The organism is Cryobacterium sp. TMT2-17-1 (genome assembly GCF_004402765.1).
In the GTDB taxonomy this organism is placed as follows: Bacteria; Actinomycetota; Actinomycetes; order Actinomycetales; family Microbacteriaceae; genus Cryobacterium; species Cryobacterium sandaracinum.
Genome location: NZ_SOGC01000034.1, coordinates 1 through 57,671 on the forward strand (window position 1 = coordinate 1; position 57,671 = coordinate 57,671).

Annotated in this window: 49 protein-coding genes, 2 tRNA genes and 1 pseudogene (1 of these 52 running past the window's edge); 28 read left to right on the forward strand and 24 right to left on the reverse strand. The window is 69.1% G+C overall.

The features are described from left to right. Positions 1–1,400, forward strand: a 1,400-nt coding sequence (locus tag E3O47_RS08760) for an HNH endonuclease signature motif containing protein (RefSeq protein WP_134420255.1), incomplete at its 5' end; no start/stop codon positions are given. Between the two features lie 138 nt (positions 1,401–1,538). Here the strand turns inward: E3O47_RS08760 and E3O47_RS08765 are convergent. From E3O47_RS08765 to serS, 5 genes are all read right to left on the reverse strand, one after another. Next, positions 1,539–1,629: transfer RNA gene (locus tag E3O47_RS08765), tRNA-Ser, on the reverse strand. A gap of 89 nt (positions 1,630–1,718) precedes the next feature. Then, complete coding sequence (locus E3O47_RS08770; RefSeq protein WP_104099894.1) at positions 1,719–2,963, reverse strand: LCP family protein; 1,245 nt, start codon at positions 2,961–2,963, stop codon at positions 1,719–1,721. 41 nt (positions 2,964–3,004) lie between these two features. Beyond that, positions 3,005–3,089: transfer RNA gene (locus E3O47_RS08775), tRNA-Ser, on the reverse strand. A gap of 121 nt (positions 3,090–3,210) precedes the next feature. Then, entirely contained in the window at positions 3,211–4,023 is an 813-nt protein-coding gene (locus E3O47_RS08780) for an HAD family hydrolase (protein WP_104099895.1), read from the reverse strand. Continuing rightward, complete coding sequence (gene serS, locus E3O47_RS08785) at positions 4,020–5,288, reverse strand: serine--tRNA ligase (RefSeq protein ID WP_134420257.1); 1,269 nt, start codon at positions 5,286–5,288, stop codon at positions 4,020–4,022. The genes E3O47_RS08780 and serS overlap by 4 nt, the downstream gene beginning before the upstream one ends. Positions 5,289–5,336: 48 nt before the next feature. Here serS and E3O47_RS08790 point away from each other — a divergent pair, with 48 nt between their 5' ends. Then, complete coding sequence (locus E3O47_RS08790; protein WP_104099897.1) at positions 5,337–6,332, forward strand: diacylglycerol kinase family protein; 996 nt, start codon at positions 5,337–5,339, stop codon at positions 6,330–6,332. A 60-nt stretch (positions 6,333–6,392) separates the two neighbouring features. On the opposite strand, the gene pheA is transcribed toward E3O47_RS08790, so the two are convergent. After that, a complete protein-coding gene (pheA, locus tag E3O47_RS08795; RefSeq protein ID WP_104099898.1) occupies positions 6,393–7,334 on the reverse strand; it encodes a prephenate dehydratase in 942 nt (313 codons plus the stop codon). Between the two features lie 36 nt (positions 7,335–7,370). On the opposite strand from pheA, the gene pgm reads away from it, so the two are divergent. Continuing rightward, on the forward strand, positions 7,371–8,987 hold the full coding sequence (pgm, locus tag E3O47_RS08800) for a phosphoglucomutase (alpha-D-glucose-1,6-bisphosphate-dependent) (protein WP_104099899.1): 1,617 nt from the start codon (positions 7,371–7,373) through the stop codon (positions 8,985–8,987). Between the two features lie 83 nt (positions 8,988–9,070). On the opposite strand, the gene E3O47_RS08805 is transcribed toward pgm, so the two are convergent. Both E3O47_RS08805 and E3O47_RS08810 read right to left on the reverse strand, forming a co-directional pair. Further along, complete coding sequence (locus tag E3O47_RS08805; protein WP_134400990.1) at positions 9,071–9,781, reverse strand: amidase domain-containing protein; 711 nt, start codon at positions 9,779–9,781, stop codon at positions 9,071–9,073. Between the two features lie 154 nt (positions 9,782–9,935). Beyond that, a complete protein-coding gene (locus E3O47_RS08810) occupies positions 9,936–10,736 on the reverse strand; it encodes a M15 family metallopeptidase (protein WP_233191229.1) in 801 nt (266 codons plus the stop codon). 149 nt (positions 10,737–10,885) lie between these two features. Between E3O47_RS08810 and E3O47_RS08815 the strand changes: the two genes are divergently transcribed. The 8 genes from E3O47_RS08815 to E3O47_RS08850 all read left to right on the forward strand — a co-directional run bounded on the left by E3O47_RS08815 (position 10,886) and on the right by E3O47_RS08850 (position 23,111). Continuing rightward, complete coding sequence (locus tag E3O47_RS08815) at positions 10,886–12,664, forward strand: MDR family MFS transporter (RefSeq protein ID WP_233191231.1); 1,779 nt, start codon at positions 10,886–10,888, stop codon at positions 12,662–12,664. A gap of 165 nt (positions 12,665–12,829) precedes the next feature. Continuing rightward, positions 12,830–13,510: an NAD(P)H-binding protein gene (locus E3O47_RS08820; protein WP_104099902.1), complete on the forward strand. Its 681-nt coding sequence runs from the start codon at positions 12,830–12,832 to the stop codon at positions 13,508–13,510. A 205-nt stretch (positions 13,511–13,715) separates the two neighbouring features. Next, the gene (locus E3O47_RS08825) at positions 13,716–17,231 is read left to right on the forward strand and encodes a hypothetical protein (protein WP_134420259.1); all 3,516 of its coding nucleotides are present in this window, start codon (positions 13,716–13,718) and stop codon (positions 17,229–17,231) included. A gap of 140 nt (positions 17,232–17,371) precedes the next feature. Next, positions 17,372–18,649, forward strand: a complete 1,278-nt coding sequence (locus E3O47_RS08830) for an ABC transporter substrate-binding protein (protein WP_104099954.1) — start codon at positions 17,372–17,374, stop codon at positions 18,647–18,649. Between the two features lie 113 nt (positions 18,650–18,762). Continuing rightward, complete coding sequence (locus tag E3O47_RS08835; protein ID WP_104099904.1) at positions 18,763–19,749, forward strand: sugar ABC transporter permease; 987 nt, start codon at positions 18,763–18,765, stop codon at positions 19,747–19,749. Then, on the forward strand, positions 19,746–20,588 hold the full coding sequence (locus E3O47_RS08840) for a carbohydrate ABC transporter permease (protein ID WP_104099905.1): 843 nt from the start codon (positions 19,746–19,748) through the stop codon (positions 20,586–20,588). Before E3O47_RS08835 ends, E3O47_RS08840 begins: the two co-directional genes overlap by 4 nt. Positions 20,589–20,629: 41 nt before the next feature. After that, positions 20,630–22,042, forward strand: coding sequence for a GH1 family beta-glucosidase (locus E3O47_RS08845; RefSeq protein ID WP_134400988.1), 1,413 nt, complete (start codon positions 20,630–20,632; stop codon positions 22,040–22,042). A gap of 40 nt (positions 22,043–22,082) precedes the next feature. Further along, a complete protein-coding gene (locus tag E3O47_RS08850) occupies positions 22,083–23,111 on the forward strand; it encodes a LacI family DNA-binding transcriptional regulator (protein ID WP_104099906.1) in 1,029 nt (342 codons plus the stop codon). A 119-nt stretch (positions 23,112–23,230) separates the two neighbouring features. On the opposite strand, the gene E3O47_RS08855 is transcribed toward E3O47_RS08850, so the two are convergent. Then, on the reverse strand, positions 23,231–24,157 hold the full coding sequence (locus E3O47_RS08855) for an LLM class F420-dependent oxidoreductase (RefSeq protein ID WP_134400987.1): 927 nt from the start codon (positions 24,155–24,157) through the stop codon (positions 23,231–23,233). Further along, complete coding sequence (locus E3O47_RS08860; RefSeq protein WP_134375165.1) at positions 24,154–25,149, reverse strand: site-specific DNA-methyltransferase; 996 nt, start codon at positions 25,147–25,149, stop codon at positions 24,154–24,156. Before E3O47_RS08860 ends, E3O47_RS08855 begins: the two co-directional genes overlap by 4 nt. Positions 25,150–25,183: 34 nt before the next feature. On the opposite strand from E3O47_RS08860, the gene E3O47_RS08865 reads away from it, so the two are divergent. Next, positions 25,184–25,516: a GNAT family N-acetyltransferase gene (locus tag E3O47_RS08865; RefSeq protein WP_104099909.1), complete on the forward strand. Its 333-nt coding sequence runs from the start codon at positions 25,184–25,186 to the stop codon at positions 25,514–25,516. 24 nt (positions 25,517–25,540) lie between these two features. Here the strand turns inward: E3O47_RS08865 and E3O47_RS08870 are convergent, their stop codons facing one another. Beyond that, positions 25,541–26,590 (reverse strand): biotin/lipoate A/B protein ligase family protein, encoded by a 1,050-nt coding sequence (locus tag E3O47_RS08870; protein WP_104099910.1) that lies wholly within the window; start codon positions 26,588–26,590, stop codon positions 25,541–25,543. A gap of 9 nt (positions 26,591–26,599) precedes the next feature. Beyond that, positions 26,600–27,451, reverse strand: a complete 852-nt coding sequence (locus tag E3O47_RS08875) for an alpha/beta fold hydrolase (RefSeq protein WP_104099911.1) — start codon at positions 27,449–27,451, stop codon at positions 26,600–26,602. Between the two features lie 192 nt (positions 27,452–27,643). On the opposite strand from E3O47_RS08875, the gene E3O47_RS08880 reads away from it, so the two are divergent. Both E3O47_RS08880 and E3O47_RS08885 read left to right on the forward strand, forming a co-directional pair. Next, entirely contained in the window at positions 27,644–28,048 is a 405-nt protein-coding gene (locus E3O47_RS08880) for a MarR family transcriptional regulator (RefSeq protein WP_233191233.1), read from the forward strand. 5 nt (positions 28,049–28,053) lie between these two features. Continuing rightward, positions 28,054–29,367, forward strand: coding sequence for an MFS transporter (locus E3O47_RS08885; RefSeq protein ID WP_134342539.1), 1,314 nt, complete (start codon positions 28,054–28,056; stop codon positions 29,365–29,367). Between the two features lie 241 nt (positions 29,368–29,608). On the opposite strand, the gene E3O47_RS08890 is transcribed toward E3O47_RS08885, so the two are convergent. Next, on the reverse strand, positions 29,609–31,075 hold the full coding sequence (locus E3O47_RS08890; protein ID WP_134375169.1) for a peptide MFS transporter: 1,467 nt from the start codon (positions 31,073–31,075) through the stop codon (positions 29,609–29,611). A gap of 116 nt (positions 31,076–31,191) precedes the next feature. Between E3O47_RS08890 and E3O47_RS08895 the strand changes: the two genes are divergently transcribed. The 4 genes from E3O47_RS08895 (at position 31,192) to E3O47_RS08910 (ending at position 34,497) form a co-directional block, all read left to right on the forward strand. Then, positions 31,192–31,587 carry a sortase gene (locus E3O47_RS08895; RefSeq protein ID WP_104099914.1) on the forward strand — a complete coding sequence of 132 codons (396 nt, stop codon included), beginning with the start codon at positions 31,192–31,194 and terminating at the stop codon, positions 31,585–31,587. A 151-nt stretch (positions 31,588–31,738) separates the two neighbouring features. After that, complete coding sequence (locus tag E3O47_RS16550; protein ID WP_233191235.1) at positions 31,739–32,098, forward strand: glycerophosphodiester phosphodiesterase family protein; 360 nt, start codon at positions 31,739–31,741, stop codon at positions 32,096–32,098. A gap of 322 nt (positions 32,099–32,420) precedes the next feature. After that, positions 32,421–33,221 carry a GntR family transcriptional regulator gene (locus tag E3O47_RS08905; RefSeq protein WP_104099915.1) on the forward strand — a complete coding sequence of 267 codons (801 nt, stop codon included), beginning with the start codon at positions 32,421–32,423 and terminating at the stop codon, positions 33,219–33,221. 16 nt (positions 33,222–33,237) lie between these two features. Further along, on the forward strand, positions 33,238–34,497 hold the full coding sequence (locus E3O47_RS08910; RefSeq protein WP_134400986.1) for an alpha-hydroxy acid oxidase: 1,260 nt from the start codon (positions 33,238–33,240) through the stop codon (positions 34,495–34,497). Between the two features lie 108 nt (positions 34,498–34,605). Here the strand turns inward: E3O47_RS08910 and rocD are convergent, their stop codons facing one another. Continuing rightward, positions 34,606–35,850: an ornithine--oxo-acid transaminase gene (rocD, locus tag E3O47_RS08915; RefSeq protein ID WP_104099958.1), complete on the reverse strand. Its 1,245-nt coding sequence runs from the start codon at positions 35,848–35,850 to the stop codon at positions 34,606–34,608. An 8-nt stretch (positions 35,851–35,858) separates the two neighbouring features. Next, complete coding sequence (gene ddaH / locus E3O47_RS08920; RefSeq protein WP_233191239.1) at positions 35,859–36,650, reverse strand: dimethylargininase; 792 nt, start codon at positions 36,648–36,650, stop codon at positions 35,859–35,861. A 434-nt stretch (positions 36,651–37,084) separates the two neighbouring features. Here ddaH and E3O47_RS08925 point away from each other — a divergent pair, with 434 nt between their 5' ends. Next, positions 37,085–37,522, forward strand: coding sequence for an Lrp/AsnC family transcriptional regulator (locus E3O47_RS08925; protein ID WP_104099917.1), 438 nt, complete (start codon positions 37,085–37,087; stop codon positions 37,520–37,522). A gap of 62 nt (positions 37,523–37,584) precedes the next feature. Here the strand turns inward: E3O47_RS08925 and E3O47_RS08930 are convergent, their stop codons facing one another. From E3O47_RS08930 to E3O47_RS08950, 5 genes are all read right to left on the reverse strand, one after another. Further along, a complete protein-coding gene (locus E3O47_RS08930) occupies positions 37,585–38,358 on the reverse strand; it encodes an ABC transporter permease (RefSeq protein WP_174720184.1) in 774 nt (257 codons plus the stop codon). Positions 38,359–38,504: 146 nt separating this feature from the next. Next, positions 38,505–39,473, reverse strand: a complete 969-nt coding sequence (locus E3O47_RS08935) for an NAD-dependent epimerase/dehydratase family protein (RefSeq protein WP_134400985.1) — start codon at positions 39,471–39,473, stop codon at positions 38,505–38,507. Positions 39,474–39,576: 103 nt separating this feature from the next. Further along, on the reverse strand, positions 39,577–42,390 hold the full coding sequence (locus E3O47_RS08940; protein ID WP_241976737.1) for an alpha/beta fold hydrolase: 2,814 nt from the start codon (positions 42,388–42,390) through the stop codon (positions 39,577–39,579). Next, the gene (locus tag E3O47_RS08945; protein WP_104099919.1) at positions 42,387–43,409 is read right to left on the reverse strand and encodes a 3-oxoacyl-ACP synthase III; all 1,023 of its coding nucleotides are present in this window, start codon (positions 43,407–43,409) and stop codon (positions 42,387–42,389) included. The genes E3O47_RS08940 and E3O47_RS08945 overlap by 4 nt, the downstream gene beginning before the upstream one ends. Before the next feature lie 173 nt (positions 43,410–43,582). Continuing rightward, on the reverse strand, positions 43,583–47,203 hold the full coding sequence (locus E3O47_RS08950; RefSeq protein ID WP_104099962.1) for a bifunctional proline dehydrogenase/L-glutamate gamma-semialdehyde dehydrogenase: 3,621 nt from the start codon (positions 47,201–47,203) through the stop codon (positions 43,583–43,585). A 141-nt stretch (positions 47,204–47,344) separates the two neighbouring features. On the opposite strand from E3O47_RS08950, the gene E3O47_RS08955 reads away from it, so the two are divergent. The 4 genes from E3O47_RS08955 (at position 47,345) to E3O47_RS08965 (ending at position 50,796) form a co-directional block, all read left to right on the forward strand. Continuing rightward, positions 47,345–48,259, forward strand: coding sequence for a LysR family transcriptional regulator (locus E3O47_RS08955; protein WP_104099920.1), 915 nt, complete (start codon positions 47,345–47,347; stop codon positions 48,257–48,259). A gap of 72 nt (positions 48,260–48,331) precedes the next feature. Continuing rightward, on the forward strand, positions 48,332–48,490 hold the full coding sequence (locus tag E3O47_RS15980) for a hypothetical protein (protein ID WP_166785361.1): 159 nt from the start codon (positions 48,332–48,334) through the stop codon (positions 48,488–48,490). A 71-nt stretch (positions 48,491–48,561) separates the two neighbouring features. Further along, positions 48,562–50,184, forward strand: coding sequence for an NAD(P)/FAD-dependent oxidoreductase (locus tag E3O47_RS08960; protein ID WP_134400984.1), 1,623 nt, complete (start codon positions 48,562–48,564; stop codon positions 50,182–50,184). A 99-nt stretch (positions 50,185–50,283) separates the two neighbouring features. Then, positions 50,284–50,796 (forward strand): hypothetical protein, encoded by a 513-nt coding sequence (locus E3O47_RS08965; RefSeq protein WP_104099922.1) that lies wholly within the window; start codon positions 50,284–50,286, stop codon positions 50,794–50,796. Between the two features lie 274 nt (positions 50,797–51,070). Here E3O47_RS08965 and E3O47_RS08970 read toward each other — a convergent pair whose 3' ends face one another. After that, positions 51,071–51,634, reverse strand: a complete 564-nt coding sequence (locus E3O47_RS08970) for a thioesterase family protein (RefSeq protein WP_134420261.1) — start codon at positions 51,632–51,634, stop codon at positions 51,071–51,073. Positions 51,635–51,836: 202 nt separating this feature from the next. Here E3O47_RS08970 and E3O47_RS08975 point away from each other — a divergent pair, with 202 nt between their 5' ends. Continuing rightward, the gene (locus tag E3O47_RS08975; protein WP_104099924.1) at positions 51,837–52,475 is read left to right on the forward strand and encodes a LysE family translocator; all 639 of its coding nucleotides are present in this window, start codon (positions 51,837–51,839) and stop codon (positions 52,473–52,475) included. Between the two features lie 177 nt (positions 52,476–52,652). Here the strand turns inward: E3O47_RS08975 and E3O47_RS08980 are convergent, their stop codons facing one another. From E3O47_RS08980 to E3O47_RS08985, 3 genes and pseudogenes are all read right to left on the reverse strand, one after another. Next, positions 52,653–53,039 (reverse strand): hypothetical protein, encoded by a 387-nt coding sequence (locus tag E3O47_RS08980; protein WP_241986148.1) that lies wholly within the window; start codon positions 53,037–53,039, stop codon positions 52,653–52,655. A gap of 82 nt (positions 53,040–53,121) precedes the next feature. Next, positions 53,122–53,199 (reverse strand): annotated as a pseudogene (locus tag E3O47_RS16870) (hypothetical protein); the annotation flags it as partial. A 77-nt stretch (positions 53,200–53,276) separates the two neighbouring features. After that, a complete protein-coding gene (locus E3O47_RS08985) occupies positions 53,277–53,822 on the reverse strand; it encodes a YbhB/YbcL family Raf kinase inhibitor-like protein (protein ID WP_134420263.1) in 546 nt (181 codons plus the stop codon). A gap of 119 nt (positions 53,823–53,941) precedes the next feature. Here E3O47_RS08985 and E3O47_RS08990 point away from each other — a divergent pair, with 119 nt between their 5' ends. The 4 genes from E3O47_RS08990 to E3O47_RS09005 all read left to right on the forward strand — a co-directional run. Next, complete coding sequence (locus E3O47_RS08990) at positions 53,942–54,868, forward strand: rhodanese-related sulfurtransferase (RefSeq protein WP_134420265.1); 927 nt, start codon at positions 53,942–53,944, stop codon at positions 54,866–54,868. 79 nt (positions 54,869–54,947) lie between these two features. Continuing rightward, positions 54,948–56,162 (forward strand): cysteine desulfurase-like protein, encoded by a 1,215-nt coding sequence (locus E3O47_RS08995; RefSeq protein ID WP_134420267.1) that lies wholly within the window; start codon positions 54,948–54,950, stop codon positions 56,160–56,162. Positions 56,163–56,246: 84 nt separating this feature from the next. Continuing rightward, positions 56,247–57,167, forward strand: a complete 921-nt coding sequence (locus E3O47_RS09000; RefSeq protein WP_104099929.1) for an ABC transporter ATP-binding protein — start codon at positions 56,247–56,249, stop codon at positions 57,165–57,167. Beyond that, positions 57,164–57,671, forward strand: the 5' portion of a protein-coding gene (locus tag E3O47_RS09005; protein ID WP_134420269.1) for an ABC transporter permease. It continues 335 nt past the right edge of the window; only the first 508 of its 843 coding nucleotides appear in the window; the start codon lies at positions 57,164–57,166; the stop codon falls past the right edge of the window. Before E3O47_RS09000 ends, E3O47_RS09005 begins: the two co-directional genes overlap by 4 nt.

Genomic DNA, 57,671 nt, shown 5'->3' on the forward strand with positions numbered 1-57,671 from the left:
CCGCGGCCGTGCTCGACTCGGTCTCTTTCTCGCTCCTGGGCGAGGCGGACGCGATGATGGTGCTGGGCACGGTCGAAGACCTCGGCCGCCGGGTCGATGCGGCCAGGGTCGCCTCTGCCGCCGACATTTCGGTGCGGTCCCGCCGCATCCTCGGCCATGAGTCCCTGGCGTATAAGAACGGGGCCAGCAGCGGCATCGACCTGATCACCCGTCTGAGCCGCGTCTCTTCCCGGGAGGCGAACCGGCGGGTGCGCCTGGGCGAGAACGTCACGCCGCGCCGGGCGGGCACCAGCATGTTGCCGCCCTACTACCCGGCCGTGGCGGACGCCCTCACCGCCGGGGACCTCGGCGTGGACGCGGCCGAGAACATCGTCACGGCCCTCGACCAGGTCGCGGCCCGGGTCGCGCCCGACGAGCTCGGCACCGCCGAACGTGCCCTGGTGGCCAGTGCCACCGGCGCCGTCACCGACGACACCCGCGGCCTGCCCGGGGAGGGGTTCGCGTTCCCTGCGGACCTGGTGCGGGGCATGGCCAGCCAGTGGCAGGCCCGCCTCGATCCCGACGGCACCGCCCCCAACGAGCCCGTCGCCGAGGCCCGCAGCACTGTCGGGTTCGGGCTCTTCCGCGACGGCCTCTACCCGCTCCGCGGCGGAGTCACGCCGGAGCTCCGCGGCATCATGAACGCCATCTTCGACACGTACCTCTCCGCCCACGCGGCGCCGGCATTCCCCACGGCCGAGGAACAGGCGCGCATGGCGGCCGGGCAGCTGATCCCGGGGGCGGAGGCCGCGGCCCTCAGCGACGACCGTAACGGTGGTCAGAAACGCGCCGACATCCTCCGTGGTGTGTTCGAAGCCGCCACCCGTGACCCGGGGACCCCGACCATGGGCGGCGCCGCCCCCACCGTCATGATCCACGTCAACCATGCCGACCTTACCGCCGACCATGGGGTGGGTTGGATCGACGGCGTCGAAGCGCCGATCTCTCTGACAAGTGTGAAGCAGGCGCTCTGCGCCGGCGGATTTCAGGAGATCCGGTTCGGGCCGCACAACGAGGTCCTCAGCCTCAGCACCGAGAATCGTTTCTTCAACCGGGCCCAACGCCGCGCCATCGCCGCCCGCGACGGCGGCTGCACCATCCCCGGCTGCACCGTGCCCGCCGCCTGGTGCGAAGTACACCACGTCACCCCCTGGCACCGCGGCGGAAAAACCAAGATCGACAACGGGGTCCTGTTGTGCTGGTACCACCACCACAGCATCGACACCTCCGGCTGGAACATCCGCATGATCCGCGGCACACCCCAAGTCCGGGCACCCTACTGCTACGACCCCACCCGCACCTGGCGACCTGCGGGAGGGGACCGGTTGGGGGCTCGACAGGCTCAACCAACGTTGGCGTGATTTTTCGGGATCGGGTCACCAAATGGCTCAGACACGGACGTTGGTTAGAGCCTCCGGAATCAAGTCACAGGTGCGTTCCGGGACAGAAAAACCCCCGCACCCAGTGAGAAAAACCGGGATGCGGAGGAACGAGAAGCGCGGAGACGGTGGGATTTGAACCCACGGTACCCCGTGAAGGGTACTCCACCTTAGCAGGGTGGTGCACTAAGCCGTACTATGCGACGTCTCCTTGGTGTCTGCAGCGCAAACCCACGTAGGCAAGCATAACGGTACTGACGGCATCCGCACGAACCGAGGACTGCGGGCGCCGCCCGGAGGCTACTGGTCCTCGAGCGACCGGCCTGCAGAGCAGGTGACGTCTCCGGCGGTCTGGCCCTGGACTGAATCGGAAAGCACTGCGGTCGGGGGCGTCGCGGCCGGATCCGGGACCGGTGCGGCCGGATCGGTCGTGGCATCGGGATCCGGGATCGCAGCCGGGTCCTCCGCAGCCGGGTCTCCGGCCAATTGGAGCGAGTCGTCATCTTCGACGGCGGTGAACAGGTCGTCGAAGTCCGGCTGGATCGGTTCCACGCCGCCGTCAACATTGCCGGTCGGGGCCTGCACGAAGACCACCTTGCTGAGGTCGATGTCCTTCAGGGCCACGGCGATCGACGCCAGGGTGGAGACGTCGTTGAGACTCGTGGACAGGTTCATGTTGGCCGTGACGGCCTTGGCCAGCGAGTACACCTTGACGGGATCGGAGAGTGTGGACGCACTCTTCACGGTTCGTACGAGGGAGGACAGGAACACCTGCTGGTTGCTGATCCGCGTCAGGTCGCTGCCGTCGCCGACGCCATGGCGGGTGCGCAGGAACTGCAGCGCCTCCAGACCCTCGAGCGTGTGCATTCCGGCCGGAAGGTAGGTGTTCGTGTACTCGTCTTCGATGTCTTCGGCGACACAGACCGGCACGCCGCCGACGGCCGTCGACATGGCCATGACGCCGTCGAACTGCACCTCTGCCGCATAGGGGATGCTCAAACCGGTGAGCTTCTCGACCGTGAGCACGGTGCAAGCCAGGCCACCGTAGGTGAGCGTGGTGTTGATTTTCTGGCTGCTCATCGCGTCGAAGGTGCCGCCGGCAGGGTCCGGGCACTCGGGGATGGGAACGTACATGTCCCGGGGGAAGCTGATCACGGAGGCGTTGGTGTGGTCTTCGGAGATGTGCAGCAGCATGGTGACATCGTTGAGGTCGCCGGTGGAATCCTCCGGCCCGAACGAGGCATCCTGACCCTTTCGGCTGTCACTGCCGACCACCAGCAGGTTCACGCCGCCCGGGATCGCATCGATCTTGGGGGCGGGACCCTCGGTCTCGTTGGCCAGGGGCACGCTCTCCTGCACACTCGACGCGACATCGTAGGTCGCGATCGCGGCGACGGATGCACCACTCACGAGCAGCACGGCCAGTGACGCGGCGAGCACCTTGGCCACGGTCACGAACGGGTTGGAGCGGCGCAGCCGGCCATGGCGGGCGATGGTACTGAGCTTCTTCGATCGTGTCGAGCGGGGGCGTAATTCGTCGCTCACTCAGGTCCCTTCGTTTGTGCAGGTCGTGCAGAATCGAGGTGCGGAGGGCGTGGGATTCGAACCCACGAGACATCTCTGCCCACCAGTTTTCAAGACTGGCTCCATCGGCCGCTCGGACAGCCCTCCCGGTTCGCTGCCCGCGGTGCTGGTATAACACGCGGTCGCGGACTAACGAATACCGACCGATTCTAGCCGCTTGCAGGCTCACCACAGTGCCAGAGGATGCTGGCAGCGGGCTGGGCACCGCCTACAGGCTGCTCAGAACGAGCGCGAGCCCATCTTCGTGAACGGCGCCGGTGATCTCGCCGGCCGCCGCGAGCACCTCGTGCGGAGCCTGCCCCATGGCTACTCCCCGACCCTGGACCGACGCCCACTGCAGCATCTCGATGTCGTTGCGCCCGTCGCCGACGGCCATCACGCGGCTCCGCGGAATCCCGAACTCGGCGCGCACCCGCTCCATGGCGGTGGCCTTGTTCACGCCGTCGGGGGCGATATCGAGCCAGGCAGTCCAGCCGATCGCGTAGCTCACCCGGTTCAGCCCCATCCGGTCGACGATCTGAAGAAAATCCTCCATGTCGTGGTCAGGCGAGATGACGACCACCCGGGTGGCGTCCTGGCGCAGCAGATCGTCGAACTCGACGTGCTCGCTATCCAGCCCGATCGTGGCATCCGGGAACGGCTCCGTGTAGCGGTAGAAGCCGCGCTCGTCTTCGACGGCGTACCTGGCACCGACCAGGTGCGAGCGGATCTGCATCAACACATCGGTCGGATCGAAGGTCTCGACCCATTCGCGCCGGTACCCGGTGGGGGAAGCCGGGTCGCGGTGCAGGGTGATCGCACCGTTCGAGCAGACCACGAAGCGCGGGGTGATGTCCAGGCGCTCGAGCACGGGGAGCGTGGTGGCGGACGAGCGCCCGGTGGCGAGCATGACCTCATGACCGGCCGCGGCGAGCCGCCGCACCTGGTCGAGGACGCCGTCGCTGATCGTGCCGTTCTCGTGCATGGTGGTGCCGTCGATGTCGAGGGCCACCAGCCAGGGGGCATCCGTCGGCGTCGTCATGCGCCCACCGGCCGAATGACGTCGAGGCCGCCCAGCCAGGGGCGCAGCGCCTCGGGCATGAGTACCGAGCCATCCGCCTGTTGGTGCGTTTCGAGCAGGGCCACAATCCAGCGGGTCGTCGCCAGGGTGCCGTTGAGGGTTGCGACCGGCGTGGTCTTGCCCGACTCGGTGCGGTAACGGATATCGAGCCGGCGCGCCTGGTAGGTCGTGCAGTTGCTCGTGCTGGTCAGTTCGCGGTAGGCGTTCTGGGTGGGGACCCACGCCTCGATGTCGAACTTGCGGGCGGCGCTGGAGCCGAGGTCGCCGGCGGCCACGTCGATGACGCGGTAGCTGAGGCCGAGCGCCTGGAGCATGTCCTCCTGCAGGGCGACGAGGCGGTCGTGCTCGGCCTCGGCATTCTCCGGCAGCACGTAGGTGAACATCTCCAGCTTGTTGAACTGGTGCACCCGGATGATGCCGCGGGTGTCCTTGCCGCCCGAACCGGCCTCGCGCCGATAGCAGGTGGACCAGCCGGCGTAGCGGAGCGGTCCGCCGGACAGGTCCAGGATCTCGTCCGAGTGGTAGCCGGCGAGCGCGACCTCGCTGGTGCCGGTGAGGTAGAGGTCGTCGGCGGGGAGGAAGTAGACCTCGTCGGCGTGCTCGCCGAGGAACCCGGTGCCGTCCATGATCTCGGGCCGCACCAGGGTGGGCGTGATCAGGGGGATGAAGCCGGCCGCCAGCGCCCGGTCGAGCGCCATGTTCATCAGCGCGATCTCGAGGCGGGCGCCGATGCCGCGCAGGAAGTAGAACCGGGCGCCGGACACTTTGGCCCCTCGGGCCATGTCGATGGCACCGAGCAGTTCGCCCAGCTCGAGGTGGTCGCGCGGCTCGAAGTCGAAGGCGGGCACGGCGCCATGGGTGCGGAGGGTGACGAAGTTCTCTTCACCGCCGGCCGGTACGCCGTCGATGACGGGGTTCGCGAGGGTGCGCACGACCGCGGTGAACAGCGCCTCGGCCTCGCTCGAGGCGGCCGCGGCGGACTTGACGTCGGCAGCGAGGCTCTGTGCCTGGGCGACGAGGGCCTTCTTCTCCGCGGGAGGCGCGGAGGCCACTTGCTTGCCGAACTGGTTCTGGACGGCACGCAGCGCCTCGAACGCCCGGATAGTGGCGCGACGCTCCGCGTCGGCGGCGAGCGCGTCGTCGACCGCCTCGACCGACGCACCGCGCGCTTTCTGCGAACGCTTGATGAGGTCAGGATTCTCTCGCAGCAGCACAGGATCAATCACCGAATCAGTCTACAAGCGCATGGTCCGGCACCTTGCTAGCCTTACCGCGTGGATACTCCCGATCAACCGACAGTTGTTCGGCGGGCGGCAATCGTCTACAACCCCACCAAAGTCGACCTGGACCGCCTGCGGGCGAGCGTGGCCCGCGCGGAGACCGCGTCGGACTGGGCCGGCTCGCTCTGGCTCCCGACCGCCGCGGACGACGCCGGCAGGCAAGCCGCCCGGCTCGCCCTGGCGAAGGGTGCGTCCCTGGTGCTCGTGGCGGGCGGCGACGGCACGATTCGCGCGATCGCCGACGTGCTCCGTGGCTCCGGTGTGCCCCTGGCCATCGTGCCCCTCGGCACCGGCAATCTGCTGGCCCGCAACCTGGGCCTGCCGCTGTCGAACCTTGACGAGGCCACCATGGTTGCCTTCACGGGCGGAAACAAGCCGATCGACGTGGGTGTGGCATCCGTGCGCACCGACGACGGCGCCCTGGCCGACCACGTCTTCCTCGTGATGGCGGGCATCGGCATCGACGCCCAGATGGTCGTGAGCACGCGGCCCGAACTGAAGCGGGCGGTGGGCTGGCTGGCCTACGTCGACGCCGTGGCGCGCGTGCTCCCCCGGGTCAAGCCGTTCCAGATCCGGTACAGCCTGAACGGGCGCCCGCACCGGCCGGCGCACGTGAGCACCATCCTGATCGGCAATTGCGGCCTGCTGCCGGGAAATATCCAGATTCTGCCGGATGCCCGCCTCGACGACGGCATCCTCGACATCGCCATGCTGCAGCCCAAGGGTGTGCTCGGCTGGCTCACAATCTGGCGCCGGGTGACGTGGGAGAACGGCGTTCTGCGCCGCTCGGCGGCCGGGCGTCGCATCATCGAGCGAACCGAATCGACCACTGCACGGGTGCTGACGACGCTGCACGCCGCCGATATCCGGATCGTGCTGGTCGAGGCGCAGGAGTTCGAGGTGGACGGCGACGCGCTCGGCCCGGTGCGCTCGGTGTCCCTGCGCACCGACCCTGCCGCCCTCGTCCTGCGGGTTCCCGTCGCGGCCTGAGGGCCGGGCCGGGCTGGACTGGGCTGGGCTGGGCTGGGCTGGGCAGGGCTGGTGGGACCGTCAGACCGCGGGCTCGCCGAGCAGGCCGCGCAGCCAGGCGCGCGCACCGATGAAAACGTTGTCGTTGTAGCGCGAGGTGAACTCGATCGGCTGCTTGTCGGCCCGCGGGTACGAGCCGAGGAAGATCACCTGGGGGCTGAACCGGCGCAGGCCGAGCAGCGCGTCGGCCACGCGTTCGTCGTGGATATGACCGTCGGCATCGATCACGAACCGGTAGCGCCCCAGGGCGTCGCCGATGGGGCGCGACTGGATCAGGCTGAGGTTGACGCCCCGGGTGGCGAACTGCTCGAGCATCTCGAGCAGGGCGCCTGAGCGGTCTTCGGGCAGCTCCACGATCAGGCTGGTCTTGTCGGCGCCAGTGCGGGGCGGCACGGTGGTGGTTCGGCTGACGAGCACGAAGCGGGTGACCGCGTTGGCGTTGTCGCCGATACTGCGGGCGAGCACGACCACATCGTGGTGCTTCTCGATGCCGGGCGGGGCGATGGCAGCATCCGCCTGCCCTGATTCGACCAGCGACGCGGCGGCGGCCACGTTGCTCGACGCCGGAAGGTGGCCGTGGTGCGGCAGATTGGATTCCAGCCAGCGGCGGCACTGCGCATAGGCGACCGGATGCGCGTTGACGATCTTCACATCGGCCAGCGCGGTGCCCGGGCGAGCCACCAGGACGAAGTTCACCGGAACCAGGTACTCGCCGATGATGCGCAGGTCGGGCACGCTCGCGAGGGCATCCTGCGTGGCGGACACGCCACCGTCGACGGAGTTCTCGATCGCGATCATCGCGGCCACACTGCGGCCGGACACGACGTCGTCGAACGCCTCGCCGACATTGTTCACGGCCCGCCACGGCTTGCCCTGGGCTTCGACGACCTGGGTGAGGGCTGCCTCGGTGAAGGTGCCCGTCGGCCCAAGGAAGCTGTAGCTGACATTGCGCGACTCGGACATGCAGATCAGCCTAGTTGCAGTGCAAGACTGGACACCATGAACGAACGCGCGGGCACAGCGGCCCTGGAATCTGACCTTGTCGATGTCGAAGCGCTGGTGAAGGCGTACTACGACCTGAAACCGGATGTCACGGTGCCAGGCCAGCGAGTGGCCTTCGGCACCTCCGGTCACCGAGGGAGCTCCCTCAACACGGCCTTCAATGAAGACCACATCATCGCGACCACGCAGGCGATCGTTGAATTCCGCGCCATGCAGGGCATCACCGGGCCGCTCTTCATCGGCACCGACCCGCACGCCCTGAGCGCGCCAGCCTATACGACCGCCCTCGAAGTGCTCGTCGCGAACGGCGTGCGCGTGCTGGTCGACGAGTTCGACGACTATGTGCCTACTCCGGCCCTCTCGCACGCGATCCTGGCCTACAACCGGGCCGGGAACAGCGACGAGGCCGATGGGATCGTGGTCACCCCGAGCCACAACCCGCCCTCCGACGGCGGCTTCAAATACAACCCACCGCACGGCGGACCGGCCGACAGCGACGCCACCTCGTGGATCGCCGCCCGGGCCAACGAACTCATCGCCGCCGGGCTCAATGATGTCAAAAAGAGCGAGCCCAGCGCGGTCGAGACCTACGACTTCCGCGGTGGGTACGTGAATGACCTTGAGAACATCATCGACATGGCCGCCATCAAGGCCAGCGGCATTCGTATCGGAGCCGACCCGCTCGGCGGCGCGAGCGTGGGCTACTGGGGTGCGATTCGCGACCGCTACGAGCTCAACCTGACCGTGATCAACCCCCACGTCGACCCCACCTGGCGCTTCATGACCCTGGACTGGGACGGCAAGATCCGGATGGATCCGTCGAGCCCGTCCGTGATGGCATCCGTCGCCGCCCACAAGGACGAGTTCGACATCGTCACCGGCAACGACGCCGACGCCGACCGGCACGGTATCGTCACCCCCGACGGCGGGCTGATGAACCCGAACCACTTCCTGGCCGTGGCCATCGACTACCTGTACAGCCACCGCGAAGGCTGGCGGGCGGATGCCGCGATCGGCAAGACGCTCGTCTCCTCCACCATGATCGACCGCGTCGCGGGTTTCCTCGGCCGCGACCTCTGGGAGGTGCCGGTCGGATTCAAGTGGTTCGTTCCGGGCCTGATCGACGGCTCGGTCGCCTTCGGCGGCGAGGAGAGCGCCGGCGCCAGCTTCGTGCGCTTCGACGGAACCGTCTGGACCACCGATAAAGACGGCATCCTGCTGGCCCTGCTCGCCTCGGAGATTCTCGCCGTGACCGGCAAGACGCCCAGCCAACGCTACGCCGAGCTGGCCGAGCACTTCGGCGACCCGGCCTACGCTCGCGTGGACGCGGCCGCGACGCCCGCCCAGAAGGCGCAGCTGTCCAAGCTCGACGGAGCCGCCATCACTGCCACCGAACTCGCCGGCGAGAAGATCATCGCCAAGCTGAGTCACGCTCCCGGCAACGGTGCGGCAATCGGCGGCGTCAAGGTCGTCACCGAGAACGCCTGGTTCGCGGCCCGGCCGAGTGGCACCGAGGACGTTTACAAGATCTACGCCGAGTCCTTCACTGGCCCGGAACACCTGAAGCAGGTGCAGATCGAGGCCAAGGCCATCGTCGACGGCGCCATCGCCTGACGCGTCTGATCCGGACCGGCTTGACCACCGCGGCGGTCGAGCCTGTCGGGACCGGAGATCAGCGGTAGGGAGTGCTTCGGTACCTAGGGAATGCTCCAGTAGTACGCCGTGGCGCCCGGGTGCTTCTCGGTGATCGCGTAGTCAACCGACCGGAAGTCGGTGTCGTCGGTGTGGCCGGCATAGTAGATCTGGATGTCGTCGCCCGACCCCTCGATCCGGGTGACGACCCCGGTGTGGTCGCGGTCCCCGGAGTTGTCCCAGTCGAACTGGGCGACGTCGCCGAGCTTGACCTGGTCGCGCTGGTCATCCGTCAGGGCGGTGGCGCGGCCGGACTGCGCGACGTAGTCCCGGAAAGCGGTTGAGCTGATCCACGGTGACGAGGTGTCGAAGTCGGAGCCGATTCCCTCTGCGTACCACTGGTCGTCCATGGTCCAGCCCCGCTCAATCAGGGATTGGCTGGTGAAATTGACGCAGTCGTTGTCGGTGATGACGCCGTAGCCATCCGTGTTGTAGTCGGTCCAGTGGGCGAGCATGTAACTCACCTGCGCCTGCACCTGGGCGTCGATGGGAACCGGCTCTGCGGCCTCCGCGGGGGCGACCCGATCTGTGGCCGTCGCGTCAGACGCGGCCGCATCGGCCTTCGGCGCCGTTTGCGTGGAGTCAGCAGCCGGGGTCGGAGTCGCCGAGACGACGGGTTTATCCCCAGTCACCCCGGCCACGGCGGCCGTTCCGGCCACGAGGCCGCCCAGAACGAGCACGGCAGCGACGATGCGGAAGCGTCGGGTCAGAACCACAGATTTCTCTCTTCGTTCGGGGTGCCACCGGGGTGTGTGGCAGACACGCCCTGTTCGGGGGACGGTTCCCAGATAATCACACTTATCCGGGAAATGCCCGGGTGGACGACACACCGGCCCTGCGCCGATCAGGAAACGGGATTGGGGAACGAGATCAGTGGTAGCCGGGAGCCGCCGGGAGCCCGAAGAATTCCTCGAGGGTGGCGGTTCCGGTGGCGTGCATCTCCGTGGCCAGTTCCGTTCCGATGTAGCGGAAGTGCCAGGGCTCGTAGCCGTAGCCGGTGATGGCCACCTTGTCGGCCGGGTAGCGCAGCAGGAACCCGAAACGCCAGGCATTCCCGGCAAGCCACTGCCCCTGTGGGGTGTCGCCGAAGCAGGCATCCAGCGAACAGATCCGGGGCAGTGCGCTGATGTCGATGGCCAGACCGGTCTGGTGCTCGCTGTTTCCCGGCCGGGCCGTGCTGGTGTCGGCGAACGCCTGTCCGTTCGCGGCGACATCCGCGTCGTAGACCATCACCTGGGCCGCGAAGCTCCGGTAGGCGCTGTGGGACTGCAGCTTCAGCCCGGTCTCCGCCTCGAACGCGGAGAACAGGGCCACGGTTGCGTCCGACGCCTCCCGGCGAAGTTGCGGGCTCCAGACGTGAGCCACCGGGACGTCGACGAGGTCGGTCGGAGCGTAGTCGGTGGGGTTCAGCGGGCGGGTCTTGTCAACGACGACCCAGAGGCTGGCCGGGTCGTCGAGTGAGCGCGCGGAACGGTCAAAGGTAGGCATCACGGCCGGCTCCGGGGAACCTGTCGGGGCGGAACGAGGCGGGGTGGGGGTGGCGCTCGGTTCGACACGGGCAATCAGCGTCGGAGCGACGGCGGAACCGACGACGGGCGGCGCGGTTTCCCCGGTCAGGGCTCCGGCCGCCACCGCACCGGCGGCGAGTACAGAGATGGCGATGGACAGCACGACGATACGCCTCCGCCGTAACGGATGCGCGACCCCCACTGCCCGATCTGCCCACACGATGCTGAGCATAGACCGGAGCGGGTTCCCCCAGCCTCCGACGGCCCGCAGGCGCTTGAAGATTGTTTGCCCATCGTGTAACTTTGCGCACAATGCAAACTTCTCCCGCTCTCGCCGCCCCGCCGCTGATGTCCCACCGGCAGATTCTCTTCGTCATCTTCGGACTGATGGCCGGAATGTTCCTCTCCGCCCTCGATCAGACCATTGTCGGAACATCGATGCGCACCATCGCCGACGACCTCGACGGCATGGCGCTGCAGGCCTGGGTGACGACCGCCTACCTGATCGTGTCGTGCATCAGCACGCCGATCTACGGCAAACTCAGCGACATTTTCGGGCGCCGCCCGCTGTTCCTGATCGCGATCACAATCTTCCTCATCGGCTCGCTCCTGGCCGGCCTGGCGAACTCGATGTACGAGCTCGCGATCTTCCGGGCCATCCAGGGGCTCGGCGCCGGCGGCCTGATGGCTCTCCCCCTGACGATCATGGGCGACATGCTGGCACCCCGGGAGCGGGCGAAATACCAGGGGTACTTCCTGGCCGTCTTCGGGGTCTCCAGCGTGATCGGCCCGCTCATCGGCGGCGTCCTGTCGGGCTCGGACACGATCCTCGGAATCACGGGCTGGCGGTGGGTCTTCCTGATCAACCTCCCGATCGGCATCATCGCCCTCGCAATCGTGCTGAAGTTTCTACACGTTCCCCACTTCGCCCGGCCCGTTCGCATCGACTGGTGGGGAGCGGTGACCGTGATCCTTGCAGCCGCGCCGCTGCTGCTCGTGGCCGAGCAGGGCCGCACCTGGGGCTGGGGTTCGATCCCCTCGATCGCCTGCTACGTGATCGGACTCTTCAGCATCGCGGCCTTCATCCTCGCCGAGCGGCTGATGGGCGACGACGCGCTCATCCCGCTGAAACTGTTCCGTTCGTCCACGTTCAGGATGGCGACCATCCTGGGCGTCTTCGTCGGCTTCGGCATGTTCGGCGCCATGATGACGGTGCCGCTCTACCTGCAGCTCGTGAACGGGGCCACCCCGACGGAGAGCGGCTTCCTGATGCTGCCGATGATCGCGGGCCTGATGATCTCCTCCATTGTGAGCGGCCAGCTGATCGCCCGTACCGGCCGCTACAAGGTTTTCCCCACCATCGGCACTGCCTTCATGTCGGCAGGCTTCCTGCTCTTCACATTCGCCACCGCCGACAAGCCGGTCGGATTCATGATGGCCGGGATGCTCCTGATCGGCCTCGGCCTCGGCCAGCTGATGCAGACGCTCACCATCGCCAGCCAGAATTCGGTCGGCCCTCGGGATATCGGCGTGGCCACATCCGCCGCGACGTTTTTCCGCCAGATCGGCGGCACGCTCGGCACCGCCGTGCTCTTTTCGGTGCTGTTCACCCGCATCCCCGACACGATCGGCGCGGCCTTCGACAACCCGACCATCGTCTCCGGGGTCAGGGACGCTGCAACGGACCCGGCCGTGCAGGCCGACCCGGCGAACACCGGCATCCTGGCCCTGTTGGCCAACCCGGGCAGCGTGGGCGGCGCCCTCGACGGCGACACCTCGTTCCTCAACACGGCCGACCCGCGGCTCGCAGAGCCGTTCCTCGTCGGCTTCAACGACGCATCCGTCACCGTCTTCTGGGTGAGCCTGGCCGTCGTGCTGGTCGCATTCGTACTGAGCTTCTTCCTCACGGCGCCGCCGCTGCGCAACACCTCCGCCCTGCAGGAGGCCGCGGACGAGAACGCGGCCGAGCTGACCGCGCAGGCCGAGCTGACCCGGGACGCGCAGCGGGCCGCCGACAGGATGGGCGCCCTGGTCGAGCCGGGGATCGACGTCGACGAGTTCGAGCGCGAGGCCCGCACCCAGCCCCGCTAGCACCCGAACGAATTCGACGGAGATTTTGCTCCTACCGCCCCATTTAGGCCTCAAATCGTCACTTTGTGGCAAAATCTCCGTCGAATGCGCACAGGGCGCGCAGTCACGGATGGCCCGGTCCGGGCGTTGGGGAATTGTGGGGACCGTCGGGGCGTTGTATTGGTAATGCGCATTGTTATTGCAGGTGGACATGGAAAAATCGCCCGGCAGCTCACGCGGGAGCTCACGAAGAACGGCCACGAGGTCCTCGGGCTGATCCGCACGGAGGAACAGAGGGCGGACCTCGTCGCTGACGGAGCCGTTCCGGTGGTGTTCGACCTCGAAAAGACCTCATCGGCCGAGGCGGCGCACCTCTTGGCCGGTGCCGACGTCGCGGTGTTCGCCGCGGGCGCCGGAGCCGACGGCAGCGAGGAGCGCCGTCAGGCCGTCGACTTCGGCGGCTCCGTGCGACTGGCCGACGCGGCTGAGTCCGCCGGCGTGGTGCGCTTCATCCAGATCTCGTCGACCGGCACCGAGAAGGTGCGGGACGGTCAGACCCCGGCGGATGTACCGGCGGACTTCCTGGGCTACCTGCAGGCCAAACTGGCGGCCGAGGAAGACCTGATCGCTCGGCCCCTGGCTTGGACGATCGTTCGCCCCGGCGGCCTCGTCGACGACGCAGGAACCGGACTGGTGCGCCTGAACCCGGCCGGCCCCGGCCTGCCGGAAGATCGCGCGACTGTGCCCCGCGCGGACGTCGCGGCCGTGCTGGCCGCACTCATCGAGACCGGCGCCGCCGAGCGCCGGGTGCTGCACCTGGTCTCCGGCGACGAACCCGTCGCTGTTGCCGTAGCCGCGTTCGCCTAAGGCTTCGGCCGCCAGGCGGGCCCCCGCCGGTCGACCCGGTGCACCTTCAGCCGACCCAGCGCCGGCCCTCCGCACAACACCGCGGGGGGCCGGCGCTTGAATGCGCGGTAGATGTCTGGCAGTCTGTGAGAGCGCTCTCATCAGTGAGATGGTGGAGCACTCGCCGGCCGGAACATCCGCCGGAGTGAATCCAATGGAGAATCGCATGCCCCTCGAGACCATCATTCAGCCCACCGGCCGGGGCGAGATCCCGTTCGACCCCGCAGATGGCACTGACCCTGCGGAGGGCACCGTCCGGGGCGGACCGGTCGATCTGGACGGGCGCCGGTTCTACCGGATCGAGGCCTACGACCAGATGCCGCCGTTCTTCATGACCCTTGTCGGCGCGAGCAACGTCTGGCTCTTCATCTCGAGCACGGGCGGCCTGACGGCAGGACGGGTCGACGCCGATCGGGCCCTGTTCCCGTATTACACCGACGACAAGGTCACCGAGAGCGGCGGCCGAACCGGTGGGCTCAGCGTGCTGCTCGTTCGACGCCCCGACGGGACCGGGATTCACTGGCAGCCGTTCGCGGAGGTGCGTCCCGGCGATCAGGCCGTGCAGCGCACGCTGTACAAGGACGCCCTCGGCACGACCCTGGTCTTCGAGGAGACCCGCCCGGATCTCGGCCTGCGCCTGCGCGTGACCTGGCAGACGAGTGCCCGCTTCGGCGTCGTGCGCAGCTGCGCCCTGACCTCGCTCACCGACCAGAAGCTCACCGGCGAGCAGCTCGGCGAAACGCTCGACGTCGACCTCCTCGACGGCCTGGTGAACATCCTTCCCGCCGGAGCCCTCAAGAAGACGCAGAACGAGCTGAGCGTGCTGCTGGACGCCTACAAGCGGGCCGAACTCGACTCTTCGACGGGCCTCGGGCTGCTGACGCTGAACGCGACGCTCTCCGACCTCGCCGAGCCCAGCGAGTCGCTGCAGGCCAACGTGGCCTGGCAGGTAGGGCTGGGCAACGCCGAGCACCTGCTCTCGATCAGCCAGGTGGCTGCCTTCGCCCGGGGCCGGGGCATCACCGCCGAGACGGATGTCCGCGGCCAGCGCGGCGCTTACCTCGTGCACGCGCGGATCACGCTGGCCCCCGGAAGCACGCAGCGCTGGCAGATCGTCGCCGACGTCAACCAGGACGCGGCCGATGTCGTCGCCCTGCGCGAGAAGCTGCGAGATCCTGCCGGGCTCGCCGAGGAGCTCGCGGCCGACATCGTCGGCACCCGGTCCGACCTGGAGACGATCCTCGCGGCCACCGACGCCGCCCAGCACAGCGGCGACGAGCTCGCGACCATCCACCACACCGCCAACGTGCTTTTCAACACGATGCGCGGCGGCGTTCCGGCCGAGGGCTACACGGTGGAGTTGAGCGACGTGCGGGCGTTCATCATTCAGCGGAGTAAGTCGACCGCCCAGCGCTGCGCCGGCGTGCTGGCGGCGCTGCCCGAGCGGCTGCGCTCCGACGAACTCATCGCCATCGCCCAGGAGTACGGCGACGTAGACCTGTGGCGCCTCGCCACGGAATACCTGCCGCTCACGTTCAGCCGCCGGCACGGCGATCCGAGCCGGCCGTGGAATCAGTTCCGGATCGTTCTGAAAGACGAGAGTGGCATCCGTCGCCTGGAATACCAAGGCAACTGGCGGGACATCTTCCAGAACTGGGAGGCGCTGGCCTGGTCATTCCCCGAATACGTGGAGTCGATGGTCACGATCTTCCTTGACGCCACGACCGCCGACGGCTACAACCCGTACCGGATCTCTCGCGAGGGCATCGACTGGGAGGTCCCCGAGCCCGAAGACCCCTGGGCCAACATCGGTTACTGGAGCGACCACCAGATCATCTACCTGCTCAAGTTGCTCGAGACCTCCCGCCGATTCCACCCGGGGCGCCTCGACGCGCTCATCAACCGGGCGGCCTTCACCCACGCCGACGTGCCGTACCGGATCGCCGCCTATGCGGACATCCTCACGGACCCGTACAACACCATCACCTTCGACGACGAGCGGCAGCGCACGATCACGCGGCGGGTCGCCGAGGAGGGCTCGGACGGTCGGCTCGTGCACGGTGCCGACGGCGACCTCGTGCGGGTAACGCTGGCCGAGAAGGTGCTGCTGCTCCTGCTGGCCAAGCTCGTCAATCTGGTGCCGGACGGCGGCATCTGGATGACGACCCAGCGCCCGGAATGGAACGACGCCAACAACGCGCTCGTCGGCCGTGGCCTGTCGGTGGTCACCCTCGCCTATCTGCGCCGCTACCTCGTCTTCGTGCAGGACCTCCTGACGGTCGACGTCGAGCTCTCGAGCGAGCTCGCCGGACTGCTCACCGCGGTGCGCGACGTGCTCTTCGAGCATGCGGACGGCCTGGCCGGCGGGTTCGATTCCACTCGCCGCCGGGCCGTGATGGACGGCCTGGGCGAGGCAGGGACCTCCTATCGCGAGCGGGTCTACGCGGGGTTCGATGGGGAGCGGTCGACGGTCGCCGCGGGAGACGTCGCCGAGCTGCTCGATCTGGCTCGGCGCTTCATCGAGTCCGGCCTGCACGCCAACCGGCGGGACGACGGGCTCGTGCACTCCTACAACGTGCTGGAGTTCGGGGACGATGGGGCCGATGTGCGTCGGCTCGCGGAGATGCTCGAGGGCCAGGTCGCCATCCTTTCCTCCGGCCTGCTCGGCCCGGAAGAGACGCTGGACCTGCTCGGTGCCCTGCGCACGAGCCGGCTGTACCGCGCCGACCAGCACAGCTACATCCTCTATCCCGACAAGGACCTTTCGTCCTTCCTCGCCCGCAACACCTTCAGTGCGGCACGGGCCGCCGACTGCCCTCTCGCCCTGCGCCTCATCGCTGCCGGCGACCGCAGCATAGTTGTGCGGGATGTTCAGGGCGACCTGCACTTCGCCGCCCACATCCGAAACGCCAGGGGCGTTTCGGAGGCGCTCGACCGGCTCAGCGCCGACCCGACGCTGCAGGGCGCCGTGGAACAGGACCGGGCCGAACTGCTCACCATCTTCGAGGAAGTCTTCCGGCATGCGGAATTCACCGGGCGCTCCGGCTCGTTCTTCGCCTACGAGGGCCTCGGCAGCATCTACTGGCACATGGTCGCGAAGCTGCTGCTCGCGGTGCAGGAGACACTCGACCGGGCCGTCGCCGAGCAGGCGGATGAAACTTCGATCCAGGGGCTGATGGCGGCGTACGAGGACGTGCGTGCCGGCATCGGCTACCGCAAGGATCCGCTCACCTACGGTGCGTTCCCCACCGATCCTTACTCGCACACGCCCGCCGGCCAGGGCGCCCGGCAGCCGGGGATGACCGGGCAGGTCAAAGAGGAGGTGCTCACCCGCCTGGGCGAGCTCGGCCTGCGGGTCGAAGGCGGTCGCATCCGTTTGCGGCCCACCCTGCTGCGGGCCGGCGAGTGGACCACGGCTCCCGGCACGTTCGCCTACCGGGATGTCCTCGGCGAGCAGCACAGCGTCGAGCTGCCCGCGGACACGCTCGCGTTCACGTTCTGTCAGGTCCCGGTCGTGTTCCACCGCGGCGGCCCGCTCGAGATGGTCGCACACCTCGCCGACGGCGCCCAGGTGCCCGGTCCCGGCGGCACGCTCGACGCCGACGTGAGCGCGAGCGTCTTCCGCCGCGACGGCCGGGTGCGCTCCCTCACGGTGACCGTACCGGACCAAGACGGACTCTGACCGCCGAGCCAGGAGAGAGCGCTCTCTTGACAAACCATCGATGCGCGCACTAACGTAAGCACCACCACGTGAGAGCGCTCTCACGGCACAATGAGAGCGACCTTGCATCCACCCATCAGCACGCACACAAGGGAGTGACCGTGAAGCGTTTCCCGCGCACCACACTTGCAGTAACAGTCGCCGGAGCAGCATCCTTCGCACTGGTTCTATCCGGTTGTTCAGCGAACGCCGGCGGAGAGCAGTCGACCGACGAAAACGTCAAACTGACCGTCGCGACGTTCAACGAATTCGGCTATGACGACCTGTTCGCCGAGTACGAGAAGGCCAACCCGAACGTCACCATCACGCACAAGAAGGCTGCCACCTCCAACGAGGCCCGCGACAACCTCACGACCCGTCTCGCCGCAGGCAGCGGCCTGAGCGACATCGAGGCCATCGAGGTCGACTGGCTGCCGGAACTGCTCCAATACTCCGACCAGTTCATCGACCTCGCCTCTGACGACGTCGACGAGCGCTGGCTCGACTGGAAGACCGAGGCCGCGACGGATGCCGACGGCCGCCTGATCGCCTACGGCACCGACATCGGTCCGGAAGCCGTCTGCTACCGCTCCGACCTGTTCGCCGCCGCCGGTCTTCCGACCGACCGCGCCGAGGTCGCCGCACTCCTCGGCACCAGCTGGGAGAGCTACTACGCAGCCGGTGAGAAGTTCGCTGCTGCCGGCACGAACGTGCCGTGGTTCGACTCTGCCGGAGCCACCTGGCAGGGCGTCGTCAACCAGATCCCCAACGCCTATGAAGAAGAAGACGGCACCATCATCGCCACCGGGAACCCGGAGGTGAAGAAGGCCTACACGAGCGTGCTCGAGGCCAGCAGCACGCTGTCCGCGCACCTCGGACAGTGGAGCGACGACTGGACCGCCAGCTTCCAGAACGACGGCTTCGCCACGATGCTCTGCCCGGGCTGGATGCTCGGCGTGATCTCCGGCAACGCTGAAGGCGTCGCCGGCTGGGACATCGCCGACACGTTCCCCGGCGGCGGCGGCAACTGGGGCGGCTCGTACCTGACCGTTCCCGAGCAATCCAAGAACCAGGCCGAGGCCCAGAAGCTCGCTTCCTGGCTGACCGCCCCGGAGCAGCAGCTCAAGGCGTTCGCGTCCAAGGGCACGTTTCCGAGCCAGCTCGAAGCCCTCGAGAGCGACGAACTCCTCGGCGCCACGAACGAGTTCTTCAACAACGCGCCGACCGGTGAGATCCTTGCCAACCGCGCCGCCGCTGTCGACGTGACCCCGTACAAGGGCGAGTTCTACTTCGCGATCAACGACGCCATGCAGCAGGCGCTCACCCGCGTCGAAGACGGCACCATGACGGCTGACGAGTCGTGGGCTCAGTGGGTCACCGACGTCGAGTCGCTCGGCTAACCAGCACCATCCCACCGGTCGGGCCTGTCGAGACCACCTGGTCCCGGCCGGCCCGACCCCGGTCTCGACCGGCTCACCCGGGCCTCGACAAGCTCAACCACCGAAGGACTTTCATGACTACCGTTGCCGCTGTCGAGGTGAATGCCCGCAGCATCCGCCGCATCGCCCTCAGCCACACACTGAGCCGCTGGGATGTGCGCTTCTCGCCCTACCTCTACATCTCCCCCTTCTTCCTCGTCTTCGCCGTCATGGGCCTCTTCCCGCTGCTGTACACGGCGTGGGTGTCGGTGCACGACTGGAACCTCATCGGCGGCCAGGGCGACTTCGTCGGCCTGGAGAACTTCGTCACGGTGCTGAGCCAGGGATACTTCTGGAACTCCCTGCGCAACACCTTCAGCATCTTCCTGCTCTCGAGCATCCCCCAGATCATCGTCGCGCTCGGCATCGCCGCCGTGCTCGACTTCAACCTGCGCGGAAAGACCTTCTGGCGCATGGGCGTGCTCCTTCCCTACGTCGTGGCCCCGGTCGCCGTCGCACTCATCTTCAACGACCTCTTCGGCGACAAGTTCGGCTTGATCAACAGCGCGATCATGAGCCTGGGCCTCGAGCCCGTGCGCTGGCACGTCGACGTGATCCCCAGCCACCTCGCCATCGCCACAATGGTGAACTTCCGCTGGACCGGTTACAACGCCCTTATCTTCCTCGCCGCCATGCAGGCCGTCCCGCGCGATTACTACGAGGCCGCCATCATCGACGGCGCCAACCGCTGGCGCACCTTCGGGTCGATCACCCTGCCGCTGCTGCGACCGATCATCATCTTCGTCATCCTGACCTCGACGATCGGCGGGCTGCAGATCTTCGACGAGGCACGCATGTTCGACAACGTCGGCCAGGGCGGAGCCAGTCGCCAGTGGCAGACGCTCACCCTGTACATCTACGAACTCGGCTGGAACCAGCGCAACTTCGGCCGGGCGTCCGCCGTGGCCTGGCTCCTGTTCCTGATCATCATCCTCATCGCTGTCATCAACTTCCTCATCACCCGTCGCATCGCGGGCACCGGCGACCGCAAGCTGCGCGTCCGCGCGAAAGGCATCTCATGAGCAAGACCATCATCGGCGGGCACGACCGTCGGCCGTCCCTCTGGGTCTACGGCATCCTGATCGCGGTTATCCTCGGCTCGGCCTTCCCGATCTGGTGGTCGTTCCTGATCGGCAGCCAGGATGCCTCCGCGCTGAACCAGAACGGGATGATGTGGATCCCGGGCGGTAACTTCATCGCCAACGCGGCCACGGTCATCGACAGCATCCCGTTCTGGACGGCGCTCGGCAACAGCATCATCGTGTCGTCCGTGGTGTCGCTCAGCGTCGTGATGTTCTCGACGCTCGCCGGCTACGCCTTCGCCAAGCTGAAGTTCCGCGGCCGGGAAGGTCTGCTCATCTTCGTGATCGCGACCATGGCCGTGCCGACCCAGCTCGGCGTCGTGCCCCTGTTCATCGTCATGTCAAGGCTCGGCTGGACCGGCAGCCTCTGGGCCGTCATCGCGCCCGCCATGGTGACCGCGTTCGGCGTGTTCTGGATGACCCAGTACCTGCGCGACGCACTGCCCGACGAGCTGATCGAGGCGGTGCGCATGGACGGAGCGTCGATGATCCGCAGCTTCTGGCACATCGGTCTCCCGGCCGCCCGCCCGGCCGCGGCGATGCTCGCCCTGTTCACGTTCATCGGCACCTGGACCAACTTCTTCTGGCCGTTCATCGTGCTCGGCCCCGGCAACCCGACCCTCCCGGTTGCACTGCAGCAGCTGCAGGCCGCCTTCTACGTCGACTACTCGCTCGTGCTGGCCGGCGTGGTGCTCTCGATCATCCCGCTGATCCTGGTCTTCATCTTCCTGGGTAAGCAGCTCGTGGCCGGAATCATGCAGGGCGCGGTCAAGGGATGACCTCGTTCGGAACACTCGAAACAATCACCGAGAATATGGGTATGACCTCACACGTTCGTTCCTTCCCGCCCGAGTTCCTCTTCGGGGCGGCGACGGCCGCCTACCAGATCGAGGGCGCCGCCCATGAGGACGGCCGCACGGATTCCATCTGGGACACGTTCAGCCGCGTGCCGGGTGCTGTCCTCAAGGCCGACAACGGCGACGTCGCCTGCGACCACTACCACCGCTATCAGGGCGACGTCGCCCTGATGAAGGACCTGGGGCTGCAGACCTACCGCTTCTCCACCTCCTGGGCCCGGGTGCGTCCCGACGGCGGGCCGGTCAACCCGAAGGGCGTGGACTTCTACTCCCGCCTGGTCGACGAGCTCCTCGGCGCCGGCATCAAGCCGTGGCTGACCCTCTACCACTGGGACCTGCCGCAGGCCCTCGAGGAGAAGGGTGGCTGGACCAACCGCGACACCGCCGCACGCTTCCGGGACTACGCCCTCACCGTGCACGACACCCTCGGCGACCGCGTGGGCGTGTGGACCACTCTCAACGAGCCGTGGTGCTCCTCCTTCCTCAGCTACACCGCCGGCGCCCACGCGCCCGGGCGGCAGAGCCCCCGGGACGGCCTGGCCGCCGCACACCACCTGCTCCTGGGGCACGGCCTCGCCGTCGAGGCGCTGCGCGAACGCGACTCGAAGCTCGAGCTCGGCATCACGCTCAACCTCACCGTCGCCAAGCCGGTCGATCCGACGCATGCGGGCGACGTGGATGCCGCGCGCCGCATCGACGGGCAGTTCAACCGGATCTTCCTCGACCCGGTCTTCCGCGGCTTCTACCCGGAGGATGTGCTCCAGGACGTGGCCGAGTACGGGCTGACCGATTTCATCCACGAGGGAGACCTGGCCCAGATCAACCAGCCGATCGACACCCTCGGCGTGAACTATTACCACGGCGACCTGGTCAGTGATCGCCCGGCCGAACATCCGTTGCTCGCCCAGGCCCCGACCGACCGCCCCACCCGGTCGCCGTTCCCGGCGGCCGACGGCGTCTACGACCACCCGCAGGGGCTGCCGCTGACCGCCATGGAGTGGGAGGTGCAGCCCGACGGGCTACGCGAACTGCTCGTTCGCGTGAACACCGACTACGCCGCCCCGACCGGCACGAGCCTCTACGTCACCGAGAACGGCGCGGCGTTCGACGACGTCGTCGCCGCGGACGGCAGTGTTCCGGATGCCCGGCGCACCGAATTCCTGACCGACCACCTGGGCGCCATCCTTGACGCGATCGATGAGGGAGTCGACGTCAAGGGCTACTTCTACTGGTCGCTGATGGACAACTACGAGTGGGCCTGGGGCTACGAGAAGCGCTTCGGCATCGTGCGGGTCGATTACGAGACCCAGGAGCGCACCGTCAAGGACAGCGGACGTTCTTACGCCGAGATCATCCGCAACCGCGCCCTCTCCTGAACCGGAACCGCGAGGGATGCGGGCAAAATATAATGGCGTCATGATAACGAGTGTGCGCCAGGTCCGTCCTTCGCAGCCCACCCTGGAAATGGTGGCCGAGGTGGCCGGGGTTTCCCGGGCCACCGTGAGCCGGGTCGTGAACGGGTCCACCAGGGTCAGCCCAGAGATCGTCGCCTCGGTGACGGACGCCATCAACCAGCTCAACTATGTTCCGAACCGGGCGGCCCGCTCGCTCGCGAGCCGGCAGACCGAGGCCGTGGCCCTGGTCGTGCCTGAGGATATGACCCGGTTCTTCGGTGATCCCTACTTCGCCGCGGTCGTGCAGGGCATCACCCGCCGACTCGACCAAAGTGATTACACGCTCAACCTGCTCGTTGCGTCGAGCGACCCACGGCACAAGACTCTGCGCTACCTGCGCTCGGGCAACGTCGACGGAGCGCTCATCATCTCGCACCACACCGGCGACGACTTCGTGGCCGAACTCGACAAGACCATGCCGGTGGTCTTCGGCGGCCGGCCGTCGAACGCGGACAACCTCGCCGCCTACTTCGTTGACGTCGACAACGCGGCGGGTGCCGAGACGGGCACCCAGCACCTCGTCGACATCGGGCGCCGCCGCATCGGCTCGATCGCCGGCGCGGTGGACATGCCGGCCGGCATCGACCGCCTCACCGGGTTCGAGCGCACGCTGGAGCGGGCCGGGCTGCCCGCGGATGCCGTCGAACTCGCCGACTTCACAGCCGCCGGTGGCGCGGCAGCCACCCGCCGGCTGCTGGAGCGGTGCCCCGACATCGACGGCCTCTTCGTGGCGAGCGACCTGATGGCCACCGGGGCGGTGGATGTGCTGCGTGAGCTCGGCCGCTCTGTGCCCGGCGACGTGGCCATCGTCGGGTTCGACGACAGCCCGGCCGCGACGAGCGGCCCGGTGCCGCTGACTACGGTGAGCCAGCCCTCCGAGGAAATGGGCTACGCGATGGCGGACATTCTGCTGCGCCGGCTCGCCGCCGACGAGAGCATGCCGCACCGCACCCTCATGCCGACCCGTTTGGTACTACGCGAGTCGGCGTGACACGCGCGGCTTCCCCGGTGCGGGTGCTGCGCCGTTGCGCGCGTGGCGCGCCGGCAGCGTAGCGGCGCAGCACCCGCGCACCGGCAATACCGGCGGGACCGGCAGGACGGGCAGGGCGGTCAGGCCAGCTGAGGCATGACCTCGCGGGCGATGAAGTCCAAGTGGCCGAGGTCGGACAGGTCCATGATCTGCAGGTAGACGCACTCGACCCCGTCGTGGGCGAGGGCGCCGAGGCGGTCCACGACCTCGGACGCCGTGCCGGCCACGCCGTGCGCCCGCAGCTCGGCCGGTTCCCGGCCCGCGGCCGCGGCCCGGCGAATGAAGTCTGCCTCGTTCGCGCCCGCGACGGCGATCAGCGCCGCCGAGTACACCAGCTCACGGGGATCGCGACCGATGGCCGCGCATGCAGCGCGCACGCCGGCGAACTTGGCCGGGACATCCGCGAAATCCGGGAACGGCAGGTTGAACTCGGTGGCGAAGCGGGCAGCCAGGGCCGGGGTACGCCTGGCGCCGCCACCGCCCACGATCACCGGGATGCGGGCCTGCACGGGCTTGGGCAGGGCGGGCGAGTCGACGAGCGTGTAGTGCTCGCCGGCAAAGCTGTAGCGGTCGCCGACCGGGGTCTCCCAGAGCCCGGTCACGATCTCCAGCTGCTCCTCGAGCATGCCGAACCGCCTGGCCGGGAACGGGATGCCGTAGGCCAGGTGTTCCTGCTCGAACCAGCCGGTGCCGAGGCCGAGCTCGACCCGCCCGCCCGACATCTGGTCGACCTGCGCCACCTGGATCGCGAGGATCCCCGGCGGACGGTAGGTCACCGACGAGACCAAAGTGCCGAGGCGGATGCGCCGGGTCTCCCGGGCGAGGCCCGCCAGGGTGGTCCAGGCATCCGTCGGCCCCGGCAGCACGGGAGCCGTGTCCCCCATCGCGAGGTAGTGGTCGGAACGGAAGAACGCGTCGAAGCCGAGCGTCTCCGCGGCCTGGGCCACGGCGAGGATGTCGTCGTAGGAGGCACCCTGCTGCGGTTCGGTGAAAATGCGAAGTCTCATGCTCCCAGCCTTGCCCCGGGCCGGTCGGCGCCGAAATCGAACAGCGCCGGCTGGGCCGGCTCGGGCGCGGCCGGCTCGGGCACGGCCGGCTCGAATCCGCCGGGCAGGAACTCCACCGCGGGCAGCAGCGCGAAGCGCGTGCGCATGACCTGGATCGACTCGGGGTTCTGGTCCACCAGCACGAAGCGGCGGCCGAGGGCCGCGGCAACCGCACCCGTCGTGCCGCTGCCGGCGAAGAAGTCGAGCACCCAGTCCCCCTCGCGGCTGGACGCCTGGATCATACGGCGCAGGATGCCGACGGGCTTCTGGGTGGGATACCCGGTCTTTTCCTTGCCGGTGGGCGACACGATCGTGTGCCACCAGACATCCGTCGGCAGCTTGCCCTTCGCGACCTTCTCGGGGGTGACCAGACCGGGCGCCATATAGGGCTCGCGGTCGACCGTGGTCGAGTCGAAGTAGTACCGGGCCGGGTTCTTCACGTAGACCAGGATCGTGTCGTGCTTGGTCGGCCAGCGGTTCTTCGACTTCGCGCCGTAATCGTAGGCCCAGATCAGCTCGTTCAGGAAGCAGTCCCGGCCGAAGAGGGCGTCGAGCAACACCTTGGCGTAGTGCGCCTCGCGGTAGTCGAGGTGCAGGTAGAGGGTGCCGTCATCGGACAGGAGGCGCCAGGCCTCGATCAGGCGCGGCTCGAGGAAGGCCCAATAGTCCTCGAACTGGTCGTCGTAGCCGAGCAGGTCACCCTTGATCCGCTCGTACCGCTGGCCCTTGAAGCCGGTGATGATGCCCGCGGCGTCCGCACCCAGGGCGACGGATACCGGGCTCGCCGGTGCGCGCACCGACGTCGTGGTCTGCCGGTTCTGCTTGCGCCCCGTGTTGAACGGCGGGTCCAGGTAGATCAGCGTGAAGGCCGCGTCGGGCAGCTGCGGCAGAACCTCGAGGTTGTTCGCGTGGACAACACGGCTGGGGGAGGAGGGAGACCACGCGATCGGCATTCCTTCATTGTGTCAGGCAGCCTACGCTGAGGGGATGACACCAGATGCAGCATCCCCGGAAACGACCGGGGAATCCGACTCGGTCGTATTCCGTCACGAACCGGCCCTGGCCCGGTACACGCTCGAGCTCGCCGGCACCACCGTGGGCTTCGCCGACTACGAGGTCGCCGGCCAGGATGTGCTGTTCACCCACGTCGAGGTGGACCCGGCGCACCGGGGCGAAGGTCTGGCGGGCATCCTCGTCGAGCAGGCGCTCGACGATGTTCGCACCCGCACCACGCTCACGGTCGTGCCGGTGTGCCCCTACGTTGTGCGCTGGATCGACCTGCACGCCGAGTACCAGGACCTGCTCACGCGCGGACGGTAGCCCGCGTATTGACGGCCCCGTGGCCTAGGGAACCCGCCCGATCCACTCCTCGGTGCCGAACTTGGTCTCTACCAGCTCGGTCGCCCTGGCATATTCCGCTTCGGTGATCTCTCCGGCGACGGCGCCATAGAGCCCGGTGAAGGTCGCCTTCATCCGGTCGATGATCGCATCCCGGCTGAGGCCGGTCTGGCTGCGCAGCGGGTCGACGCGCTTCGCGGCGCTCGTGATGCCCTTGTCGCTGAGTTTCTCCCGGCCGATGCGGAGCACCTGCACCATCTTGTCGCCGTCCATGTCGTAGCTCATGGTGACGTGGTGCAGCACGGCGCCGCTGCCGAGACGTTTCTGCGCGGCCCCGCCGATCTTGCCCTTGGGGCTCGTGATGTCGTTCAGCGGCTGGTAGTAAGCGTCGATGCCGAGGGATTTGAGCGCCGTGAGCACCCACTCGTCGAGGAATGCATAGGAGTCAGCGAACGTCATGCCCTGAACGAGGTCGGTCGGTGCGTAGATCGAGTAGGTGATGACCGAGCCGGCTTCCATGAACATGGCGCCGCCGCCGCTGATCCGGCGCACGACGGTGAAGCCGTGCTTGGCGGCCTGGACTGGGTCGACCTCGTTCTTCAGGGACTGGAAGCTGCCGATGACGACGGCCGGCTCCGTCCATTCCCAGATCCGCATCGTGGGGTTGCGGCGCCCCTCGCCAACCTCGATCGCGAGCACCTCGTCAAGCGCCATCTGCATGACGGGAGCGACAGCCTTGGTGTGGATCAGCTGCCACTCGTAGTCGCGCCAGCCGCTGGCCTGGGCGAGGGAGCGACGGATGGCCACCGCCACCGATTCGGGCGAGAACCCGAGCAGCGTGGCATGGGCCGGGAGCGCGGCGCGCACTGCGGCGGCGATGCTGACCGCGTCGCTGTCGGCGGACAGGCCGTTCACGGCCGCGTTGATGTCGCCGAGCGCACTGTCGGGCTCGAGGAAGAAATCACCGGCCAGCCGGAAGTCGACGATCGTGTTGTCAACGACATCGAGATCGACGACGACGAGCTTGCCGCCTGGAACTTTATATTCACCGTGCATGACGCCAGCCTAATCGGCGCGCACGGCAAAACGTTTGGCCAGCCACCCGATCAGGTCGTCGAAGACATCCTCACGGTTCGTCTCGTTGAACACCTCGTGGCGGGCACCGGGGTAGGTGATGACCCGGATGTCCCGAAGTCCCGACCGCCCGGAATAGGCCCGAACCAGCCTGCGAGCGCTGCGCTCCCCGCCCACGATGTCGTCACCGCCGACCAGGATGAGCAGCGGCAGGCCCGGCGGCAGGTCGCGGCCCGGCCTGCCGAAGAGGCGCGCCGCCTCTCGCAGCCCGAACAGCTTGGCCAGCGGGGTCGTGGTCGTGAGCGGGTCGGCGATGAAAGCGCGGGCCACCTCTGGATCGCGGCTGAGCCACTCCACCCCGGTGTCGCCGAGGTGCTTGTGTCGGCGGTTGAGGTCGCCGCTGTCCAGGTAGCCGGGCATCCGGTAGGCCGTGCCGCTGAGCACGACCGCGTCGTAGTCGGCGGCGTGCGCATTGACGATCATCTGCACCATGAAGGACCCCCAGCTGTGGCCGAGCAGCACGAGCGGCAGGTCAGGGTGAGTGGCGCGGATGATCCCACTCAGCTGGCGTACGCCGGCCACTGCCGCGCGCAGTCCGCCGGGGCCGAGGCGGCCGAGGCGGGACAGGTCGCCGTCATACTGGTGCACTCCGGTCTGGCCGTGGCCGCGGTGGTCGTCGGCGTAGACCGTGTAGCCGGCCGTGTTCAGTCGGGTGGCGAGCTCCGCATACCGCTGCGCATGCTCACCGACCCCGTGAGCGAGCTGCACGATGGCCCGCGGGCGATCGACCGGCCAGGTGAAATACGTGATCGAGACGCCAAAGTCATCCGTGTAGGTAGGCACGAGGCCAGTCTGGCAGGACTCGCCCCGCGCGTCTCTGGATTCCGGTTCTTTGCCGTCGATCCTGAACTAGGCTGCGAGCAGGGAATACTTAGCGAGGCTAAGTGGTTAGGGTGGGTAGCTATGGAATCTTCACCGACATCTCACGTGCTTGCGCCGGAGGTCTCCCCTGGTCGACGTGCGACGGTAGCCGAGTTGAGTCACGATTTCCGGCTGGCCAACGGCCGGCTGGCCCGCCGCCTGCGGCAGGAGAAGGCCGACAATGAGCTCAGCTCGAGCCAGTTCTCGGCCCTCGGCACCCTGTTTTTCCATGGCCCGTTCACCCTCCGCGAGCTCAGCGAACGCGAGCGGGTCACGCCGCCGTCGATGAACCGCACGGTCAACGCGCTGGTCGAGGCTGGCCTCGTGAACCGGGCCGGCTCTGCAGACGACGGCCGCAAGGTGGTGCTCACGGTGACCGACCAGGGGCGCACCCTGATGCGGGAGACGCGCAAACGCAGGGATGCCTGGCTCGCCCAGCGCATCGTCACGCTCAGCCCCGACCAGCGCCGGATCCTCACCGAGGCCGTCGACATCATGAAGGAACTCGCCAACAGTTGAACAACATGTTCCGCTCCCTGAGCATCCCGAACTATCGAATCTGGTTCGCGGGGGCCCTCGTGTCGAACATCGGAACCTGGATGCAGCGCACGGCCCAGGACTGGATCGTGCTGACCGAACTGACCGATTACAACGCCACCGCGGTGGGCATCGTGATGGCTTTGCAATTCGGGCCCCAGCTCGTGCTGATGCCCTGGTCCGGCCTCATCGCGGACCGGTTCAACCGGCGCAGACTGCTCATCCTGACGCAGACCCTGATGGGCCTGCTCGCCCTCGGCCTCGGTGTGATCACCGTCACCGGAGTCGCGGAGCTGTGGCACGTCTACCTCTTCGCCCTGGGCCTCGGGATCGTCGCGGCGATCGACGCCCCCGCCCGCCAGACCTTCGTGTCGGAGCTGGTCTCCGACAACGACCTCCCGAACGCCGTGGCCCTCAACTCCGCATCGTTCAACGGCGCTCGGCTGATCGGACCGGCCGCCGCGGGGCTGCTCACGGTCGCCGTCGGCGCCGGCTGGGTCTTCATGATCAACTCGGCGACGTTCGCGGCGACGGTGCTCGCGATGACTCTTCTGCGCACCGTTCAGCTGAGGCCGCAGCCGCGGGCCACCCGCGAGCGGGGACAGCTGATGGCTGGCTTCCGGTACGTGTCCCGCCGGCCAGACATCATCGTCGTGTTGATCACCGTCTTCCTGGTGGGCACCTTCGGCTTCAACTTCGCGATCTTCACGGCGACGATGGCCACGGTCGAGTTCGGCATGGGTGCCAGCGAGTTCGGGCTGCTCAGTTCGATCATGGCCATCGGCTCCGTCGCGGGCGCGCTGATGGCCGCCCGTCGCGGCCGGCCGCGGCTGCGTCTGGTCATCGTCGGATCCTTCGCGTTCGGCCTGTCCTGCGCTGTGGCCGCGGTGATGCCCAACTACCTGACCTTCGCGATCTCCCTGACCTTCGTCGGCCTGTCCTCGCTGACCCTGATGACCACCGCGAACGCCTACGTGCAGACCACGACGCGGCCGGCCATGCGCGGCCGGGTGATGGCGCTCTATATGGCGATCTTCGCCGGCGGCACGCCACTCGGGGCGCCCCTGGTGGGCTGGGTAGCCGACCAGTTCGGCCCGCGCTGGGCGCTGGGCGTGGCCGCGCTCTCGGGCCTCCTCGCGGCCGGGGCGGTGCTCTTCTGGATGGTGCGCTACCGCAGCCTGCGGGTACGGTTCCGCCGGGGCATGACCCCACGAATGCGGGTGCACCACGACGGAGACGGCCGCACCGCCGAGACCGCCACCCGCGAAATCGCGATCGTCGAGGCCACGGCGACGCGCTAGCGGAGTGAGACCCGACGAGCCTGGCGGTAGTTCTCCCCGAACGAATTCGACGGAGATTCTGCCCAAATCGTTGCCATAAGGCCCGAAAAAGCAGGTTTCGCTCAGATTCTCCGTCGAATTGGTTCAACACCGGACACCGCGCCCCCCTTGCTGAACAGAGTCCGCGCGGTGCAGCCAGCTCTGAGCCTGTGGGGCGCAACACAACGAATCGCTTGGCATCCACTCGGCTGACGGATGCCGGTCAGCGCACGCCGTTCATCAGCCGCAGGATCGGTCGGGCGATCAGTGCGAGCAACAGCCCGAGCACGATCGCGACCCCGCCGATCACGCTGAAGTAGACCGTCTCCGACACCGATGTGTACCACTCGGCGAGCCAGCCGGACACCGCGGTGCCCAGGGCGATCGAGAGGAAGAACAGCGCGACCATCTGGGTCTTGAAGGGTTCCGGGGCGAGCCGCGTCGTGACGGCCAGGCCGACCGGTCCGATCAGAAGCTCCGCCACCGTGAGCACGAACAGGATCGCGATCATCGCGAGCAGTGGCGTCGAATTCGGGCCGCCGTCGACGAACGGGAGGAACAGCAGGAACGCGGAACCCATCAGCGCGGTGCCGAACGCGAACTTGACCGGGGTGGACGGCTGACGGGAACCCCAGCGCGTCCACAGCGCGGCGAAGGCACCCGAGAGCAGGATGATGAAGACCGGGTTGAACGACTGCACCCACGACACCGGCAGCTCCCAGCCGAACACGTCGCGGTTGAGCCGTTCGTCGGTGTAGATGGTCACCACCGTGAACTGCTGCTGGGAGAGGGACCAGAACGCGGCACTGGCCACGAACAGCGGCATGAACGCGTAGACGCGTTTGCGCTCGAGGGCGGTGATCTGACGGTTGCGCAGGATGACCACGAAGTAGCAGACCGTGGCGATCAGGGTCAGCGCGATAACGATGGTGACCAGGCCGGATGCCGTGATCACGCCGAGCAGGACCAGCACCACGATCACGGCGGTCGTTGCGATCGCGGCCCAGAGGTAGCCGGCGTGGCGCGACGCCGGCAGCGGGTTCGGCACCTCGTGCACGATGGCCGGCAGGCGCTTGCGGCCGAAGGAGTACTGCACCAGGCCGATCGCCATCCCCACGGCGGCGAGCCCGAACCCGTAGTGGAAGCCGAGGGTCGTCTGCAGCAGGCCGGTCAGGACCGGCCCGAAGAAGGCACCCAGGTTGATGCCGAGGTAGAAGAGCGAGAAGCCCGCGTCGAGCCGAGGGTCGTCCTTGGCGTAGAGCGCGCCCACGACGCTGGTCGCGTTGGCCTTGAGCCCGCCGCTGCCCAGCGCGATCAGGATGAGCCCGGTCGCCACGCCGCCGAGGCCCGGCAGGAGAGCGAGTGCCACGTGCCCCACCGCGATCACGATGGCGCTGCAGAAGAGCACCCGCTCCGAGCCCACCAGGCGGTCGGCCACCCAGGCTCCCAGAATGGTCGACAGGTAAACGCCGCCGCCGTAGGCCCCCACGATGCCTGCCGCGGTGGCCTGCGGGATCCCGAGGCCGCCGTCGGCCGCGGAGTAGTACAAATAGAGCAGCAGGATGCCCTGCATCCCGTAGAACGAAAACCGCTCCCACATCTCGACGCCGAACACGTTGGCGAGGGCGCGAGGCTGTCCGAGGAAGCTTCGGTCGTCACGGGTGGGAGATTGTTCAACAACCGAGCTCATTGCTTGACCTTACCGTGTGCCCCCAGACCTGGGGGCATCGGCAGGGTCGCGGCATCCGGCCCGGAGGGCACGGTACGATTTTGCCCGTACCGTTACGACGACCGGGAAGGGGCAACGTGGACACCTTCTCGCTCGTTTCCCTCCTCAGCGAGGTGCTGACCCTGATCGGCCTGGCCGTCGGCGGGGCACTCTTCGCGGCCGGTCTCGTCGCGCGCGGTGTGAAGGGTCGCTGGGTACTGACGGATGGCGTCATCGCGTCCTCCCGGGCCGGAACGGTCATCCGCTGGTTCGACCGTGACGGCGAGGTGCACGAGTGCCCGGCGAACACACACGAGACGCACGGGCTCGCGCCCGGCGACGACGTGCCGGTCTGGTTCAGCCTCCGCACCCCCTCCCGGTGTCGCACCCACACCCCGGAGGCCGAGGGCCGGGCACTGCGCCTGACCGGCCTGATCCTGCTCGGCATCGGTGCCGCGTCCGGCGTGCTCGGCATCGTGCTGCTCTTCATCTGAGATCCTCTGCGTTCGCACGGAGCCCGCCGCCGTGACCAGGCCCGGTCAGCGCTCGGAACGACCTCTCCACCCCGGCCACGTCCGGTTCGCAGCGTGGAGAACCGGAGGCGGACTGCCGCCGGTTCACGCAACTCCAGGGGAACCACGCAATGTGCTCAATCCTGATCGCGGCGGCCGCGGCCAGTGGACCGAGGAATCACTGACCGCCTTCGCCGGGTCTCCCGAGTTGGGTGTGAGCACACTCGAGCTGGACACCCATTTGTCCAGTGCCAACCAGGTGGTGGTGTGGCACGACGACGTGATGACGTCCAGCAAATGCGCCGACGCCGCTCCCGCGTTCCCCGGCGACTCGGCCTTTCCCTATGCCGACGACCGGGTGCGCGACCTGAGCCTGGCCGAGATCCGCACCCTGGACTGCGGCTACCAGCAGTCGCCGGGCTTCCCTGAGCAGGCGAACACCCCCGGCAGTCGGATCGGTCAGTCCTGCAGAGCTTCGACTGGGCGTCACTGAACCTCACCCGGCAAATCGCCTCGGATCTGACCCTGGGGGCCCGATCGAGCGGGGATTCCTGACCGGGCGTCGGGCAGCCCGAATCCAGCCCGAACCTGGGCGGCCTCGGCCTCCCGGTCGTCCCGTGGACGGTGAACGAGACCGCGGACTTGACCAGCCTGAGTGCGGCCTGAAGGTGCCGGCGGCGTATACCCGGTGACGGATGCGCCCCGGGCGCTGGTGCGCATCGGGCGCGTCGTGTAGCGTGTGGTCAGACCACACCGCCCGACGCATGATCCCCGCCGGGCACACCGCATGCCACCCCAACGTCGAGGAGGAGCCCATGAGCATCGAACGCCGTGCCTGGGAAGTCGTGTTGCAGAACATCGAGCTGGATCTCCTCAGTGGGCGACTACGCCCGGGTGACCATCTTCCGCCCGAGCGGGCCCTCGCCGCCGAGCTGGGCGTCGGACGGTCCAGCGTGCGCGAGGCCATCCGGGTGCTCGAAGTGCTCGGGCTGCTTCGCACGTCCGCCGGGTCGGGGCCCACGGCGGGTGCGATCATCGTGGCCCTGCCCGGCGGCGGCATGTCGGCGCTGATGCGTCTGCAGGTGGCGGCGCAGGGGTTCCCCGTCTCTGACGTGGTCAAGACCCGGCTGGTGCTCGAGGCCTCGGTCGTGACCGAGCTGGCGGAGGCATCCGCCCAGGCCAGTTCCACCATGGACGCCAACGCCTCCCTGCACCCCGACCTGACGACGCCCGAGCTGCTGCTCTGCGCCATGGAGTCTCCCGCGCTGACCGAGGGGGAATTCCTGGCCCTCGACGCCGCGTTCCACCTGGCCCTGGCCACCGCATCGGGCAACCAGGTCGTGACCGCCACGATGGCGGGGCTGCGCAGTGCCATCGAGGGCTATGTGCGGGCGGGCGCGACCAGCCTCACTTCCTGGCCCGACACCTCCGCCCGTCTCCGCACCGAACACCGCGCGATCCTCGGCGCGATCGAGGCCGGCGATCCCCCGGCCGCCCGCAGCCTCGTGCAGTCCCATATCGCGGGTTACTACGCCGAAACCCACCTTGCCAACCACCTGCCCGACCTCTTCGCCAACGACCACACGGATGCCAACGGGCACCCGGTGGCCCGATAGAAAGGACCCTTCGACCATGGTTCAACGACGCATCCCGAAGATCAAAGACCTTGCCCCGCTGATGCACTTCAAGACCCCCGAGCTGAACGCGAAGAAGCGCCGCCTCGAGGGCGCGCTCACCATCTACGACCTGCGCGACATCGCCAAGAAGCGCACCCCCAAGGCCGCGTTCGACTACACCGACGGCGCCGCCGAGGCCGAGCTGTCGCTGGGCCGTGCCCGCCAGGCCTTCGAGGACATCGAGTTCAACCCGTCGATCCTGCGGGACGTGTCGGCCGTGTCGACGGGCTGGGACGTGCTCGGCGCCCCCGTGGCCCAGCCCTTCGGAATCGCCCCGACCGGGTTCACCCGGATGATGCAGACCGAGGGTGAGATCGCGGGCGCCCACGTCGCGGCCCGGGCCGGCATCCCCTTCTCCCTGTCGACCATGGGCACCACGTCGATCGAGGACGTCAAGGCCGCGAACCCCCACGGGCGCAACTGGTTCCAGCTCTACATGTGGAAGGACCGCGACCGCTCGATGGCGCTCGTGGACCGGGCCGCGAAGGCCGGCTACGACACCCTGCTGGTGACTGTGGACGTGCCCGTGGCCGGCGCGCGCCTGCGCGACAAGCGCAACGGTTTCTCGATCCCGCCGGCCCTGACCGCCGGAACGGTCATCAACGCACTGCCGCGGCCGGAGTGGTGGATCAACTTCCTCACCACCGAACCGCTCGCCTTCGCCAGCCTCGACCGCTGGAGCGGCACAGTCGCCGACCTGCTCGACACCATGTTCGACCCCACCGTCACCTTCGAGGACCTGGCCTGGATCAAGGCGCAGTGGCCCGGCAAGATCGTCGTCAAGGGCGTACAGAGCCTGGCGGATGCGCGCACGCTCGCCGACCTCGGCGTGGACGGCATCATCCTCTCCAACCACGGCGGGCGCCAGCTCGACCGCGCCCCGATCCCGTTCCACCTGCTGCCGAACGTCGTGCGCGAGGTCGGCAGCGAATACGAGGTGCATCTGGACACGGGCATCATGAGCGGCGCCGACATCGTCGCGTCCGTTGCCCTCGGTGCCCGCTTCACCCTGGTCGGCCGCGCCTACCTCTACGGCCTGATGGCCGGCGGCGAGGCCGGCGTCGACCGGGCCGTCCAGATCCTCTCCGAGCAGGTCTCCCGCACCATGCGACTGCTCGGCGTGAACAGCCTGGAGGAGCTCGAGCCGGGCCACGTCACCCAGCTCGCACGCCTCGGCCGCATCGCGCAGCCGGTGGCGGCATCCGTCGGCGTGTAGTGTCGTGGCCACCCGGCCGGCCGCACCTCGCCGAGTGTCGGCGTTTGTGCCGAGCTGACCCGTTCCAGCGGGTCAACTCGGCACAAGCGGGATAACTCGGCGGCTCGGCTACGCGGCGGCGAGCTCTGCGAGCACGGCTGCCAATTGCTCGACCGCCCAGTCGAGGTCGGCCTCGGAGACCACGATCGGCGGGGCCAACCGGATGGTGAAGCCGTGGGTGTCCTTCGCGAGCACGCCGCGGGCCAAGAGGGCCTCGCAGACCACCCGGCCGGGGGCCAGCGTCGGGTCGATGTCGATGCCGGCCCAGAGGCCGGCGCCACGCACGGCCACGACGCCCTGGCCGATCAACCCGGTCAGCCCGTCGTGCAGGCGGGCGCCGAGAACGCGCGCGCGCTCCTGCTGCTCGCCGGTGGCCAGCAGTTTCACCACGGCGAGGCCGACGGCCGCCGCCAGCGGGTTGCCGCCGAAGGTCGAGCCGTGCTCGCCGGGGCGGAGCACGCCGAGGATGTCCCGATTGCCGACGACCGCCGAGACCGGCACGATGCCGCCGCCGAGTGCCTTGCCGAGCAGGTAGAGGTCAGGAACGACGCCCACCAGGTCGCAAGCGAAGGTCGCTCCCGTGCGGCCGAGGCCGGACTGGATCTCGTCGGCGATGAACAGCACATTGTGGCGGTTCGTGATCTCGCGCACGGCCGGCAGGTAGTCGGCCGGCGGCACGACGATGCCGGCCTCGCCCTGGATGGGCTCGAGCAGCACCGCGACCGTGTTCGCGTCGATCGCAGCCTCGAGGGCCGCGGCGTCTCCGTAGGGAACCGTGCGGAACCCCGGCGTGAACGGCCCGAAATCCTTACGGGCCGACTCGTCGTCGGAGAAGCTGACGATCGTGGTGGTGCGGCCGTGAAAGTTCTCCCCGGCCACGATGATGTTCGCCATCCCGGCGGCGACGCCCTTGACCCGATAGCCCCAGGCGCGGGCCACCTTGATGCCGGACTCCACCGCCTCGGCGCCCGTGTTCATCGGCAGGACCATGTCCTTGCCGGAGAGCTCGGCGAGCGCGGTCACGAACGGGCCGAGCTGGTCGTTGTGGAAGGCGCGGCTGGTGAGCGTGATGCGGCCCAGTTGCTCGCGAGCGGCGTCCAACAGGAGCGGGTTGGAGTGGCCGAAGTTGACCGCGGAGTACGCGGCCAGGCAGTCCAGGTAGCGGCGGCCGTCGACATCCGTCACCCAGGCGCCGTCGCCGGACGCGACGACCACGGGCAGCGGATGGTAATTGTGGGCCGCGTGCTCGTCTTCCAGCGCGATATACGCGGCCTGTCCGAGCGCGGCGGCCGGGGCGGTGGCCTGGTCGGTCATCGGGTCGGTCATCGGCGCAGCTCCAGGGTGCAGCACTTCACGCCTCCTCCACCGAGCAGCAGCTCGGACAGGTCGACCCCGATCGGGTTGAAGCCGCGGGCGCGCAGTTGGGCCTCGAAGCCCTTCGCCCGCGCGGCGATGACCACGTTGTAGCCGTCGGAATAGGAGTTGAGGCCGAGGATGGCCGCGTCCTCCTCGGCGACGATGATGGCGTCCGGGAATCGCTCGCGCAGGATGGCCAGGCTCGGCTCGTCGAACGCGCTCGGCAGGTAGGCGATCTCGCCGTTGCCCGTGGCCGGCGACGCGTCGAGCACGGCGATGGCCGTGTCGAGGTGGTAGAAGCTCGGATTGATCAGGTTGAGCGTGATCACGGGGCGGCCGTAGATCGCCGACACCTCTTCATGGCTGTTCGAGGCGCTGCGGAACCCGGTGCCCGCGAGGATCACGTCGCCCACGAGCAGGAAGTCACCCTCGCCCTCGTTGATCTCCGCCGGCACGCGCACGTCGAAGCCGTTGGCGCCGAACCAGTCCATGTAGGCCGGACCTTCCGGCTGGCGTTCGGCGTAGGTGAAGGCCGCGCCGTAGGAGATGTTGTCGATGACGAATCCGCCATTGGCCGCGTAGACCATGTCCGGCAGGCCGTCGACGGGTTCGATCAGGTGCACGTCGAAGCCGAGGCCGACATAGGTGTCGTGAAGCGTTTGCCACTGGGCGACGGCGAGCGCGGTGTCCGTCGGGATGGCGGGATCCATCCAGGGGTTGATGCGATAGACGACGGAAAAGAATTCGGGCTTGCACATCAGCACGGTGCGCTTGACGGGCGTGCGCACGGGAAGGGCCGGCGAGACGAGCTCGTCCAGGTTCGGGGCGGTGAGGTTGGTCGACATGGTGACTCCTTCGGCGGCCATCCGCCCCCTTCGGGTGAGGTCGGCTGGCGGGGTGGATGGCGGACCAGGTCACTCACGAGAGCTCTGCCGGCACGAAACGCCTGGGCAGAGACGCCATGCTTAGTCTCACACAGCACGAATCGGATGTGCACCCCACTCTGCGCCGAAAACGTGCGCGCGTCCGGCCCCTCACGCAGTTTTCCGCCACAACGGGCGATGACGGATGCCGCACGTCCGCCCGCTGGTCCGCTCGCCACGGCGCAGCTATCCAGTGAATTGCGCTATCGGGCGCGGGTTTTCTGCGTTAATGAGTGCGCCAGCGCAACGATGCCCCCTAGACTCTCGGCATGGACAACCTCGACCGTGGCATTCTCGACCTGCTCCGCCAGAACGCCCGGGCGGGATACGGCGATATCGGCTCGGTCGTCGGACTCTCGGCGTCGGCCGTGAAACGCCGAGTCGACCGGCTCGTGGCCGACCGCGTCATCCGCGGTTTCACCATCCAGGTGGATCCGGCCATCGACGGCATGAGCACCGAGGCCTACGTCGAGCTGTTCTGCCGCGGCACCGTGGCGCCCGAGGAATTACTGCGCATCCTGTCCGGGGTGCCAGAGGTCGTGGACGCCGGAACCGTCACGGGCAGCGCCGACGCCATCGTGCACATCCGGGCCCGGGACATCCCCGGTCTGGAGGCGGCGCTGGAAAAGGTGCGTTTGGCACCCAACGTGGACCACACCCGCAGCGCGATCGTGCTCTCCCGGCTGATTCACCGCTCCGCCGAGTAGCCGCCCGGCTCCCAGCAGGATCGGACCGGCCGGCGCCGAGGACATCAGCGCGGCGCGTGTCGCTAGCCCGGCACCGGGACGGGGCGCCGGGTCACGGGGGCCAGCAGGTGGATCAGGGCGACCGCCGCGATCGATCCGGCGCAGAGGATGCCGGCAAGCACCACGATCTGGAACCGCCCTGCCTCGAGCGGCGAGGCTCCACCGAAAATCGCTCCCACGAAGGCTCCGGGCAGCGTGACCAGCCCGGTGGTCTTCGTCTGGTCGGTCGAGGGGATCAGGGCGAAGTACACCGCGCGGCAGGCCAGTTCTCGGGTGGACTGGCGCGGGGTGGCGCCGAGGGCCAGCCAGCCCTCGACCTCCTCCCAGTGCTCGGTCACGCCCTCGGTGAAGCGCCGGCCGGAGAGCGTGGCGATCGACATGGCGTTGCCGATGATGATGCCGCCGAACGACAACACGTAGCGCGGCGTGAACTCGAGCGCGCCGGTGCCGAAGACCACGAGGAGGGTGACCATCACGCCCAGGCCCATCGAGGCGGCCACCCAGGCCGCGTGCCGCCGGGTGGCGCCGATCCGGCGGGTGACCGTGCCGACCGCAGCGGTGAACATGACCGCCAGACCCACGCCGACCCAGAACGGGTCGGAGATGATGCCGCTGAGGATCAGGCTGATCGCGGCGAGCTGCAGGGCGCCGCGCAGCACGGCGAGGGCCGGTGCGAACGGATGCGGCACCCGGTAGCCGCGCAGCACCAGCGTGACGATCGCGATGAGCAGCGCGATCCCGAGCAGGGTCGGCGCCAGTCCGGCCAGCTGGGCGGGGAGGTCGCGGGGCCAGGTCACGTGACGAGCCTAGCGAGCCGCCGCGCCCGGCAGGCCCCGGTGATCGGAATCCGTCAACGACTGGGCTCCGTCAGCGCGCGGAAGGGGCGCTGGCGATCGCACGGACGGCCCTGGGCATCCGTTGAGGCCGCCAGTGCCCGAGAAAGCTAGCCGTCGTACGAGGCGGCGAGGCGGCGGAAGCCCTCATCGAGGCTCACCGCGGGCGTCCACCGCAGCTCGGACCGGGTGCGGCGCTGGTCGAACCAGTGCGCGGTCGAGAGCTGCTCGGCCAGGAACCGGGTCATCGGCGGCTCGTCGGCGCCCGGACGGATGCGCCAGGCCGCCTCGATCAGCGCCCCCGCACCGCGGGCAACTCCGGCCGGGACCCGCCAGGCCGGCGCCGGCACGCCGGCGGCCCGGCACATGCCCGCGAGCAGTTCGGCGACCGGCCGCGGCTCCCCGTTCGTGATCACGTAGGAGCGGCCGTGCACGGCGTCGGCCTGATCGAGGGCTGCCGCGATGGCCGTGGCGGCGTTGTCGATGTAGGTGGTGTCGATCAGGGCGGCGCCGTGGCCGAGCAGCGGCAGGCGTCCGGCGCGGGCGCGCTCGACGATCCGGGCCACGAGCTGGGTGTCTCCCGGGCCCCAGACCAGGTGCGGCCGCACGGCGACCACGCGCAGGGCGGCCGAATCCGCGGCGAGGGCGACCAGTTCGGCCTCGGCCTTGGTGCGGGCGTAGGGACCGCGGGCTTCGGCCGGGTCGGCCGGCTCGGCTTCGCTGCCGACAATGGATGCCCCGGTGTGGGCGACCGAGGGCGACGACACGAAGACGAAGCGGGAGGCTCCGGCATCCGCGGCCGCGGCCAGCAGGGTGCGCGTGCCGCCCACGTTCACGGCGGCGAACTCGGCCGGGCTGCCGGCCAGGGACACCTTGGCGGCCAGGTGCACGACCGCGTCCATTCCGGCGACGGCGCGCCGGGCCTCGGCGGGCGCGGTGACCGAGCCGAGTAGGTCGGTCACGCCGGGCACGCCCGACGGGCGCCGCTGGAAGGCTCGCACCTCGTGTCCGGCGGCCGCGATCTCGGCCGCGACGGCCCGGCCGAGGAAGCCGCTGGCCCCGGTGACAAGCACCCTCACGGCAGCACCGTCGGCGAAAATGTGCTGCGCGGGTGCTGCGTCGCTGCGCGCGTGGCGTGCCGGCAGCGGAGGGGCGCAGCCTGCGCGTGACGCGAGAGGCGCCTCACGGGCGGGTCATCCGCGCGCCGGATAGGATGCCGCCGGCCCAGCGCCCCAGCCGGGTGCGGTCGATCTTCGAGTTGTGACGGATGTCCGTGGGCAGGTGCGGCACGACCAGCACCGCGGCCAGCGGCAGCCCCGCGACGGCACGCACGGCGGCGGCCAGCCCGGGGTCGGCCAGCGCGACCCGGCGGGTCGGCGTGCGGGTCTCGACCACGGCGACCACCTGCTGGGTGCCGGTCGGCCCAACCCCGACGACGGCGGCCCGGGCCACCGCTGCGACGGACTCGATGCGCTGCTCGGGACCGACCGGGGTCACGACGCCGGTCGCCGTCGTGATCACATGCGGCAGGCGCCCTTCCACCCAGAGGCGTCCGGCGTCGTCGAAGTGCCCGACGTCGCCCGTGCGGTGCCAGCGTTCACCGGGCACGGCGCCGCTGCGGGCGGCCCGGTCGGTCAGCCACAGGCGGTCGTAGTGGTCCTCGACGTGCGGCGCGGAGACCACGATCTCGCCGGTGACCCCGGCGGCCTCCGACAGCTCGCCGGTGGCGTGCCCCTGGGCGTCGAGGGCGCTCGTGCGGATGCGCGTGGTCGCCGTCGCGCGGCCGACGCAGACCCCGCCGGGGCCGGCCGGGGCATCCGTCGCCGTCGCGGCAGAGGACAAGGCAGACGGCGAGACCCCCGGCGTGGTCGCCGTGGCCATCGCCTCGCGGATGCCGTCGAGCGAGATGTCGGCCATCAGCAGCCCCTCGGTCATGCCGTAGGGCGTGTGCGCGGAGGCCGACGGCATCAGCCGGGCCGCGGCCGCGAGCAGTGGCTCGGAGACGGGGGCACCAGCGGAGAGAAAGCTCGACACGCCGGCGAGGCTGACATGGTCGGCGGCGGTCAGGCTGCCGGCGGTGGCCACGACGTTGGCCAGCGCGGCCGGCGACAGGAATACCACGGTCGCGTCGATGGCGGCGACCGCGGCGGCGACGGATGCGGCGGTCAGGGTCTTCGGCTTCGTCACGTCCATGTCCGGGGTCACCGAGCGGGCGCCGAGGGCCGGGCCGAGCAGCGCGAACGGGGCGAAGCCGGCCACCAGGCCGGTGCCGCGGCCCACGCCGTACTGCGCGAACAGCGCGTGGCTGACCGCGGCGAGCTGGCCGTGCGTGTAGACGACGCCCTTGGCCGGCCCGGTCGAGCCGGAGGTGAACAGCACGGCGGCAGTGTCTCCGGGTTCCGGCGGCGGCGGAAGCTGCTCGTCCCCGCCGAGCGCGATCAGCTCGGCGAGGGTGGCGGAGATGTCGAGGGCGCGCATGGCGGCGCGGGGAAACCGCGCCACGGAGATCTTCTGGCCGGGCCAGTCGAGGGCCCGGGCGGCGAGCAGCCCGGGGACGGCGCCGATCACGTGGTCGGGGCGCGCGCCGCGCACGGCGCGGGTCAGCCCGCGTAGGCCGAGGCCGGCATCCGCGACCACCACGACCGCGCCGATCCGCACGCAGGCGTAGAGCACCGCGGTCAGGTCGGCGCCGGGTGGAACGAGCAGCGAGACCCGGTCGCCTTTCCGCACGCCGATACGATCGAGGCCGCAGGCGAGCTGCCGCACCCGCCGGGAGAGCAGGCGCCAGCTGACGACGCGGGGTGCGCCGCCCCCGGGCGGGGCCATGTCGATCAGCGCGGTCTCGTCGCTGTTCTGCAGTTCGTCCAGATAGTGCCAGAGCGGATGCCGCTCGCCGGCCGCCCAGCCGTCCACACCCTGTTCGACCGAAACGGCAACCTGAGGGGCAGCGGAGGAAGCGGCGGAGGCGGCAGCGGCGATTGCAGCGGCAGGCACCGCGCGGTCGCCGAGCCAGGTCAGGGCGGCCGCGGCGTAGTCGACGTCTTCCATGACGAGATGCCCGGCACCCTCGAAGCGATGCACGTCCGCGTGCGGCAGGCGGTCCACGAGGTCGTCGAGGTAGCGATCGCTGAAGATCGGGTCGGTCGGGCCCCAGAGCATCAGGGCCGGTACGGTCAGGTCGCGGATGCCGCCGGAGATGCGGGCGATTTCGGCCGCGCTTTCGTGTGCGCCATGCACCGGGATGTCGGCGACGAACGCGCCGATCCCGCCGCGGCGGGCCGCGCCGCGGTAGGGCGCGCGATACGCCTGCTTCACCGCGGCCGGAAGCGGCGGGTGCGCCAGTGCCAGTGTCGTCTCCAGAAACGCCGGCGTGGCCACAGTGCCGGAGCCGAGCACGCTGCTCCGCAGGGCCAGCCGCAGCGGGGCCGGCACCGGCGCATCGCTCGGCTGGTGCACGGCCGTGTTCAGCAGCATGACCCCGGCGAGCACGTCCGGGTGGTCGACGGCCCAGCCGAGCGAGATCGACCCGCCCCAGTCGTGACCGAAGGTGACCACCGGGCCGGCCAGGCCGAGGGTGTCGGTGAGCTCGCCCAGGTCCCGCACGCGCGTGGCGAGCGGGCGCACCGCGCCGCTTCGCTCGGAGAAGCCCATCTCGAGCTGGTCGACGGCGATGACGCGCCAGGCCTCGCCGCCGTGACAGGCCGCATCCGTCGCCGCCGTGACGAACTCGCGCCACAGGTAGGACCAGGTGGGGTTACCGTGCACGCAGAGCACCGTGCCCACGGGGGTGACGCCCAGCTCGGCGAGACGCTCCGCGTTGTCGAGCAGGTGCCAGGTGCGGGTGACCGGATGCCCGGAGGCGGTCGACACGACCGGCACCAGGCGCGAGAACGCGGCATCGAGCCCCGACAGGCCGGCCGGCGGCAGGGACGCGGGCGCCGGCGTCGCCGCGGCGCGCGGGAGACGGTAGGACACGGGGGCAGAGCCGCGCTTCACCAGGCGAGTTCCATCATGGCCGTGTTCAGGCCACTGCCGACGCCCATCAGCAGCACCCGGTCGCCGGTCCTGAGCCGCGCGGCTTCCTCGGCCAGGGTGATCGGGATCGACGCGGGCCCCACATTGCCGTACAGCGGGTAGGTGAGCGGCACCCGGCTGCGGTCCAGCCCGGTCGCCTTCACGATCGCGTCGGTGTGCACATCCGACACCTGGTGCAGGATGTACCGGTCCATGCCCGACCAGTTCCAGTCGCGTTTGGCCTCGGTCCAGGCCGAAACGACGAGCTCCATGCCACCCTTGAGCAGCGCCTTGGCGTCGGTGAACATGCCGTCGACGCTGCCGACGCAGAGGCCGTTGAACTCGGTGGCGGCGCGGGTCACGCCGCCGAGGATGCGGTGCCCCTCCGGATGCGCGTCGGCCCGACCGAGCACGGCCGCGGCCGCGCCGGAGCCGAGCGTCAGGCTCGCGAACTCGCTCATAAAGTCCTTGCGGTTGATGTCCGGGCGGCCGAGGCGCTCGATCGTGTTGGTCTGGATCTCGTCGGCGTCCTCCCCGTCGATGATCACGGCGTACTGCACCTGGCCGGAGTCGATCAGCTGTGCGGCCAGGGTCATGCCGTTGACGAAACCGAGGCAGGCGTTCGCGATGTCGAAGTTCGTGGCCGAGGAGGGCAGGCCGAGGCCGTGGTGGATGCGCACGGCCACCGAGGGCTCGAGGTGCTTGCGGGTCACCGAGGTGTTGATCATCAGGCCGACCTGGCCCGGTTGGATGCCGGCGGCGGCCAGGGCGCGCGTGCCGGCCGCGACGGCCGCGTCGTCGAAGGCCTGGCCGGGCGCCCAGTTGCGGCGCTCGTGCACGCCCGCCACCCGCTGGAGCAGGCCGCTCGGCAGCTTCAGCCGTTTGAGGGCCGGCTGCAGGCGACGATCGATGTCCACCGAGGTCGTGACCTGCGGGGCGAGCTCGGTCGCCACCGACAGCAGGGCGACATTGCGGTGCGTCGTCGTTGCGTTACCGTCCAACTGTGGATCCCCTGTCGAATTGCAGCAGTGGTCAGCCGCGCCTCGATCATTGTGCACCAGAAGCCTGATCGTTGTCCGCACTCCTGCTGGTGCAGTCGACCGCAGACTGCGGCCACCAAAGTCCTATTTTAGCCTTGTGGTCGACCGCCGTCGCACGGGCCGCAGCCCGGCCCCTAGATGATCCCCTCGGAGAGTGTGCTCGGGTTGCCGAAGCGGTGCGCCGTGATCGAGATCGCCTGCTCGCGCAGGAACGGGAGCAGCTCGACCCGGCCGGCCTGGGTGACGGGGTGTGCGTACACCGCGATGTCCGGGCTGCCGCCGAGCGCGTGGGCCAGGCGGGAGGCCTCCGCCTGCGCCCCTGTCAGGCGGTCCCCGCCGATCAGGCGCACCCGGCTGGTGCGGATGCCACCGGCCTCGGCCCGCTGCAGCCATTCGTCGTCGCTCTCGACCGAGACCGCGATCTCGCGCTCGGCGAGCACGTTGCGCACCATCGGCGGCACCGGGATGGCGCTGGAGACCTCGAACGACGCCGTCGACAGGGTCGCGGCAATGATCACGCGCAGCAGGTCGGCGAGGGTGCCGGCCTCGGTCAGGCGCACGGTGACGGGCAGCGGGCGGTAGCGGAACAGGTTGCGTTCGAGACCGAGGTCTGAGACGTCCCTGACCGCGCCGAACTCGTCGCGCCAGGCCAGCGCGTCACTCAGCGCCGACCGGCGCAGCACGTCGAAGTCCGCGTAGTCGAGCACGGTCTGCGCCGCCTCTATCAGGGCGGTGACGGTTTGGTCGAGGCCGCGCAGGTGGAGCGTCGAGCTGTTGCGGCCGGCTTCGCTCACCCAGCTGCCGAACCCGTACAGGTAGTTCGGGCCGCCGGCCTTGGTGCCCGGTCCCACGGCCGAGCGCTTCCAGCCGCCGAAGGGCTGGCGCTGCACGATCGCGCCGGTGATGCCACGATTCACGTAGAGGTTGCCGGCCTCGATCGTGTCCAGCCATTCGGTCAGCTCGGCCGGGTCGAGCGAGTGCAGCCCCGAGGTGAGGCCGTAGTCGACCGCGTTCTGGAAACGGATGGCTTCCGCCAGGTTGCGGGCGTGCATCACTCCGAGCACGGGCCCGAAGAACTCGGTCAGGTGCACGTAGGAGCCGGGCAGCACCCCGGTGCGGATGCCCGGCGACCAGAGGGTGCCGGACTCGTCGAGCTGCTGGGGCTCGACCAGCCACTTTTCGCCGACGCCGAGCGTGGTGAGGGCGTGGCGCAGCTTGCCCTCGGCCGGCTCGATGATGGGGCCCATCTGGGTGACCGGGTCGGAGGGGCGGCCGACGCGCAGGGAGGTCGCGGCATCCGTCAACTGACTGATGAAGCGCTCCGATTTGGCGACCGATCCGACCAGGATGACCAGGCTCGCAGCCGAGCACTTCTGCCCGGCGTGCCCGAAGGCGCTTTTGATGACATCGGCGGCGGCGAGGTCGAGGTCGGCGGAGGGAGTGACGATGATGGCGTTCTTGCCGCTTGTCTCGGCCAGGAGGGGCAGGTCCTCGCGGAAGCTGCGGAACAGCTGCGCGGTCTCGTAGCCCCCGGTCAGGATGACGCGGTCGACGGCCGGGTGCGAGATCAGGCGGGTACCCAGTTCCCGGTCGGCGAGGTCCACGAGCACGAGCAGGTCGCGCGGCACGCCGGCTTCCCAGAGCGCCTCGACCATGACCGCGCCGGAACGCTGGGCGAGCTTGGCGGGCTTGACGATGACGCCGGAGCCGGCCGCGAGGGCGGCGAGCACGCCGCCGGCGGAGATGGCTACCGGGAAATTCCACGGCGGGGTGACCACGGTCAGCTTCGAGGGCACGAAGATCGCGCCCTGCACGGCGTCGAGGTCGCGGGCCCGTTCGGCGTAGTAGTGGGCGAAGTCGATCGCCTCGCTGACCTCGGGGTCACCCTCGGCGATGGTCTTACCGGTTTCGGCGGCCATCACCTCGATCAGGCGGTCGCGGTTCGCGGCGAGCGCGAGCCCGGCCCGGTGAAGCACTGCGGCGCGCTCCGCTCCGGTGCGCTGCCCCCAGGCGGCGCCGCAGGCCGCCGCGGCCTCAATCAGGCGGTCCAGCTCGGCCGGGTCGCTGACCCGGGCGTCACGGATGGCGTCCAGCCCGAGCGTGGAGGTCTCGACCCGGCTCAGGATGTGACGACCCCAGGCCCGGTTCGCGGGCAGGGACGGGTCTGTGTCGGGTTCGTTGTGGAAACCGGGGTGCGGCAGGCTCTCGACCGAGCCGCGGGTGAGCCCGAGCACGGCTGCGGTGAGCCCGACGCCGGACTCGTCGCCGAATTCATCCTCGTCATCGCCGGATTCGCTTGCGGGTACCTCGCCGCGGCCGGCTGCATCGAGCTGGGTGACCTGGGTACGGTCCTGGCGGCGGTTCGGCTGTGGGACGACCGCGTCGAGGCCCGCGAGAGAGGCCAGGAACCGCTCCTTCTCGCGGTCGAAGAGCTGCGGGGAACTCGTCAGCTCGAACACCGCCGACATGAAGTTGTCCTGGCTGGCGTTCTCCTCGAGGCGGCGGATCAGGTAGCTGATGGCCACGTCGAATTCGGCCGGGTTCACGACGGGCGTGTAGAGCAGGAGGCGGCCGACGTCGCGGCTCACGGCCTCGGCCTGGCTGGTGGCCATGCCCAGCAGCATCTCGAACTCGACCCGGTCGTCCACGCCGCGCTTCGTGGCCAGGAGATGGGCCCAGGCCACGTCGAAGAGGTTGTGGCCGGCGACGCCGATCTTGACGGCATCCGTGTTCTGCGGGGTGAAGGCCCAGTCGAGCACGCGCTTGTAGTTCGTGTCACTGTCCTGCTTGGTGGAGTAGGTCGCCAGCGGCCAGTCGTGCACGGCCGAGTCGACGTGTTCCATCGCCAGGTTGGCGCCCTTGACGACGCGCACCTTGATCGGGGCTCCGCCCGCGGCCCGGCGGCCCTGCGCCCAGTGGGTAAGACCCTGCAGGGCCCCGAGGGCGTCGGGCAGATAGGCCTGCAGCACGATGCCGGCCTCCAAGTGCAGCAGCTGAGGCTGGTCGAGGATGCGCTCGAACACCGCGATGGTGAGGTCGAGGTCGCGGTACTCCTCCATGTCGAGGTTGATGAACTTGGCCCCGGTGGTGGAGCCGCCCCCGGTGGTCGAACCGCCCCCCGCCGCCAGCTCGTAGAGCGGGGTCAGGCGTTCGACGACGCGGTCGACGGCCTCGTCGAAGGACCACATCGACAGCTGGCTGGCGATGGAGGAGACCTTGATCGAGACGTAGTCCACGTCGTCGCGGGCCAGCAGGGCGCGGGTTCCCTCGAGGCGGCGCAGCGCCTCCTTCTCCCCGAGCACGGCCTCGCCGAGCAGGTTGATGTTGAGCCGGTTGCCGGACTCGCGCAGGTGGGCGATCGCCGGACCGAGCTTCTCGGGCGTGGCGTCCACGACCAGGTGCCCGACCATCTGGCGCAGCACCTTTCGCGCAGCGGGGATGACCACCCAGGGCACCACCGGGCCGAGCACGCCGCCGAGGCCGATGGCCGCGCGCAGGTAGGAGGGCAGGAAGCCGGGCGCCTGTTTTGCAACCTTCTGCAGGTTGTAGCCGGCGACCATGAGGTCTTCCGGGCGCATGACGCCGTCGACGAAGCCCACGGTGAAGTCGAGCCCGTTCGGGTCTTTCAGCACGCCGGCGAGGCGCTGGGCCGACAGGTCGGCGGGGATCGTGGCGCTCTCGGCGAGCCACTTCTGCACGAGGGCGACCACATCGGCGCTGAGATCGTGCTGCACGGATGGAGTGGAGTTGGTCATGGTCACGAGGCTAGTTCTTTCGTTCACGGCGGACGGCTGCTCTCAGTGTGAGGTTTCCGTTCCTTTAGCAAAAGCGAATCTTTATGATCGATATTGATTAGCATTTATGATCAGTATTGAGACGATCGAGGAGGGTGACGGATGCTGGATGTGCGCCGACTGCGTCTGCTGCACGAGCTCAAGATCCGCGGCACCCTGGCGGGAGTCGCTGAGGCCCTCGCTTACAGCCCGTCCGCCGTGTCGCAGCAGCTTGCGCTACTGGAGAAAGAGGCCGGGGTTTCCCTGTTGCAGAAGGTCGGGCGCCGGGTGCGGCTCACCCCGCAGGCCGAGGTTCTGGTGCTGCACACGACCTACCTGCTCGAACGGCTGGAACTGGCCGAGGCGGAGATGACCGCGTCGCTGACGACCGTGTCCGGCACGGTGCGCGTGGCCCTGTTCCAGTCCGCGGCGCACGCCCTCATCCCTCAGGCCCTCACGTTGCTCGCCGAGGAGTTCCCCGAGCTGCGGGTCGAGGTCACCGAGCGCGAGCCGGAGCGCGGCCTGTTCGAGGTGTCTGCGCGCGATTTCGACCTCGTGCTCGCCGAACAGTATCCCGGGCACACCCGGGTGCACTGGCCTGACCTGGACCGTGTGAACCTGGCGACGGATGCGCTCCGGCTGGCCGTTCCGCCCTCGCGCGGCGGCCGCGCGGCGGCAGCGTCGCTCGCCGACGCCGCCGATCTGCCCTGGGTGATGGAGCCGGAGGGAACCGCCTCACGGCACTGGGCGACCCAGCTCTGCCGGTCGGCGGGATTCGAGCCCGACGTGAGGTTCGAGACGGCCGACCTGATCGCGCACATCCGCCTGATCGAATCCGGCAATGCCGTCGGCATCCTGCCGGACCTGATCTGGGCCGGGAAGATGCCGACCGTCCGCGGTGTCGAGCTGCCCGGCGGGCCGCTACGCACCGTCTTCTCCTCGGCCCGGCGCTCGAGTGCCAGCCGACCGGGCGTGCTCGCCGTGCGCGACGCCCTGGCCCGCGCCGTGGAACTGGTAGCCGCCCCGGTGACAGGCTGACCTTCCCCGGCTTTGATCGTTGAACGGGCGCGTCCGGCGGCTCGCGTCGACACCCGTGAACGGAGCCCCACCATGACGAAGCCAACCGCTGTGCTCGCCTTCGCCGCCGTCGCCCTCGCGCTGGGCCTGACCGGATGCTCCACCGGCACCGACGGCTGCAACCGGCTCGTCGGCACCTGGTCGATGAGTGGCGACGCCGACGAGCTCGGCGCGCTCGAACGTGCCGACTGACCCGGCCGGGCGGGCAAGCTGCGCGGGCCCGACGCCCCGGGCTGGTCTCGGTTCCTGAGTAGTCTCGGTGCATGAGCGAACCCACACACGATGTCGTGATCATCGGCGGCGGACACAACGGCCTGACGGCCGCCACCTATCTGGCCCTGGCCGGCAAAAGCGTTCTCCTACTCGAGCAAGGCGAACACGTCGGAGGCGCGGCCATCTCCGCCCCGGCCTTCCCCGGCGTCGACGCGCGGCTCTCGCGCTACTCCTACCTGGTCAGCCTGCTCCCGCAGCGAATCATCGACGAGCTCGGTCTCGAGATCGGGCTGGCCCGGCGCCGGTACTCCTCGTACACCCCCGATCCGGCCGACACCCGAACCGGACTCCTGGTCGACCGCGGCGACGAGCCGGCCACCCGCGCCAGCTTCGACCGGGTCGGCGCGGCCGCCGATTTTTCCGCCTGGAATGCCTTCTACCGTGACACGGAGAGCGTTGCCCGGGCGCTCTTCCCCACCGTCTGCGAGCCGCTGCCCACGCGCTCGGAGGCCAGGACCCTGCTCGGAGACGACATGCTTTGGGAGCAGTTCTTCGAGCGGCCGCTCGGCGGCGCGCTCCGTGATCGCTTCCAGAACGACCTCGTGCGCGGGGTGGTCGCCACCGACGGCCTGATCGGCACCTTCACGTCGCTGGACAGCGCGGAGCTCGACGCGAACCGCTGCTTCCTGTACCACGTCATCGGCAACGGGACCGGGGACTGGGACGTGCCGGTCGGCGGCATGGGCGCCGTCTCCGGCGAGCTGGAGAAGGCCGCCCGGCAGGCCGGCGCCCGGATCGTGACGGAGGCCGAGGTCACCGGCGTCACGCCGGAGGGCGAGGTGAGCTACCGGCACGGCGGCGCCCTGCGGGTCGTTCAGGGCCGGCACGTGCTCGCCAACGTCGCCCCGTGGGTGCTGCGGGGTCTCCTCGGCGAGGCCGCGCCGGCATCCGTGCGCCCCGACGTCGAGCCGGGTGCCGGCCCGAGTGCCGGGCCGAGCGCGGGGCCCGACGCCAAACCGGAGGGCGCGCAGGTCAAGGTGAACCTGCTGCTCCGCCGACTGCCGCTGCTGCGCGACGAGGACGTGTCCCCCGAGGCCGCGTTCGGCGGCACCTTCCACATCAACGAGACCCTGACGCAGCTGGAGAGCGCCTACGACCAGGCCGACCACGACGGCTTCCCCGAGCTGCTGCCCTGCGAGATCTACTGCCACTCGCTCAGCGACCCGAGCATCCTCTCCCCCGAGCTCGTCGCCGCCGGCGCGCAGACCCTCACGGTGTTCGCGCTGCACGCCCCGCACCGCTGGCTCACCGAGGAGAACAACGACGTCAGCCGCGACCGGCTGCAAGCCGCCGTTCTGGCGTCGCTGAATTCCGTTCTGGCCGAACCCATCGAGGACCTCTTGCTGAGCGATGCCGCCGGCCGGCCCTGCATCGAGACGAAGACCACGCTCGACCTGGAGCACGCCCTCAACCTCCCCGGCGGCAACATCTTCCACGGTCCTCTGGAATGGCCGTTCCTCGAGGACGACGCGCCGCGATCCACCGCGGCCGAGCGTTGGGGGGTGGCGACGGAGCATCCGCGGATTCTGATCTGTGGGGCGGGCGCCAGACGCGGCGGCGGCGTCAGCGGCATCGGCGGTCACAATGCGGCGATGGCGGTGCTCGAGGGGTAGGCGCCGGGTCCCGGCCGGAGGGCGTGGCTGTTGATCCCCGCCCGGAGAAGGGCATAGTTTTGTACTGAGGCCCGTGCCTCACTCACCGTGGAGGTTCGCATGTCATTCAAGCCAACCGGACGCCTTGCCTATCGCGAAGACGGTCTGTACCTCATGCTCGACCGGCTCTTCAGCGCGTCGAAGGACGACGTGTGGGCGAGCGTGAGCCGGTCCGCCGGTCTCCACGGCTGGATCGGAACCTACACGGGCGCTCCCGAGACCGGCGCCGTGCGATTCAAGTTGGACGAAGCGGATGCCGAGTGGGAGTACGTGAGCATTATCAAGTGCATCCCGCCGAAGCGGTTCACCGCCGACATCGGCGAGGGTGCCGCCGCCCGGCACGTGATTCTGCACCTCGTCGAGGGGGCGGGGATGACCACCCTCACCTTCGGCCAGCGCCTGCACTCCGCCGCGGAGGCCGCCACCGTCGGCCCGTTCTGGGACTACTACTTCGACCGTCTCGTTGCGGCGCGCACCGGCCAGCCGATACCCGCCCGGACCCACTACAAGCCCCACGTCGAGTATTACAGTGAGCTCATCCCGCCCAAGAAGGCCACCGAACCCACCGTCTAGTCCTGATCGATTGGTTGTGTCGCTCGCGGAGGATCAGAGCTGATCGCCCCGCGTGGACGCTGGTCGCCCGCGTGGACGCTGGTCAGCACAGGCGCCACGCCAGACCCGGCGTCGAACCAATTCGACGGAGATTCTCGGGTAAAACTGCATTTCCGTACTGTTTCGGGTTGATTCGGGCAGAATCTCCGTCGAATTCGTTCGGGCTACGGGCGGGGGGTGCCGCAGGACCCCCGGGCTCGGCTGACACGGCAGACACGGCGCGTGGCGCTCCCACTCAGGCCCAGTGGCTGGGCGCGGCGGCGCGGGTGGCGGGCATCGCGACATCCGCGCTCCACTCGAGCAGCCAGGCCGGCACCGTCACGTCCTCGGGCACCGCGCCCACGGCGTCGACGAGCTCGTCGATGCCCACGACCCCTCCGCTGCGCTTCAGGAACCGTCCGCGGATGAAGCCCTGCGCGTAGATCTCCGGGGTTCCGTCGGCGTCCGGCCGCACGAACCGCTGCTCCACGTAGACGGCCTTCTCGTCGAAGCCCAGGATGCGCGACTCCACCGTGAACTTCTGGCCGAGGGTCAGCGACTTGCGGAAACTAATCGTCTCCGACACCACCACCGGGTACCAGCCGCGCTTCAGGAAGATCGCCCAGATGCCGGTACGGTGCAGCATGTCGAAGCGGGCGATGTCCATGATCGACAGGTATACGCCGTTGTTCATATGCCGAAGGATGTCCTGGTCGGTCGGCAAAGTGATGAACCGGGTGCTGGCCACGTCGTAGTGGCCCAGGCGCGGGCCGAAGCGGGAGAGGACGGAGTGCAGGAGGGTGCGCCAGAGCATGTGCATCTTGAGAGGCTAGCCACCGGCGGTGCCGGGGCGCATTCTGCTGCCGCGAGCCACAAGCATCCGGGCCCGCACGACCGGAACCTGCACGATTACCACAGTGCCTCCGGTTGAGCGTGCCCGTTCCGCGGGCCACTCTCGACCGGACCAGGCACACTCGCGACAGCGGATGCCCCGGACTCCCGGCCGGGTTAACCTTTCGTATATGGTCCCATTGCCCAACCTGCTGACGTTCGCGCTGGCATCCGTCGCCCTGATCGTGCTGCCCGGACCCACCGTGCTGTTCGTGATCGGGCGGTCCCTGGCGCTCGGACGCCTCGGCGGCCTGCTGAGCGTGCTCGGCAACGCCCTCGGGCTGATCCCGGTGGTCGCGGCCGTCGCGCTGGGCCTCGGCGCAATCGTGACCGGGTCGATCGTGGTGTTCACGACGATCAAGTTCGCCGGCGCCGCGTACATCGTCTACCTCGGCGTGCAGGCCATCCGGCACCGGCACGCGGCCGCCCGGAGCATCGGTCTGAGCAGCGTGCCGAAGACGAAGTGGCGCCTGCTGGCCGAGGGATCGGTCGTGGGGATCAGCAACCCCAAGTCGATCGTGTTCTTCGTGGCCGTGCTGCCCCAGTTCGTGGACTACTCGGCCGGTGCCGTCCCGCTGCAGCTGCTGACCCTGGGCCTTGTGTTCGTGCTGCTTGCCCTGCTCGGCGACAGCGTGTGGGCCCTCGCGGCAGGCTCGGCCCGCGATTGGTTCGCCTCGTCCCCCCGCCGCATGGAGCACCTCTCCGCGGGCGGCGGCGTCATGATGATCGGCCTCGGCGGCGTGCTCGCCGCCACGGGCGCCCAAGCCTGACCTTGCCCCCGGTGGTCGACCGCGGTTCCGATATCGGCCCCGAAAGTCGGGCCTGTCCGACCCGGTGAGCCGATTTCCGAAGGTTTCTCTGCGGCCCGCATCCGTCGCGGCGCACCCGGTGGAAGCTGGCGGACCGTAGAACATGCGCCGGCTTCCACAGGGTGCGCCATGAACGTTCTAGGCGACGGTTGCGACGGTTGCGACGGCCGCGAGCGGCACCCCGGCGACGCGGCGCACGAAGGCACCCAGGCGGCGGTAGACCTCTTGCGATTCCGGATGTGCGGCGTCCTGCTGCCAGGTGTGGCGCGTGTTGGTCTGCTTCCGGTCGTAGATCAGCGCGTCGACCGCGATGGAGCGCCGGCGCAGCGCAGCGATGAAATTGAGGTTCGCCCGGTAGAAGTGGTCACGCTCCGAGGTGGTCACGAACTCCGGCGGGAACCCGCGCTCGAGCCACTCGATCGGGGACATGAACCGGGCCGCGGTACGCAGCACGACCCCGCGGCCGCGCTCCGGCAGCAGCATCCGCAGAAGATTCAGGCTCAGCACGAATCCGTGCTCGAACATCACCGAGATGTCGGCGATGTTCGAGCACGATCCGGTGGGGATCCCGGCCGAACTCCTCGATGTGGCGGGCCACCCAGCGCAACACCTCGTTGCCGTCGTCCAACATGTGCTTCAGCTGGAAGCGCGTCGCCATCCGGTAGTTCGCGTTGACGACGATCATGCCGTTGACCGCCTGGCTGGCCGCGTACTCCGTCAGCGGCGCCTTGTCGCCCGAGGACAACCTCGGAAGACCTCAGCTCAGGGGTTGTGGGCGGCTCCTCCGTGCACACCCGTGGCCTCGAGCACCGCGCGCGCCAGGGTGTGGAAGTGCAGGTTGAACCCCAGCACGGCCGGCGTGGAGTCCGGGTCGATGTCGAGCCGGGCCACGTCGACCGCGTGCACGATGAACTGGTACCGGTGCGTGCCGGTGCCGGCCGGAGGGCTCGCGCCGACGAAAGCCGACTGACGGCCTTCATTGGGCAGGGTCACGGCACCCCTTGGCAGCAGCCGGCCGCCCGGAGCGCCGGCGTCTGCGGGCAGGGCCACGCAGTCGGCCGGCAGGTTGACGACCGCCCAATGCCAGAATCCGGACCCGGTCGGAGCGTCCGGGTCGTACAGGGTCACCGCGAAACTCTTCGTGTCGGCCGGGAATCCCGACCACTCCAGGTGCGGGGACAGGTTCCGGCCGCCGGAGCCGGTGCCGTACTGCGCCGCGGTGAGGGGCACTCCTTCGGTCATGTCCGTGCTCGTCAGCGTGAATAGCGGTACAGCGCCGAACCGGGCGAGAGGATCGTTCTGGGCCATTGGGCCTCCAATTGGTTGCCAGAAGCTTAGCCAGCCGGCCACCCGGCCCGCGCCCCCCACCCAGGCACCCACCCGGATATCAGCCGATTACCAGCTGGCGAACTCGGTAAAATGGCGCGGTGGCTATTCCGAAGATCCTGCTCTATTACGTCTTCACCCCGCTGGCCGACCCCGAGGCCGTGCGTCTCTGGCAGCGAGACCTGTGCGAATCGCTGGGCCTGCGCGGGCGAATCCTGATCTCCACCGACGGCCTCAACGGCACCGTCGGCGGCGATCTTCCCGCGATCAAGCGCTATCTGCGCAAGACTCGGGACTACGCCCCGTTCAAGAATCTCGACGTCAAGTGGAGCGAGGGCACCGGGCTCGATGAGCAGGGTTTGAGCCTCGACTTCCCCCGGCTGGTCGTTAAGGTGCGGGATGAGATCGTGAGCTTCGGCGCACCCGGCGAGTTGCGCGTCGACGCCGGCGGCGTGGTCGGCGGCGGCGCCAAGCTCTCCCCGGCCGAGCTGCACGCCCTCGTCGGTGAGCGAGGCGACGAGGTCGTTTTCTTTGACGGCCGCAACGCGTTCGAGGCCGAGATCGGCCGCTTCCAGAACGCGATCGTGCCGGATGTCGCCAACACCCGCGAGTTCGTGGCTGAGCTGGAGAGCGGCACGTACGACCACCTCAAGGACAAGCCCGTCGTCACCTACTGCACCGGCGGCATCCGCTGCGAGGTGCTCAGTTCCCTGATGAAGGAGCGCGGCTTCGGCGAGGTCTACCAGCTTGACGGCGGCGTCGTGCGCTACGGCGAGGCCTTCGGCGACGACGGCCTCTGGAACGGTTCGCTCTACGTCTTCGACCAGCGGATGTCGCTGGACTTCAGCGACCATACCGCCGTGATCGGGCGCTGCTTGGTGTGCGGTGAACCGACGAAGAACCTGCTCAACTGCCGAGATGCCTCCTGCCGGGAACAGCTCGTCGTCTGCCCGGGCTGCGTCGCTGCCAAGGCCCCGGCGTGCGCGGCCCACGCCACCGCCCACGCTGACGCGCACACCCGGGCCTGACCGGCCGCGGTGCGCCCTCTCGCAGATGCCGACATGCTACTTCCCCGGGGCAGGAGGCGGGGCTGTGATTGGATGCACTGTGACCTTTGATGCGCAGACGATCCGACCCAGCTTTCCCGCCCTCGCCACCGGCACGGCCTTCTTCGACGGCCCGGGCGGCACCCAGACCCCCCTGGCGGTCGGTTCCGCGATCGCGTCGACCCTGACCGGTCCGCTCTCGATCCGGGGAACCGGAAGTACCTCCCAGCAGAACGCGGAGAACGCCGTCACCGGGTTCCGGAGCGCCATGGCGGATCTGCTCGGCGCCGAAGAACGCGGAATCGTCTACGGACGCAGCGCCACGCAACTGACCTACGACCTGGCGAACGCACTGTCCGCCGGATGGGGCCCGGGCGACGAGGTCGTGGTCACCCGGCTCGACCACGACGCGAACATCCGCCCTTGGATGCAGGCCGCCGACCGGGCCGGCGCCACGGTGCGTTGGGCGGACTTCGACCCGGCCACCGGTGAGCTGAGCGTCCCGGACATCGCCGCGGTCCTCAGCGAGCGCACCCGGCTGGTAGCCGTGACCGCCGCCTCCAACCTGATCGGCACCCGCCCGCCCGTGGCGGCGATCGCCCGGCTCGCACATTCTGTCGGCGCGCTCCTATACGTCGACGGCGTGCACTACACGCCGCACGCGTCGGTGGACGTCGCGGCGCTGGGGGCGGACTTCTTCGTCTGCTCGGCCTACAAGTTCTTCGGTCCGCACTGCGGGATTCTCGCTTCCGCGCCCGCGCTACTCGAAACGATATATCCCGACAAGCTGGTGCCCTCGAGCGACCAGGTGCCCGAGCGTTTCGAGCTGGGCACGCTCCCCTACGAGACGATGGCGGGGGTCACGGCCGCCGTCGAATTCCTCGCCGGCCTCGGCGACGCCGCGCCGGCCGGGGCCTCTCGGCGGGAGCGCCTGATCCGCTCGTCCCAGGCTCTCGAACACCACGAGGAGACCCTGCGCGGCAAACTGGAGGCCGGCCTGGCGGAGCTGCCGGGGGCACGACTGCACTCGAGGGCTGCCGTGCGCACACCCACCGTGCTGGTCACGTTCACCGGCCACGACACCGCGGATGCGTCCCGCCACCTGTGCAAGCAGGGTATCCTCGCCCCCGCCGGCTCGTTCTACGCCCTCGAAGCCTCCCGGCACCTCGGACTCGGCGACCGTGGCGGCCTGCGGATCGGCCTCGCCCCCTACAACACCGTCGATGAGGTGGCCCGGCTGCTCGCCGCACTGCGCGTCTTCCTCCGCGTCACCTGACCCGGTCGTCTCCGCCCCTAGGCTGGAACCAGATCCCAGAGATCGACTATCAGCGCGGGACTACCAGCAACGAAGGGGGAACGGATGCCGGTCGGCGCGGTCATCGAGTTCAGCAACATCACCAAGACGTTCGGCAACGTCACCGCGGTGGACAACCTGTCCTTCACCGTGGAGCCCGGCCGGGTCACCGGCTTTCTCGGCCCCAACGGCGCCGGAAAGACCACCACGCTGCGCATGCTGCTCGGGCTGGTCGCGCCCACGTCCGGCACGGCCACCATCGACGGCATCCGCTACCGTGACCTGCCGCGCCCGCTGCAGACCGTCGGGGCCGCCCTGGAGGCAGCCAGCTTCCATCCCGGCCGCAGTGCCCGGAACCACCTGGCGGTCTACGCCATCGCGGCGGGGCTGCCCTCCGCCCGCATCGACGCGGTGCTGCACACGGTCGGCCTCGGCGCACACGGCGCCCAGCGTGTCGGCGGCTTCTCGCTCGGCATGCGGCAGCGGCTCGGCCTGGCCTTCACCCTGCTCGGCGACCCCGGCGTGCTCGTGTTGGACGAGCCGATCAACGGGCTCGACCCGGAGGGGATCAAATGGATCCGCGGCTTCCTCCGCACCATGGCCGACGAGGGGCGCACGGTCCTGGTCAGCTCCCACCTGCTCTCCGAGGTGCAGCAGAGCGTCGACGACGTGATCATCATCGCCGACGGAGCCCTCGTGCACCGAGGCACCCTGTCGAGCCTCGAGACCGAGGCGGCGCCGCGCATCCTGGTCGACTCCCCCGACCGCACGGCTCTTGAGGCCGCCCTCAGCCAGGCCGGCATCGAGTTTTCCACCGGGCGCACCGGGTTGTTCGCCGCTGCGCCCGACCCCGCCCTGATCGGCCACATCGCGTTCTCGGCCGGCGTGGAACTCAGCGCTTTGCACCGGGAGAGGAAGGGGCTCGAGGAGGCATTCCTCGCCCTCGTGAACGGCCACGCAAACGGAAACGGAGGCGAGTCGCGATGACGTCCTTCAGCCGCGCCCTCGGTGCCGAGTTCGCCAAGCTCGGCACAACGCGCCTGTGGTGGGTCCTCGCCGCGGTCATGTTCGGTTATATCGCCCTGCTCGCCGGCGGCCTCTCGGCGCTGTTCGCGGGGATCGAGAGCGGCGCGATCAGCCCGGATGCCGCCGGTACCGGATCCCAGGGACTCGCCGGGTTCGGCAGCCTCCCACCCCTGATCTACAGCTTCGCGTCATCCGTCGGCTATGTCTTCCCGGTTCTGCTCGGGGCCCTCGCCACCACGGGCGAATTCCGGCACCAGACCCTCACCCCCACGTTCCTCGCCAATCCCCGGCGGGCCCAGGTGCTCGGGGCCAAGACGATCGCTCTCTTCGTGGTCGGCGCGGTCTTCGGGGGCGTCGCGCTGCTCGCATCCGTCGGCGTCGGCGCGCTCGTCATCAACGCGTTCGACGTCGACCCGCTGCTGGCCGATAGCGCTACCTGGGCGCTGATCGGCCGCACGGTGCTCG

Excerpts from the sequence above, each read along its gene's own strand:
- E3O47_RS08925 (WP_104099917.1), top strand. The coding sequence starts at position 37,085 with ATGGACAACCTCGACCGTGGCATTCTCGACCTGCTCCGCCAGAACGCC.
- E3O47_RS08870 (WP_104099910.1), bottom strand. The coding sequence starts at position 26,590 with ATGCACGGTGAATATAAAGTTCCAGGCGGCAAGCTCGTCGTCGTCGAT.
- E3O47_RS08840 (WP_104099905.1), top strand. The coding sequence starts at position 19,746 with ATGAGCAAGACCATCATCGGCGGGCACGACCGTCGGCCGTCCCTCTGG.
- E3O47_RS08970 (WP_134420261.1), bottom strand. The coding sequence starts at position 51,634 with ATGCACATGCTCTGGCGCACCCTCCTGCACTCCGTCCTCTCCCGCTTC.
- rocD (WP_104099958.1), bottom strand. The coding sequence starts at position 35,850 with ATGACCGACCAGGCCACCGCCCCGGCCGCCGCGCTCGGACAGGCCGCG.
- E3O47_RS15980 (WP_166785361.1), top strand. The coding sequence starts at position 48,332 with ATGACGAAGCCAACCGCTGTGCTCGCCTTCGCCGCCGTCGCCCTCGCG.
- E3O47_RS08950 (WP_104099962.1), bottom strand. The coding sequence starts at position 47,203 with ATGACCAACTCCACTCCATCCGTGCAGCACGATCTCAGCGCCGATGTG.
- E3O47_RS08860 (WP_134375165.1), bottom strand. The coding sequence starts at position 25,149 with ATGCCGATCGCGTGGTCTCCCTCCTCCCCCAGCCGTGTTGTCCACGCG.
- E3O47_RS08905 (WP_104099915.1), top strand. The coding sequence starts at position 32,421 with ATGAGCATCGAACGCCGTGCCTGGGAAGTCGTGTTGCAGAACATCGAG.
- E3O47_RS08820 (WP_104099902.1), top strand. The coding sequence starts at position 12,830 with ATGCGCATTGTTATTGCAGGTGGACATGGAAAAATCGCCCGGCAGCTC.
- pgm (WP_104099899.1), top strand. The coding sequence starts at position 7,371 with ATGAACGAACGCGCGGGCACAGCGGCCCTGGAATCTGACCTTGTCGAT.
- ddaH (WP_233191239.1), bottom strand. The coding sequence starts at position 36,650 with ATGTGCAAGCCCGAATTCTTTTCCGTCGTCTATCGCATCAACCCCTGG.
- E3O47_RS08985 (WP_134420263.1), bottom strand. The coding sequence starts at position 53,822 with ATGGCCCAGAACGATCCTCTCGCCCGGTTCGGCGCTGTACCGCTATTC.
- E3O47_RS08865 (WP_104099909.1), top strand. The coding sequence starts at position 25,184 with ATGACACCAGATGCAGCATCCCCGGAAACGACCGGGGAATCCGACTCG.
- E3O47_RS08980 (WP_241986148.1), bottom strand. The coding sequence starts at position 53,039 with ATGTTCGAGCACGGATTCGTGCTGAGCCTGAATCTTCTGCGGATGCTG.
- E3O47_RS08850 (WP_104099906.1), top strand. The coding sequence starts at position 22,083 with ATGATAACGAGTGTGCGCCAGGTCCGTCCTTCGCAGCCCACCCTGGAA.
- E3O47_RS08965 (WP_104099922.1), top strand. The coding sequence starts at position 50,284 with ATGTCATTCAAGCCAACCGGACGCCTTGCCTATCGCGAAGACGGTCTG.
- E3O47_RS08835 (WP_104099904.1), top strand. The coding sequence starts at position 18,763 with ATGACTACCGTTGCCGCTGTCGAGGTGAATGCCCGCAGCATCCGCCGC.
- E3O47_RS08890 (WP_134375169.1), bottom strand. The coding sequence starts at position 31,075 with ATGAGCTCGGTTGTTGAACAATCTCCCACCCGTGACGACCGAAGCTTC.
- pheA (WP_104099898.1), bottom strand. The coding sequence starts at position 7,334 with ATGTCCGAGTCGCGCAATGTCAGCTACAGCTTCCTTGGGCCGACGGGC.
- E3O47_RS08955 (WP_104099920.1), top strand. The coding sequence starts at position 47,345 with ATGCTGGATGTGCGCCGACTGCGTCTGCTGCACGAGCTCAAGATCCGC.
- E3O47_RS08910 (WP_134400986.1), top strand. The coding sequence starts at position 33,238 with ATGGTTCAACGACGCATCCCGAAGATCAAAGACCTTGCCCCGCTGATG.
- E3O47_RS08825 (WP_134420259.1), top strand. The coding sequence starts at position 13,716 with ATGCCCCTCGAGACCATCATTCAGCCCACCGGCCGGGGCGAGATCCCG.
- E3O47_RS08885 (WP_134342539.1), top strand. The coding sequence starts at position 28,054 with ATGTTCCGCTCCCTGAGCATCCCGAACTATCGAATCTGGTTCGCGGGG.
- E3O47_RS08855 (WP_134400987.1), bottom strand. The coding sequence starts at position 24,157 with ATGAGACTTCGCATTTTCACCGAACCGCAGCAGGGTGCCTCCTACGAC.
- E3O47_RS08960 (WP_134400984.1), top strand. The coding sequence starts at position 48,562 with ATGAGCGAACCCACACACGATGTCGTGATCATCGGCGGCGGACACAAC.
- E3O47_RS08845 (WP_134400988.1), top strand. The coding sequence starts at position 20,630 with ATGACCTCACACGTTCGTTCCTTCCCGCCCGAGTTCCTCTTCGGGGCG.
- E3O47_RS08975 (WP_104099924.1), top strand. The coding sequence starts at position 51,837 with ATGGTCCCATTGCCCAACCTGCTGACGTTCGCGCTGGCATCCGTCGCC.
- E3O47_RS08780 (WP_104099895.1), bottom strand. The coding sequence starts at position 4,023 with ATGACGACGCCGACGGATGCCCCCTGGCTGGTGGCCCTCGACATCGAC.
- E3O47_RS09000 (WP_104099929.1), top strand. The coding sequence starts at position 56,247 with ATGCCGGTCGGCGCGGTCATCGAGTTCAGCAACATCACCAAGACGTTC.
- E3O47_RS08815 (WP_233191231.1), top strand. The coding sequence starts at position 10,886 with ATGCAAACTTCTCCCGCTCTCGCCGCCCCGCCGCTGATGTCCCACCGG.